The sequence below is a fragment of the Bacillus sp. SH7-1 genome (genome assembly GCF_008042405.1).
In the GTDB taxonomy this organism is placed as follows: Bacteria; Bacillota; Bacilli; order Bacillales; family Bacillaceae_G; genus Bacillus_A; species Bacillus_A thuringiensis_N.
Window position 1 is genome coordinate 1 of sequence record NZ_QNUD01000055.1, and the last position, 57,671, is coordinate 57,671.

Consider the following 57,671-nt stretch of genomic DNA (forward strand, 5'->3'; position numbering starts at 1 on the left):
CAGTTTTCAAAGAACTACTTGGTCGCTCATTTGCGACTTCCTTATGTTAACATCTTCGTTTTTCGATGTCAACTAAGTTTTTCAATTTCTTTTTTGTCGTTTTCTGCGTTTCCGCATCAGCGACGGTTATTAATATATCATGCAGAAAAATGAAATGCAACATCTTTTGAAAACTTTTTTTAAAATTAACTACATTTCTTTTTTTATATCATATACTTAAACGAAATATCTCTTTCATGTATGAGCAATTCCTACATATATTCTATATAAAGTTACTCTATCAAAAAGCGTTTCTTTCTATAATAAACGTTTTATTCATATACCATATCATACAAGGGGGAATATATATGGACTATGCCGATTTATTAATCAAACTAGGTCTCTCGGCAATTTTAGGATTCGCCATCGGCTTAGAGCGCGAATTAAAACGGAAACCACTTGGTTTAAAAACTTGTTTAGTTATTTCTATTATCAGTTGCCTCCTGACGATTGTTTCTATTAAAGCAGCTTACAATTTACCACATACTGATCATATGAATATGGATCCCCTTCGACTTGCCGCTCAAATTGTATCAGGGATTGGTTTTTTAGGTGCCGGTGTTATTTTACGTAGAGGAAACGATAGTATTGCAGGGTTAACAACTGCTGCTATGATTTGGGGTGCTTCCGGTATTGGTATTGCTGTTGGAGCCGGATTCTATATTGAAGCGATTTTCGGAATGTGTTTCCTTATGATTAGTGTCGAACTTATACCACTCGCGATGAAATATGTAGGCCCTAGATCATTTCGTCAACGTGATATCGCTGTGAAACTTGTTGTGCGAAATATGGACAATATCCCAATCGTAATTGAAGAAATAAAAGAAATGGATATAAAAGTGAAGAATATGAAGCTTAAAACATTAGAAAATGGCTCTCACTATTTACATCTTAAATTATGTATCGATCAAAAAAGACATACTGCCGATGTTTATTACGCTCTCCAGCATCTTGAAAGTGTCCAACAAACTGAAGTGGAAAGTATGTAATAGGAAACAAACTCTCTTTTAAATTAGAGAGTTTTTCTTTTTTCTATAATGGTAACAATGAATGTAGTCCTGCAAAGTAAGGAGGAATAGGCAATTGAAATCTCGTCCAAATTTAGTAGATACATTTCGTGATTCCATTATTTTCCGTTTAATTTGCTTTATTGTTGTACTTACTGCTTTTTCCGGCTTTCTTATACATAGATTAGAACCATCGCACTTCACCACATGGTTTGATGGAATTTGGTGGTCAATCGTTACCATTTTCACTGTTGGTTATGGTGACTTTGCCCCGCATACACTACTAGGCAAACTTGTCGGCATGGGTATTATTTTATTTGGAACTGGTTTTTGTTCTTATTATATGGTTCTATTCGCCACTGATATGATTAATAAACAATATATGAAAGTTAAAGGAGAAGAAGCTGCAACTTCTAACGGTCATATGATTATTGTCGGCTGGAACGAACGGGCAAAACACGTTGTAAAACAAATGCACGTACTACAACCGAACCTTGATATCGTTTTAATTGATGAAACACTTTCTCTACTTCCAAAACCATTTCATCATTTAGAATTTATAAAGGGATGCCCCCATCACGATCAAACATTATTAAAAGCTAATATTACAACTGCTCACACTATATTAATAACGGCTGATAAAGAAAAAAACGAAAGCTTAGCTGATACACAGTCCATTTTAAATATTTTAACTGCAAAAGGACTCAATCCAAACATTCACTGCATCGCTGAACTTCTTACTTCTGAACAAATACAAAATGCAACGAGAGCTGGTGTATCAGAAATTATAGAAGGAAATAAATTAACGAGCTATGTATTTACCGCTTCCCTTTTATTCCCTTCCATTTCAGGTGTTCTATTTTCACTTTACGACGAAATCACTGATAATAAATTACAACTGATGGAGCTTCACACGTCCTGCACTGGACAAACTTTTGCAAATTGTAGCTATACTCTTTTAAAGCAAAACATTCTCTTATTAGGTATAAAGCGTGATGAACAATATATGATTAATCCAGTTCATTCCTTCGTTCTCATTGAAAGCGACATACTCATTGTTATTCACCATTAATAAAATGACGCTCTAATTCTTGCATGAGCACTTTCCCAATATTGATATATTTTCTTTTCACATCTCCATCTGGATCTTTCGGCTCAGCAAATTGATCTATCCCACTCGTTCCAGCTGTTAAAGTATTCACATGATCATCTAGTTCGTCTTGATATACGTGCGAAAGAATATACGGCGTTTCAAGGCGGACTACTACACCAGGTACATCTAGTTCTCCATCAATGGCTGTAAATGGCACTCGTAAAAATTGATAGCCATCTTCTTCATCGATTTTATAATCGAAGCATCCTTTATCATAATCCCAATTGCCACCAATGCTATATCCGAGTGGCTTCATTATCTCTTCTAACTTATATAACGCATATGTACGTCCTTCTAAATTTGATTGAATTGGAATCAAGCCCATCCCTCCTAGACTTTTTCTTTAGCATACCCACTCTAGTTTGAATATATTGATGGACTTTTCGATGAAATAATAAAAAGCGGCCGGAATCCGGCCGCTTTTTATTATTTTAAACGCTCTTCTAATTCTGCTTTTAACTCTTCAAATCCTGGTTTACCAAGTAAAGCAAACATGTTTTTCTTGTATGCTTCTACTCCTGGTTGGTCAAATGGATTTACGCCTAATAAGTAGCCGCTCATCGCACATGCTTTTTCGAAGAAGTATACAAGGTAACCGAATGTATACTCATTTAATTCAGGAATATTTACGATTAAGTTTGGTACTCCGCCATCGCTATGTGCAAGTAATGTACCTTCGTATGCTTTTGTGTTTACGAAGTCTACAGTTTCACCAGCAAGGTAGTTTAATCCATCTAAATCGTTTTCTTCTGATTCGATTGTTAGTTCATGTGTAGATTTACCTACTTTTAGAACTGTTTCAAATAAATCACGACGACCTTCTTGAACATATTGACCTAATGAGTGTAAGTCAGTTGAGAAGTTTGCTGAAGATGGGAAAATACCTTTTTGATCTTTTCCTTCACTTTCACCAAATAACTGTTTCCACCACTCAGCGAAGTATTGAAGTGCTGGCTCATAGTTAACAAGCATTTCAATTGTTTTCCCTTTATTGTATAAAGCGTTACGAACTACTGCATATTGGTAAGCTGGGTTTTCTTCTAGTTCTGATGTACCGAAGTCCTCACGACCAGCAGCTGCACCTTTCATCATTTCTTCAATATTTAAGCCACTTACTGCGATTGGTAATAAACCAACTGGCGTTAATACTGAGAAACGTCCTCCAACATCATCTGGAATAACGAATGTTTCGTAACCTTCGTTATCAGCTAATGTTTTTAATGCACCACGCGCTTTATCTGTAGTTGCATAAATACGTTTGCGAGCTTCTTCTTTTCCATACTTTTCTTCTAATAACTTACGGAAAATACGGAATGCTAGTGCCGGCTCTGTTGTTGTACCTGATTTGGAAATAACGTTAATAGAGAAGTCTTTACCTTCTAATACGTCCATTAAATCTTTCATGTAAGTGGAGCTAATGTTTTGTCCAACAAATAGCACTTGTGGAGTTTTACGTTGTTCTTTAGAAAGCGTGTTGTAGAAAGAATGGTTTAACATTTCGATTGCTGCACGTGCTCCTAGGTAAGAACCACCGATACCTACAACAAGTAAAATGTCAGAGTCATTTTTAATTTTTTCTGCGCATTTTTGAATGCGAGCGAATTCTTCTTTGTCATATTGAAGCGGAAGGTCTACCCACCCAAGGAAATCGTTCCCAGCTCCAGTTTTTTCGTGGATTGCGTGATGTGTTACTTTCACTGCATCACGTAAATAAGTGATTTCATGTTCACCGATGAAGGATAACGCTTTAGAATAGTCGAACGTTACATGTGTACTCATCTTTTTCCCTCCAATTATGGATATGTATTTCTGTATTCACTTTAGCGAAACTGAAGTTGTAAATCAAGCGATTCACCCATTGTAAACGTAACCAATATATATTTTTTAGAAAAAGTTCATTTTTTGCATAAAAATTCGCATTTTTCGGTATAGATGTATATACATCCTATTTCGAACATTTTTTATGTATAAAAACAACATAACTACCCCATTCTATAAAAGAGTTAATTAACTCATCGCTTGCTCATGCTTCACAATTAAGGGGGGCTTTTTCATGAGTACTCTGCAACGTATCGCATTAGTCTTTACTGTCATTGGCGCTGTGAACTGGGGACTAATCGGGTTCTTCCAGTTTGACTTAGTGGCAGCCATTTTCGGTGGACAAAACTCAGCTCTTGCACGTATTATTTACGGCATCGTTGGTATTTCTGGGCTTATCAATCTTGGTTTACTCTTTAAACCATCAGAAAATCTTGGCACTCACCCAGAAACGAACGAAATTCGCTAGTCAGTATGTCTTTACTTCACCTCCGACATACGAATATGATTGCATGCAATCATATTTGCAAATATATATCATAAGATAAAGTAAAAGAGGAACGCTCATATGCGCTCCTCTTTTACTTTGTTAACTCGGACTCTTCAATCCATTCTGTTAGCTTTTCTCGCAGCGTATTAAATCCGTTCTCAGATGGATTCGGTATAAGAATCCGTCCTTGTTTTCTTTTCGCCGCTTTTAACGATAAACTCATTTTTCTGTGTTCTTCATCAATTGAAAGTACTTTTACTTCTACTGTATCGCCGACTTTTAAAAAATCATGAATATCCTTTACATATCCATTTGTAATTTCAGATATATGCACAAGTCCTTGTGTTTCTGCATCTAACGCTACAAATGCACCGTAATCTTGAATCCCAGTCACTTTCCCTGTTACAACCACTCCTGTTGTATATTGTTCTGACATATGAAACACTCCCATACGTTTACCATTTTCTCTACAATTGTAGATAGCAAAGCAGATGATTTATTGTTAAATATCCGATTAGTTAGTACGTACCCTAAGTAAAGCTACTCAGGATACGTATACCTTATATTAGTAAATTATACCACTATGACAGAACGCATTCAAAATTCATGAAAAAATTTCCTTAAGTAAGTATAATTCTCCAATATTGGGATAGAATACTAACACATGGCTTTCTAGTATTCCCCCCCTTTTATGGACAAAACGTATTGTGTTTTGTCCTTTTTTTATTCTCTACGAACCGTTCCATTCTCTTCATTGCTTCCATTAGTTGTTCAAGCAATGTTGCATACGAGCAACGAATAAATCCTTCACCACTTTCGCCAAATACACTTCCAGGTACAACAGCCACTTTTTCTTCTAATAATAACTGTTCTGCAAATTCCGCCGAAGATAGTCCAGTTGAAGAAATAGAAGGAAAGACATAAAATGCTCCGCCCGGCACATGACATGTTAATCCCATTTCATTGAAAGATGTCGTCATAAAATTACGGCGTTTCTTATAACTATCTCTCATCCGAATTACTTCATCATTCCCCGCGCGTAACGCTTCAAGTGCTGCGAACTGAGACATCGTCGGTGCACACATCATGGAATATTGGTGAATTTTGAGCATTAATTCTGAAAAATAAACAGGAGCTGCAATCATACCAAGGCGCCATCCTGTCATCGCAAATCCCTTTGAAAATCCTGAAATTAAAATCGTATGCTCACGCATATTTTGAATGCTCGCGAAACTTGTATATACTTCGTCGTATACAAGCTCTGCATAAATTTCATCAGATAATACGATTAAATTGTACTTCTCAACAATCACTGCTATTTCTTCAAGCTCGGATTTATTTAGCATTGCACCTGTTGGGTTATTTGGTGAACAAAGCAAAATTGCTTTTGTTTTCGCTGTAATAGCTGCTTCAATTTGTTCTGGTTGTACTTTAAACTCGTTTTCTAAAGTAGTCGTCACAGGAACCGGAACTCCTCCAGCTAATGTTACAAGCGGTGCATAAGAAACGAAACTTGGTTCAATAATGAGTACTTCATCATCAGGATTTATAATGGCACGCATCGCTACATCTAACGCCTGACTCGCTCCAACTGTAACAATGATTTCATCGTTTGGATCATAAGACACTGCAAATTGGTTTTTTAGATACTTTGCTATTTCTTGACGGAGCTCCAATAATCCTGCATTTGCTGTATATGACGTATATCCTTGTTCTAAAGAACGAATACATGCTTGCCTTACATTCCAAGGAGTAACGAAGTCTGGTTCTCCTACCCCAAGAGAAATAACCCCTTTCATATTTGCTGCTAAATCGAAAAACTTTCGAATACCAGATGGTTGTAAAGATTCTGCTGTTCTAGATAGTTCAAATTGCTTCATGGCGTTACCACAATTCGCTTATCATCATCGTTTTTGTCATAAATAATTCCCTCATGTTTATACTTCTTCAAAATGAAATGTGTTGTCGTAGAAACGACAGATTCAATTGTTGCTAATTTTTCTGAAACAAACATCGCTACTTCTCCCATTGTCTTTCCTTCTAATGTAATAGACAGATCATATGTCCCAGACATTAAATACACAGATTTCACTTCTGAATAGCGATAAATTTGTTCAGCAACCGCATCGAATCCAACGCCGTGCTTTGGCGTAACTTTCACATCAATCATTGCCGTTAAACCTGTATGTTCTTTCACCTTCGTCCAATCGATATGTGTTACATAATCCACAATAATCTTTTCCGCTTCTAATTTCTCAACCATTTTCTTTACTTCTTCTACTTCTATATTTAACAGCTTCGCTAATGTATCTACAGATAATCGACTACTTTTTTCAAGACAAGCTAATAATTCTAATTCTTTTTCTGTCACCATATAAATCATCCTTCCTTTTCGTTTGTGTCTAAATTATACAAATACACTTTCCAGTTTGAAAAGAAGATTTTTTTAGTGAATTATGTCAAAATAAAGTGAAACTTTAATCCATGGAAAGGTTCACCCCATGGATTATTAGCCCGCACCAATCGGGCTTTTACGAGCAGTTGATCTCCCACCTCACTTCTTTGTCTCAACCGTCTTTTTAGGTGGGAGTCTTACTGCTCGTTAAAGCGGGGTAAAGTGAAACTTTAATCAGTAAAAAAATGTGTGATAAAGCGAAAGGGGATGGAATTGTGAAACCAAAAGTTTATATTGCTGAACCAGTTCCAACATTTGTAGAAAACTATTTATCAGAACACTGTGATTATGAAAAATGGGAACAAAATGAGAAGGTACCTCGTGATGTTCTATTGGAGAAAATACAAGATAAAGATGGTTTATTAAATTTTGGATCTGCTATTAATGAAGAATTATTGGAGGCGGCTCCTAACTTAAAAGTAGTGAGCAACATTTCTGTCGGTTACGATAATTTTGATTTACAAGCGATGGCAAATCGAAATGTAATCGGAACAAATACACCATACGTACTAGATGATACAGTAGCTGACCTCGTTTTCGCTCTTATGCTATCTGCTGGTCGCCGTGTTTGTGAACTCGACTCTTACGTAAAAAATGGTGAATGGAATGCCGAAATTGGAAAAGAGCACTTTGGACTGGATGTACACCATAGTACAATCGGTATTATCGGTATGGGCCGAATTGGAGAAGCTGTTGCAAAACGAGCGAAATTCGGGTTTGATATGGATGTTCTTTATTATAACCGCCGCCGTAAAGAAGAAGCTGAACAAAAATTCGATGCTACATATTGTGATTTACAGACACTACTAACACAGTCTGACTTTATTGTTCTTCTTACTCCATTAACAGATGAAACGTATCATCTTATCGGAGAGAAGGAATTTTCATTAATGAAAGAAACAGCTATTTTCATTAATGCTTCTCGCGGGAAAACAGTAGATGAAGAAGCATTAATCCATGCATTAGCAGAAAAGAAAATCTTTGCAGCAGGCATCGATACTTTTACACAAGAGCCAATTCAAAAAGATAATCCGCTCTTATCATTACAAAATGTTGTGACTTTACCGCACATCGGATCTGCAACGTTAAAAACTAGGCAGCAAATGGCTATGACAGCCGCTGAAAATTTAGTTGCAGGGTTACAAGGAAAAACACCGCCTAATATTGTTCGCGGGTAATACTGAATAAACGAAAGGCAAGATGACATCGTCATCTTGCCTTTTTTTGTTAACATATTTTCTTTTCTCTTGGAGATGATATGAACAAAAATCAATGGAGTGACAAAAAATGAATCACGAATATACTTGTCCTTATTTCACTTTTTCCACTCGCGGCACTACTATTCATTACGAATTGTATGAACATGATAATAAAACGGAAAGTCCTACTTTTGTGCTCGTTCACGGCTTTTTATCTTCCTCATTCAGTTACCGCCGTCTCATTCCTTTACTATCGAAAGAAGGAACAGTCATTGCTCTTGATTTACCACCGTTCGGAAAAAGTGATAAGTCTCATCTGTTTAAGTATTCTTATCACAATTTAGCAACGATTATTATCGATTTAATTGAACACTTATCTCTCTCAAACATTGTGTTAGTTGGGCATTCTATGGGTGGGCAAATTTCTCTTTATGTAAACCGTATACGTCCTGAATTAATTTCAAAGACGATTTTACTATGCAGCTCGAGTTATTTAGCACGCGCAAACTTACCTTTAATGTATTCTTCCTATTTGCCGTTCTTTCATTTATACGTAAAGAACTGGATTATACGGCGCGGTATTGTTCATAACTTAATGAATGTTGTTCATGATCACTCATTAATTGACGATGAAATGAAGGAAGGCTATTCCGCTCCTTTTTATGACAACCGTATATTCCCCGCTTTAACTCGTATGATACGAGATCGCGAAGGTGACTTATCTTCAATTGAATTACAAAAAATCGAAACACCTACACTACTCATTTGGGGTGAAAAAGATCGCGTAGTCCCTGTACATGTAGGTCATCGTCTACACAAAGATTTACCGAATTCGAAATTTATTTCTTACGAAAATGCAGGACATTTATTACCTGAAGAGAAACCTGAACATGTTTATGAAGAAATTATCGCGTTTTCCGCGCAATAATATAAAAAGGGCTGTCGGAAATTCCGACAGCCTACAATGAACAACTTCCGCCTTCTTTTATTACAAGTAATTCCACAGCTAACTTCTCACATTTTTCAAGCGCAGGTACTTCCTCAAAAGACATAAAGTATATATGTTGAATCTTCTTTGCGATGTATTTTGAATCATCAAACACACTTACGACGTTCACAACATCGCTCGCTTCTGTTTCATAAAACTCCGGTCCCATTTGAAACGGATCCCAATTCTTCACAACCTCTATCATCTTTTCATATGCACCCATTCGCTTCCCGCCTTTTCACTTTTTAATACTTTTCTTTATCCTATCACATCAGCTATTCTATAAGAAGAGAGAGAACTTTCATAACTTAACGGTTTTACAGAAGAAGGGGGCAAACTTATGCAACTATTTCATAAAACAGTCAATCGACGTGGAACTCATAGTACAAAATGGGATACATATAAAAACGAAGAACTTATCCACGCTTGGATTGCTGATATGGATTTTGAAGTACCACAACCAATTCAAACTGCTTTAAAGAAACGTATCGAGCATCCTATTTTCGGCTATACACTTCCTCCCGAAAATATGGGCGATATTATTTGTAACTGGACAAAGAAACAGTATAACTGGGATATTCAAAAAGAATGGATTGTCTTTAGCGCGGGAATCGTTCCAGCTCTTAGTACGAGCATACAGGCCTTCACAAAAGAAAATGAATCCGTTCTCGTACAACCACCTATTTATCCCCCATTTTTCGAAATGGTTACAACAAACAATAGACAATTATGCGTGAGTCCATTACAGAAACAAAATGATACATATGCGATAGATTTTGAGCATTTAGAACAGCAATTTCAACAAGGTGTCAAACTCATGCTTCTTTGTAGTCCTCACAATCCAATTGGGCGTGTTTGGTCAAAAGAGGAACTCACACAGCTTGGCGCGTTATGTACAAAATATAATGTAATCGTTGTCGCAGATGAAATTCATTCCGATATTATTTATGCAGATCATACACATACACCGTTCGCTTCCTTATCCGAAGAATTAGCAGCGCGCACGATTACTTGTATGGCTCCGAGTAAAACATTTAATATCGCTGGATTACAAGCATCGATTATTATCATTCCAAACGAAAAGCTCCGTCAAGCCTTTACATCTATCCAATATAGACAAGGCTTCCACGGATTAAATATATTTGCCTATACAGCGATGCAAAGTGCCTATACAGAATGTAACGATTGGCTAAATGAAATTCGATTATATATAGAAGATAACGCTAAGTTCGCTTGTGAATATATGAAAGATCATATACCTATTCTTTCCGTAACGAAACCAGAAGGTAGCTTTTTATTATGGATTGATTGCTCTCGCCTAAAGCTTTCTCAAAACGAGCGTACCAAATTACTTGAGGAAAAAGGGAAAATCATCGTTGAACCTGGCGAGAAATACGGACTAGGCGGCGAAGAACATATTCGAATTAACATCGGCTGTCCAAGATCTGTTTTAGAAGAAATTTTAAATAGACTGCGCCATACGTTTTCATCATAAGAAAGGAGGCTGTCCTACATCATTTGGGACAACCTCCTTTATCGATATCTTTTCAATTACGTCTCACAAAAAAGCTACCATGCACGGTAGCTTTTACTTTTTCTTCATATCCGATGCTTTTTTTACAATGACACCACAAGCAATTCGATCACCGGATTTCCCTGTCGGTTGTGTCATGCCATCATCAGCGTTTTCTGTAATAATAATAGACGCTCCATCTTTTCTATGAATTGTCGTTTTTCCTTCTTCAAGTGTTATATGCGGCGCATCGATTTCTGCTTTAATCTTTCCAGAACCATCTGCAATTACGTTCGGTAAATCTCCATTTTCTGCACCCTTCGGATTGAGTAGTCCATGCTTTTTATCATCTGGATTAAAATGATTTCCAGCTGATTCAAAACGGGGTGCTTTACACTCGCCAATTTCGTGTACATGTAGTCCGTGCGGGCCTGGTGCGAAACCTTCCCCTTTAATCTTAATTTTCACTCCGCTAGTTTTCTGAACTACTTTCGCAGTCCCCACTTCATCACCCGAAGCATTATGTAATTTCACGTCAATTTCTTTCGGCTTTCCTTGGTCACAACCTGCCATCAGAAATAATAAACAACAACTGAAAAAAAGCCGTTTTTTCATTCAATTCCCTCCAAAATATATTCTGCCCTTAGATTGTCCGAGCATAGAGGGAAACATACAAAAATGAATTACTGTTTCTTTTCTGCTAATAATTTTTCTTCAACCTTCTGCAATCGGTCTGCTTCTCGTTTTGATACACGAATAAACATACGCCACGTGGCAACAGCACCAATGATAAATAGAACGCAAACAATCCCTGGAATAATATATTCTGTTTTATCTTCCGGAAAATATAAAGGCATCATATGAAACACTCCTTATTATAGGATTCACAAACCATCAGAATTTTCTGTTATATTATTTTAAATTATAGTTGAACCGATTCATATTCTCAAGGGGGCGTTCCGAAAGCAAATGATTTCTTTGACTCCTTCTCCTACTTTCCTTACTATAAACTTGAGGTGAAAAATATGAGAGAAACATTTGAAATTGGTGAAATCGTTACAGGTATTTATAAAACTGGAAAATACATCGGCGAAGTTACAAATAGCCGCCCTGGCAGTTACGTCGTAAAAGTATTAGCTGTTTTAAAACATCCGGTGCAAGGTGACTTACATAACGTAAAACAAGCTGACGTACCATTTTTCCATGAAAGACGCGCTTTAGCTTTCCGTGAACAGACGAACATTCCAGAGCAAATGGTGAAGAAATATGAAGGAGAAATTCCAGATTATACAGATTCACTCAAATTAGCATTAGAAACTCAAATGAATTCATTTTCTGAAGATGATTCACCTTTTGCGGTTCGTAGTCTAGAAACATTAGAGCAATTAAAAAAAGACTACAAACTTTAAAAAAACAAAACGACCAAATTACATACTGTGCAATTTGGTCGTTACTGTGTACTCACTTTCTTTAACACTTTTGAAAAATCAACGAGCTCTCCTAATGTTGGAGGTGCCGGTTTCACTAAATACTCTTTATCTTTTTCTACTAACTTAAAAATATTATACGTCGTCATCGCATCATCTAGCGCACAATGATGCTTACCCGTCCCTACTTTTCCATACGCCTCAATTGCTTTCCACAATCCTGTTTGATTTCTCTCCCCAAAAAACTTCTTATACTCAAGCGATAAATCACGGCACTGTCCTAAGAATGGAAAGTCGACTCCCGCCATTTCACAATTATGCTTCAACACTTTCATATCCATATTTCCCCACGTAACAATGGTCGGTTTACATCTCTTTTCATATTCTGCAAGTTTTTCAACGAGTTCTGGAAACAAAATCCCTTTATCTACGGCTTCTTGTTTAATCCCTAGAAATTTCTTACATCGATCTGTTAAAGAAGGAAAAGTTTTCGGCCTAACATGAGCTGAATACGTGTCTTCTACCTTACAGCCAACAACCGAAACGAGTCCTACCTCAATAATCTCCGGGAAAAATCCTTTTGGTTTTTTTCTGTGCTGGGGCATCGTAAACTCAAAATCCAAAAATAAAAATCGTTGTTCATCCATACGATCCCTTCCTTATCATCTTTGTCATTCCTTTCTATTTGACACTCCTACACGAACAAGCTCGAATGCTAATTCCATTTTAAATATTCAGATTGGATGTATCTTATATATATGTCAAATACCCACAAATATTTTTAAAAATAAGAAAAAATGACCAATGCAGAAAATATGACAAAATACCCCCTCTCATTTACATCCTCCATTTTTCTACTTTATAATGACTTTATGTGTGTTTCTTCGAGAACATTTTTGACACACTAAGAAAAGTGAATGAAAGGAGATGAGAGTTTTGCACGAAACAACGCAAGAGCTCGCAAACTGGCAGTATTATTTTGCTATCGCAGTCTTTTTAATTACATATGCCATTATTATTTCTGAAAAAATTAATCGCGCTGTCATCGCACTTCTTGGTGCAGCACTTATGGTAATTATGGGGGTCGTTGATTTACACAACGCCTTCACGAAACATATTGAATGGGGGACGATTACACTACTCATCGGTATGATGATTCTGGTGAATATTACGAGTAAATCGGGCGTCTTCCAATACGTTGCCATTAAAGCAGCAAAAGGGGCACAAGGAAATCCAATTAAAATTTTAATTTCACTTTCCTTACTTACTGCGCTTGGTTCCGCATTTTTAGATAACGTTACAACTGTACTTCTTGTTGTTCCAGTTACTTTATCTATTACGCGCATACTGCAAGTAAATCCTGTTCCTTATTTACTTTCTGAAATTATTTTTTCAAACATTGGAGGAACAGCAACATTAATTGGTGACCCACCAAATATTATGATTGGTTCTGCAAACAAACATTTAGACTTCAATGCATTCTTGTTAAACTTAGCACCAATCGTAATTATTATTATTGCAGTTACAGCAGTAATGCTTTACTTCATGTACCGTAAACAATTAATTGCTGACCCTGTACAAGTTAAAAAATTAATGAGCCTAGATGAAAAGCAATACATTAAAGATCCAGTATTAATGAAAAAATCATTAACAGTACTTGGACTTACAATCGTAGGTTTTATGACTCATTCGATTTTCCATGTTGATGCAGCTATCATTGCCTTAACTGGTGCTACTGTACTTATGTTAATTGGTGTGAAAGAGCATGAAATTGAAGAAGTATTCGCAAGTGTAGAGTGGGTAACAATCTTCTTCTTCGCAGGACTATTCGTACTCGTTGGAGGACTTATCGATATCGGTCTTATTAAAATGCTAGCTCAAAAAGTAATTGGAATAACTGGCGGAGATATTTCTTACGCATCTATCCTTATTTTATGGGTATCTGGTATCGCCTCTGCAACAATCGATAACATTCCATTCGTTGCAACAATGATTCCACTTATTAACGATATGGCAGTTGGGCTAGGTTTATCACCTTCTGACGCACAAATCGACGTATTATGGTGGGCATTAGCATTAGGTGCTTGTCTAGGCGGAAACGGAACATTAATCGGAGCTTCAGCTAACGTAATTGTCGCAGGTATCGCAAGCCGTGAAGGACATAAGTTTAGCTACATGGACTTCTTAAAAGTCGGTTTCCCAATTATGATCGTTTCATTAATCATTTCTCATATTTATATTTATGTACGCTACCTTATGTAGTACAAAAAAGCGCCCTGCTTTCAGGGCGCTTTTTCTGTCTCAAATATTACATATATCTACTCGTTATACCTCACCGGCTCATTTCGAATAATGAACAAGTGAATCGGCAAGAACACCGAAAATGTGATGGTATGAATAATCGTAAATAATATAGAGTTCGTTCCGTATCTATCTAAAATAGCGTAAATGAGATAAATAGACAATACAAGTGATACAGCTGTTGCTATTAAATATAGAATTGGTACGAAATTAAAAATGAAACATGCGACATATATACCGAACACTTTCCATCCCGCTTCTTCTTTCAAGAAATCAGGTAATTTGTCTTTCGCTAAATCACCCCATATCTTACTATTTACAAAAGGAATAAAAGCAAGAACACCATCCGTTGCACCATCATTTTTCGCCATCGTATACAGTGCAAAAGCCGTTAACAAATACGCAATAATTGCCCAAATTATGATAACAAGAATAAACGCAAAACTAAGAGCAAAGAAACCTGCTAGTAAGCCCTGATCTTCCATCTTATCCTCTCCTCTCTACTCTCAACATATTTCGTTGCATTGCAAGTTATGTTTTAAAATTTATCCAAACTCTCTGTATAATAATAAGAGCAAGATAATTAAGAGAGGAGAACAACTGATGCATCCATTTGTAAAAGCATTACAAGAGCATTTCATAGCTCATAAAAACCCAGAAAAAGCAGAACCGATGGCACGTTATATGAAAAATCACTTCCCATTTCTCGGTATTCAAACTCCCGAGAGAAGACAATTATTGAAAGATGTCATTCAAATACATACTCTCCCAGATCAAAAAGACTTCCAAATTATCGTACGTGAGCTTTGGGATTTACCAGAACGAGAATTTCAAGCAGCCGCACTCGATATTATGCAAAAATATAAAAAGCATATAAACGAAACGCATATCCCCTTCTTAGAAGAACTAATTGTAACAAAATCTTGGTGGGACACTGTCGATAGCATCGTTCCTACATTTTTAGGGAATATCTTTTTACAACATCCAGAATTAATTTCTGCCTATATTCCAAAATGGATTGCATCAAATAACATATGGTTACAACGCGCAGCTATTTTATTCCAGCTGAAATATAAACAAAAGATGGATGAAGAACTTCTTTTCTGGATTATTGGACAGCTACATTCTTCAAAAGAATTTTTCATTCAAAAAGCGATTGGATGGGTCCTTCGTGAATACGCAAAAACAAATCCAGATGTCGTTTGGGAATACGTGCAAAATAACGAGCTTGCCCCGCTCAGTAAACGTGAAGCAATTAAGCACATTAAACAAAATTATGGAATAGATAATGAAAAAATAGGCGAGACTCTATCATAGATAGACGCGTTCCTCTATTGAGATTTAAAAAAGAACGTGTTAGAATATGTTCATTATTATTAATATAAGTAGCGATGACGGACTTATAAGTACTTGCACAAAAAGCGATTCAGGGATAGTGAAAGCCTGAAGCCGCAAGGAAACGGCAGTCTCGAGCAATACGTGATAAAGTGGATGCACCCTTTTGTGTATCAACTAGGGTGGAACCGCGGGCAAACGCTCGTCCCTAGGCAATTAAGCCTTGGGATGAGCGTTTTTTTATGTTTTTCAAAGCATATACTGCGCGTTTCACAAGTTACCTGAGCACGTCATCGCCAATACGTTAACTTTCAAAAGGAGGATTTTCTTATGTATTCAATGGAACAAGTAGTAAACTTAGCGAAACATCGCGGTTTTGTTTTCCCTGGTTCTGAAATTTACGGTGGTCTTGCAAACACTTGGGATTACGGTCCACTTGGAATCGAATTAAAAAATAACGTTAAAAAAGCTTGGTGGAAAAAATTCATTCAAGAATCTCCATACAACGTTGGTTTAGACGCAGCTATTTTAATGAATCCAAAAACTTGGATCGCTTCTGGTCACGTTGGTAACTTCAACGATCCAATGATCGACTGTAAAAAATGTAAAGCTCGTCACCGTGCTGACAAATTAATTGAAGATGCTTTAGATGCAAAAGGCATCGAAATGGTTGTTGACGGTCTTACTTTCGACCAAATGGCTGACTTAATGAAAGAACATGAAGTAAAATGTCCTGATTGCGGTAGTGAAGAATTCACTGAAATCCGTCAGTTCAACTTAATGTTCAAAACATTCCAAGGTGTTACAGAGTCTAGCACAAACGAAATCTTCCTTCGTCCTGAAACAGCACAAGGTATTTTCGTAAACTTCAAAAACGTACAACGCTCTATGCGTAAAAAGCTTCCATTTGGTATTGGCCAAATCGGTAAGAGCTTCCGTAACGAAATCACGCCTGGTAACTTCACATTCCGTACACGTGAATTCGAACAAATGGAACTTGAATTCTTCTGTAAGCCTGGTGAAGATTTAGAGTGGTTCGCATTCTGGCGTGAAACTTGTAAGAACTGGTTACTTTCACTTGGTATGACTGAAGAAAGCATGCGTCTTCGTGACCACGGTGAAGAAGAGTTATCTCACTACAGTAACGCAACAACTGATATTGAATTCAGATTCCCATTCGGTTGGGGCGAACTATGGGGCGTAGCATCTCGTACAGACTTCGACTTAAAACGTCACATGGAACACTCTAACGAAGACTTTAACTATATCGATCCACAAACGAATGAGCGTTACGTACCGTACTGCATCGAGCCATCTTTAGGTGCTGACCGCGTAACATTAGCATTCTTATGTGATGCATATGAAGAAGAACAATTAGAAAACGATTCTCGTACAGTTCTTCGTTTCCACCCTGCTTTAGCACCATACAAAGCAGCTATCTTACCATTATCTAAAAAGCTATCTGAAGGTGCTACTGAAGTATTCGCAGAACTAGCTAAAGACTTTATGGTAGACTTTGACGAAACTGGTTCTATCGGTAAACGTTACCGTCGTCAAGACGAAATCGGTACACCATTCTGTATCACTTATGACTTCGACTCAGTTGAAGACAAAGCTGTTACAGTACGTGACCGTGACACAATGGAACAAGTTCGTATGCCAATTAGCGAACTAAAAGGTTTCTTAGAGAAGAAAATCCAGTTCTAATTATAAGAAAAAGAGGCTGCTCTAATGAGCAGCCTCTTTTCTATTTTTCACGTTTTTCTTTAATTGCTACTGTACATCTTGATATGCATAGTAAATCATCATTCTCATCAATGATACGCACATCCCAAACCATCGTTGAGTGTCCTCTATGTATCGGTGTTCCGATTGCTGTTACAATTCCATCTTTCTTTGAGCGAATGTGATTCGCATTAATTTCTAAACCGAAACAGATGCATTTCTCTTGATCAATTAAATTGTACGAGCCAACACTTGCTACTGTTTCTGCTAGTGCAAGAGATGCACCACCGTGTAAAAAGCCAAAAGGCTGATGCGTACGCTCATCAACAGGCATCGTAGCAACCACCTTATCTTCTGTCATCTCTAACAACTCAATTCCAAGTGAATCCATTAAAGTTTTTGCCATATCGTTTCCTCCTTCTCTGACTTTAATTGAATGTATAATTTTACCTATTTATTTTCAAACTACTTATAACACTTAGATAAGGAGGTTTCACCTAAATGAAACAGAAATTTTGTATATTACTGCTTATGTTCTCCTTGCTGACTATTGTACCAAATTGTGCACTAGCAGCCAAAGCATCCAACCTGACAATCGATGTTCAGACTGTCACGCAAAAAGGTAAGAAACCTTATATAGAATATCAAATTAACAGACCTTCTTTTCATAATTTTTCCGACTCTAAATTTCAAAATAAGCTTAATTTCTATTACAAACAATCTACTGACAAATTTAAAACCAAATTAGAAAAAGACGCAAAAAAATATTATAAAGAAACAGAAGGATCTAGTACACCATTTCATCCGTACGTGGCGAATGTTGATTATAAAGTTTCTTTAAATAAGCCACCTTTTCTTAGCCTATATGTGAATTACTATCAATATACAGGCGGAGCACATGGTCTTTATACGTGGAAGGCAAACACATTTGATTTAAAAGAAAAAAAGTTACTACACTTAGACGATTTATTTCAACAAAAAGATACATATAAAGAAGTAATCCGTGCTGAGATTGTAAGACAAATTAAACAAAATGAAAGCATTTATTTTCCCGATGCAACTGAAAAGGTCATGAGCACGAAAAAGTTTCACTTCTTTTTAGAACCGGACAATCTCGTCATTTATTTCCCATTATATGAAATTGCGCCTTACTCAAGCGGAATTCCACAATTTCGTATTCCGTATACGTTGCTAAGAGACTATTTGAAGCCTTCTTATCAAAATTTTTTAATTGACAACAAGTAAATATTTTCGCTACGATAATGTTAACCTAAAAACAACAGGAGGTTAACATTATGAGAAGATTTCATGTTTTAGATTTAGCATTAGCTGCCATGTTCGTCGCTCTTATGGCTATTGGTGCAAATATTGTATCTTGGGCACCATTCCTGCAAGTAGCAGGTATCCCCTTATCTATGCAACCATTTTTCGCAATTTTAGCAGGGCTTCTTCTTGGAAGTAGACTTGGTGCATTATCAATGACTGTTTACATGCTCGTTGGATTAGCAGGTGCACCAATCTTCGCTAACTTCAAAGCTGGATTTGGAGCACTTTTAGATCCTACTGGTGGTTTTATTATCGCATTTATTATCGTTGCTTACGTATCAGGAAAACTAGTAGAACAAAAGGAAAAACCAACATTTAGTACATTTGCAATTGCTTCGTTCACAGGAATCATTTTAACTTATATTATCGGTACTACTTACATGTACGGGGCAGTCAATCTCTTCATGGGTGGTAATATGAGCTATAAAACAGCTTGGATGATTATGATGTGGTTTGCAGTAAAAGATATTGTATTTACAATTATCGGTGCCATTATCGCACCTCGTATATATTATGCTGTGCGTCGTTCCGCTTATCAACATTCTCATTCGACAATTTCATAATAAAAAAGAGTTATCTTACTATGTTAAGATAACTCTTTTTTCATTTTCGACAATATACGACACATATTAGAAATGATTTTTGTTATGCTAATTCAGCAAATCTTATATTTACACATCTAATTAGAACAATATTTTGGAGGAAAATCAGTGAATCTATCAAAAAATACACTTATTAAAGTAAGTGTCGGAGTACTATCTTTATTTTTCATACTAGGTATGAGTATCGGTTACAAATTATACGGAAATAGTGAGTTAGGAATGTCATATACCTTTGGAAACGGCCTAGCATTTTTCTTTTTAATTCTTACTATAGTTAGTTTATGCGCGGCTTTCATCTTTATTGTTATTGGGTTAATTAAGAAAGTACGAAAATTACCAGCAAAAAAATCTTTAGTAACATCTATAATATTATTTGTTACATCAATTATATCCATTATCATTCTTCTCTTTACGATAACAAAAGTAACAAATATGGAAGAGGAGTATCAAGCTCTTCAAGCCCAAAAGAAAAAAGAAGCTAATTATTTAGTTGCAGCAGCATCTTTTTATAATAATATAAATACCTTTAATTATGCAGCATCTTACGTATTATCCGAGTATTCAACTACATGGTCAAGTGCAATAGATAAAAGACAGGACTTCAATAATGCACTAAGTTCTAAGAGAACAGAAATTGATGGAATGATTACAACCGTTGATACGTTTTATAGTAATATGGGAAATGATTTAAAGTTAGTCTCTGAAGCCGCAAAAGAACAGCCTAATAAGTATAAAGAAACCTATGAAGAATATAAAAAAATATACGGGATTATCACAGCGCTTAACGAACAAGCTCAATCTCCAAGTGGCAGCTTAATTTCATTTAATCAAAATGTTAATGCATTGATTCAGGAATACAAAAAAGCAGCTGGAAATATTAATATCGCTATTACTGATGAAATTAAATCCAAAGCTAATGAGCTAAAGCCTACTGATAAAAATTAAAGACACTCTCTCCAGAGTGTCTTTTTTTCTCAAAAAAATCCCCTTTTAAATTAAGCAGTAAATACGTTCCTTTACCGCCCATCCGACAGGGGATTATATCACTATATTAAGACTCTTGATTCGTATGTTTTTCTAAAATTTTCTTCATCATTACGACCATGTCATCACGTAATTCTGGGTGTTGCAGTGCCATTTCGATTGTCGTTTGAACGAATCCTAACTTTTCACCTACGTCGTAGCGCGTTCCTTCGAAATCGTAAGCGAATACACGTTGAATTTCGTTTAAGCTTTGAATAGCATCTGTTAACTGAATTTCACCACCAGCACCAACATGTTGCTGTTCTAAGAACATGAAGATTTCAGGTGTTAAAACGTAACGTCCCATAATTGCTAAGTTTGAAGGTGCTGTACCTGCTGCTGGTTTCTCAACGAAATTACGAACTTGGTAACGACGTCCTTCTTGCTCTAATGGGTCGATAATTCCATAACGATGTGTTTCATCTTCTGGAACCGTTTGTACACCAATAACAGAAGAAAGCGTTTTATCATATTCTTCTATTAATTGACGTAAACATGGTTTTTCAGCTTGAACGATATCATCACCTAATAAAACAGCGAATGGCTCATCACCGATGAATTTACGTGCACACCAAACCGCGTGCCCTAATCCTTTTGGTTCTTTTTGACGGATATAGTGAATATCTACCATTTTTGAAGAAGCCTGTACTTTTTCAAGTAACTCATACTTTTTCTTTTCTAATAAGTTTTGCTCTAACTCAAATGCATTATCAAAATGATCTTCAATAGAGCGCTTTGTTTTACCAGTAACGATAATAATATCTTCGATTCCTGATTGTATTGCTTCTTCTACAATGTATTGGATAGTTGGTTTATCTACTATCGGTAACATTTCTTTTGGCATTGCTTTTGTAGCTGGTAAAAAACGTGTTCCTAATCCAGCTGCTGGGATTATGGCTTTTCTTACTTTTTTCATCACAAAATACCCTCTCTTCTGTCAGAATCAATAACGATCATTTCCTTACATAGAACAAAAGGGAGATTTCGCTCCCTTTTGTTCCCTACTACTTAAAATTACTTTATATTATAAACGATTCATAATATCTTCTTTAATAGTAAGTAACTTTTGTTCACTATTTTGTAAAGAATTATCTTGTACACCAAAGTAGAACTTGATTTTCGGTTCTGTTCCAGATGGACGTAAGCAGAACCAAGAACCGTCCTCTAATTGATATTTTAACACATTTGATTTCGGTAAGTGAATCTCTTCTTTATGTCCATCTTGTAAAGATGTAACGATGCTTGCTTTATAATCTTCAACTGCTACAACTGTTAAGCCCGCTACTTCTTTCGGAGGATTTTCACGGAATGTTGCCATCATTTCTTGGATTTGTTCCGCTCCATCTTTTCCTTTTAGTGTTAACGATACAAGATCTTCACGGAAGAAACCGTACTTATCAAATACTTCTAATAGACCATCGTATAACGTTTTACCTTGTGATTTGTAGTATGCAGCTACTTCACATGCAAATAGAACAGATTGTACTGCATCTTTATCACGGCAGAATGGACGAATTAAATAACCATAGCTTTCCTCATAACCGAATTGGAATTCGTATTGTCCACTTTCTTCATACTGTTTAATTTTCTCACCAATAAATTTAAATCCAGTTAACGTATCAACTGTATCTAAACCGTATGCTTTCGCGATTGTACGGCCAATTTCAGACGTTACGATTGTTTTTAATACAACACCGTTCTCTGGAAGCGTTCCGTTTTCTTTCTTTTGAGATAATAAGTAATCAAGCATTAATGCACCTGTTTGGTTACCAGTTAATACTTGGAACTCACCATCGTGATTACGAACTGCTACGCCAAGGCGGTCTGCGTCAGGATCTGTTGCGATTAACACATCTGCGCCTACCTTCTCACCGTCACGAATTGCATACTCAAACGCTGCATGCTCTTCTGGGTTTGGTGATTTCACTGTAGAGAAGTTCGGATCTGGTAACTCTTGCTCTTTTACAACTGTTACATCTGTAAATCCAACTTCTTCTAAACCACGGCGTACAGAAATATTTGATGTTCCGTGTAGTGGTGTAAAGACGATCTTTAAGTCTTTCCCAACCTTTTGTACCATTTCTTTATTAATAATGACATTGTTCAATTCTGCTGCATATGCATCATCTACTTCTTTTCCAATAATATGTAATAAACCGTCAGCTTTTAATTGCTCCACATCGGCAACCTCAACTGTTAATTCATCTTCTACTTCGTTTACGTAGCTAATTAATTCATCAGCTTCTTTTGGAGGCAACTGCCCACCATCTTCACCGTATACTTTATAACCGTTATACTCAGGCGGATTATGGCTTGCCGTAAGAACGATTCCACTCACTGTATGTAAATGACGAACTGCGAAAGAAAGCACTGGCGTTGGACGTAAGCTTTCAAACACATATGTTGTAATACCGTGCGCACCAAGTGTAGCAGCTACTTCCATTGCGAACTCAGGTGATTTATGACGAGAATCATACGCTACAACAACACCGCGCTTCTTCGCTTCTTCACCTAGTTTTTCAATAAACTTCGCTAATCCTTGCGTTGCTTTACGAACTGTATATACGTTCAGACGGTTCGTACCAGCACCAAGTTCACCACGCATACCACCTGTACCGAATTCTAGATTTTTATAAAAACTGTCCTCGATTTTCTTCTCATCTTGCTTCATGTTTTCTAACTGTTCTTTTAGTTCTGCGTCTAACTCTGCATATGAAAGCCAGCGACTAAATTCTTGTTTCCAGTTCATCCTTCTATCTCCCCTCGCTTGTCATACCTTTATTATATGAAAAAAACAACCTGTATCTCAATATTTTTTACAATCTAACAGGATTTTACTAGGAATATTTGTATACACTATGGTTAAATACTCCACTAAAGGGAATGAGGATTATGCAGGAATGGGGCTTGTCAGAAGAACTTAAAATACAAACAAAGCAAATGATTGAAATTGCCGAAAAAGAATTATCAATTATGAGGCAAGCAATTGATAAAGAAGATGAATGTATTTTGTGTAAGATGGAAGATATTCATCATATGTTAGCAAATGTACAAACACTGGCAGCTACATACTATATTCAAGCGTATTTATCACCTTATACGGAAAGCTCACAGTTCATTACAACAGCTGTCCAGCATTTAAGCGCCAGAAAACACGGTGCTCTTATTGTTGTGGAACGAAACGAGACACTTGAATCTTGTATTCAAACTGGAACAACGTTAAACGCTCATTTAACCGCACCACTGCTCGAATCGATTTTTTATCCAGGTAACCCTCTTCATGACGGAGCCGTTCTCGTTAAAAATAATCATATTGTTTCCGCTGCTAATATTCTTCCACTAACAAAAAGTACAGAAGTTGATCCAGAGCTAGGAACACGTCACAGAGCTGCAATTGGCTTATCAGAAAAAAGCGATGCACTTATTTTAGTTGTCTCTGAAGAAACGGGTCGCACTTCATTTGCTTTAAACGGTACTTTATATACGATTTCTTTATAAAGTGAAACTATTGTTTACAGGCAGTTCATGTGGGATAAGACGACCATAGTCATACTAATAAAAAAGGCTGTTCCAAAATGTAGGAACAGCCTTCTCTTATTATCTTATTCTTCTCCGAAACGTTCAACAAGTGTTGCAAGTGTACGTACCATTGCACCTGTTGCTCCAGCTGGTCCTAAATCATGTGCTCCTGATGATTCAGATGTTCCAGCGATGTCTAGGTGTACCCAAGGTGTGTCTTCAGCGAATTCACCTAGGAATGTACCTGCCATAACCGCATGTCCTTCGCGGCCTGGTGAGTTATTTAAATCAGCAAACTTACTGTTTCTCACGCGTTCTTTATCACGATCAAAAATTGGTAATTGCCAAATTGATTCATCTGTTTCCATAGATGCCTCTAGCACTTGCTCAAATAACTCTTCATTGTTTGTCATTGCGCCTGTCGTATGATTTCCAAGTGCAACAATTACACCGCCTGTTAATGTCGCAACATCAACAAGGTAGTTTGCACCTAGTTTTTTCGCATACGTAATACCGTCAGCTAATGCTAAGCGACCTTCTGCATCTGTATTTAATACTTCAATTGTTTTTCCGCTCATAGATGTGATTACATCGTCTGGCTTAAATGCTGTACCACTTACAACGTTATCCGTTGATGGAATAACAGCGATCACATTTTGCTCAGGGCGAAGTTCACCGATAATTTCCATCGCACCTAATACAGCAGCTGCACCGCCCATATCACCTTTCATACCGACCATGCCTTCACGTGGTTTTAAAGAATAACCGCCTGTATCGTATGTGATTCCTTTTCCAACGAATCCAATAACATCTGTCCACTCTTCTTTTCCTTTATAAATAAGAGCGATCATTTTTGGTGGCTCTACACTACCTTGGTTTACTGCAAGCAATGCACCCATACCAAGCTCTTCCATCTCTTCTTTCTCAAGAACTTTATAATCCATATCATACTTCTCCGCTAACTCAACAGCATACTCAGCAAGCTTTGTCGCTGTTAATACGTTTGGTGGCATATTTACAAGTGTACGAGCTGAATTTGTTGCACGTCCATGTACGTAGCCAACTGTTAATGCAGCTTCAATTTCCTGTGCATCTTCCGCTGTAATAGCCGTGAACTTCTCTAACTCTACACGCTCCTTTTTATCTGATTTATACGTTTGTAATTCATATGTACCAAGGCCTTGTACTTCTGCTGCAATATGAGCTACATCAATCGCATCCAACTTCTCTGTTACGAAAGAATCAAGTAAGATTGCTGCATCTTGTACTTTTGCTGCTTGTAACGTTTTAAACGCCTTACCAAGAGCCGCACGTAATATTTCCGTCGTATAAGATTCTTTCTTTCCTAAACCAACGAAATAATAACGTTTCACATTTGTTTTCCCTAAACTATGTACTTTTGAAATAGCTTTCTTCTTTGTAGAAAGGTCTTTCTCTTCTAATAAAACTTGTAATTGTCCTTCAAACGCTTTGTCCAATTCTTGTACAAAACTACTCGTTTTTTCTTCTTCAAATAAGGCAACAATCACCGCTTCATGGCTTGCTAATTCTTTTTGTACTTGAAACATGTTCAGACCCCCTAAATTTCTCTACTCTACCTTTATTATAACTTTATTTTCGATAAAATGCGACAATTCTAACTTCTGTTACATCCTACACAATCCATCTTTCTGCCATTTCTTCTAATATAAAATAAAAAGTCTAGCGTAATTACCACTAGACTATCTTTGTTTTAAATATTGGCCGCGAAACACTTGCATCGTTTCATCTTGATTTAACATCGTCAACTCTTCTTCTGTAAACTTACCATTTCCTACCTTAACTACATACACATTTACTTTTTTCTTACCCCATTGGCTATAAACATCTTTCACCGTATCATAATACAGATCAAGACGGTTTCCTTTTATTGCACCGCCCTTATCAGCCACTACACCATACCCATAACCTGGTACGAATAGAATCGTTCCAATTGGGAATACGCGTAAGTCCGCAGCGATCGTGGAATATAAATCCCTTTTCACCTTAACACCTGAATATGTAATACCATACTCCGGATGTCCCGGCCTCTTACCAGTAGACTCAATTCCCGACGTATAACCTGTTGCAGTCATTTCAATTGAACGATATTTAGACCAGTCGTTTGCCTGCTCTAAAGCATTTATCACTTCTTTACTCGGAGCAACATTCCTCTTAACTTCTGCTGCATGTACTTCTTTTGCACTCGTTCCCTCATATTTCTTTACAATCTCTAATAAAGAAACTCCTGTGAAAGCATTCCATGTTACGCATAATGCGGATACAAGTAAACAAGTCATCATAATGCGAATACAATATCGTTTTAACATTTTTATATTCCACACTCCTTCATCGTTAATCATTCCCTATACGATGAAGGAATATGCAAAAAAATAATCCCCAAATGAATTGGAGATTAAAACATTTGATATCCGCTTTTCCGAAGTTTCTTAATGACAATTCCGGCTAAAGCAGCACCTACTAATCCAGTAGATAGAATAAACACATCTGCTTGTCCTAAATGCGATACACTTGTCCCAAATGAAGAAAATGTTTCTTTTGGCTTTGAAAAGTAATCCCACACACTCGCCTTATTAATAATAAGTATACAAACAATCGGATACACAATAACCATTACCCATGTCGCTCGCAATATCATGTTGAGTAAAAATCCAATTCCAAAAAACAAAATAAAAAATAACATCATTGAAATAAGTAGTACCGGTATACTCACTCTTTCTCCCTCTCCTTCGCATGCGCAGTAAATACGTGATAGGCTGTATAACCAAATTGCTCTCCTGGATTTAATGTTTTGTCCATTTCAAGATGTAATTCTGATTTTCTTTCTAATAAATATTTAATAAGTACAGACGTATTTGGATCGTCCGCAATCGTATCTGGATGTAGAAATGCTACGTCAGACAATTCTTTCTCCTGCACAATAATATTTTCTCCTTCAGGCTCCAATAGAAAAATAATCATATTATCACTAATCTCATTGCGAATCACGCCCGATCGAACACCAATGATTCCCTTTACATGAGCGACAATACCTGTCTCTTCTAACACTTCACGCTTCACAGCTTCATCAACCGTCTCACCTTCATTTACAAAACCAGCCGGCAAAGACCATTTCCCCTTTAATCCACTGTATTTTTTCTTAACGAACAGCCACCTGCCATCTTTTGTAGCTACTAAGCCACCAACAGCTAGCCATACTTTCCCTCGTTTCTCCATGATGTAATACCCTCCTCTACTAGAACGGACAGAATATTCTTTCTTTTTTATATATTATACTATATTTTTTAAATGAAAAAAGCAGAAACAGCTCTTAGCCGTTTCTGCTTTTTCTACTATATATTAAAAGAACTTTAATTTACCTTTTTTAAGAACTAATAAAGGTCCACCTAATAAGAATAGGTAACGGTTATCGATAACTTTCTTCATGAAAGAAGCTTTCCAACCTGTTAACTTTTTGCCCATAACAACGCCCATTGCATCGTCATGACCTAAAGAACATACAGATCCTTTATTATCGAATGCGAATTTCTTCATTTCGCCTTTACCACGAACTAACACAGTTAAGTTGTGTGCAATGTTGTAACCTTGTTGAATTGCAATTTGTGCTGTTGGTGGGTATGGACGGTTAATTTCTTCGTTAATGATTAACGCTGCGTCACCAACCATGAATACATCTTCGTATCCTGGAGCGTGCATGTACTCATCAACTTTTACACGTCCGCGCATTGCTTCAAAGCCAGACTCTTCCACAATACCGTTACCACGAACACCTGCAGCCCAAACTACTGTTTCAGACTTAATTAATTCAGTATCATCGCCATTTGCAACGATAATACCTTCTTCAGTTGCTTCTTTAATTGCTGTACCGATGCGGAATTCTACGCCTTTTTTCTCAAGTTGTTTCACAGCGTATTCTACTAATGCTGGATCGAAACCTGGAAGTGCTGTTGGAGCAGCTTCTACACAGATAATACGTGCTTTTTCACGTGGTACATTGTACTGTTTACAAAGTTCTGGAACACGGTTTGCAAGCTCACCTACGTATTCGATACCAGTAAATCCAGCACCACCAACAACGATTGTTACTAACTCATCGCGTTGTTCAGTTGCATATTTAGCGAAACTAGCTTCCATATGCTCACGAATTTCACGAGTTGCATTAATGTTAGCGATTGAGAATGCGTGCTCTTTTAATCCTGTAATTCCGAATGTTTCTGATTCGAAACCAAGACCGATTACTAAGTAGTCATACTCTAACTCGCCGTCTTTTAAGATAATGCGTTTTTCAGCAGCTTTAATTTCTACTACTGTATCTTGTACAAAGTTCACTTTATTTGTATCGATAACGTCTTGAATATCTAGACAGATTTTTTCATCTTGTAATGTACCAGCTGCGCTCTCATGTAACCAAGTCGCTTGGTAGTGATAGCTGTTGTTGTTTACTAACGTAATTTCAGCTTCATTTACAGATAATGCTTTTTGCAGACGAACAGTCGTAATCATCCCGCCATAACCTGCACCTAAAACTACGATTTTTGGAGTCTTCACCAAATCACAACCCTTTTCTTTATATAATAGTAATGAAAAATAATACCAAGTACTAAAAACTCTATTTGTCAAGAATGTGGAATTTATCACATTCTATATCATAACAAAACGCAGTCAAAAAATCGTACGAATTTTGTCATAGAAATTTAACATAATACTTCCCTATATTAGTCGGTTTTATTCCAGAATTCAAGCGTCTGGAGAATTATCAATATTTTAAAATAACATAGCGTTTTCAAGGGTTTTTCAACCTTTTTTTCATGTATTTTCCTTTCTCCATATTTTATACAATCTAAAAAGCATCTATGCGAAAACTTACACACAATTCAGTCGTTTTCAGAAGTATTATGAACTCAAATATGCTATCATTTATTTGAAAGTGTCATCATTTGCAGGATTTTCGTGTACATATGAACAATATATGAAATCAATATCAAAATTCCATCTATAGGGGGAATGAAAGTGGCAGAAAATCAAAAAGTTTACGACATAACAATTATTGGTGGTGGTCCAACAGGACTGTTCACAGCATTTTATGGCGGTATGAGACAAGCTAGTGTAAAAATCATCGAAAGCTTACCTCAGCTTGGCGGACAATTATCCGCACTCTACCCTGAAAAATACATTTATGATGTAGCTGGATTTCCAAAAGTGCGCGCACAAGAATTAGTTGATAACTTAAAAGAGCAAATGAAGAAATTTGACCCAACCGTTTGTTTAGAAGAAGCTGTTGATACGCTTGAGAAACAAGCTGACGGTATATTTAAACTTGTTACGAATAAGCAAACCCACTATTCTAAATCAGTTATTATTACTGCTGGCAATGGTGCTTTCCAACCACGCCGATTAGAATTAGAAGGGACAGCAAAGTACGAAAAGAAAAACTTACATTATTTCGTTGATGATATGAATAAATTTGCTGGTAAGCGCGTCGTAGTATTTGGCGGCGGCGATTCAGCTGTTGATTGGACAATGATGTTAGAGCCGATCGCTGACAAAGTTACAATCGTTCATCGCCGTGATAAATTCCGTGCGCATGAACATAGCGTAGAAAGCTTAATGAACTCTCGTGCAGAAGTAAGCACACCGTACGTTCCAGTAGAACTCATTGGTGATGACAAAATTGAACAAGTCATTCTTCAGCATGTAAAAACGGAAGAAAAAATTATCATCGATGTTGATGATGTAATCGTAAACTACGGCTTCGTTTCTTCCCTTGGCCCAATTAAAAACTGGGGCTTAGATATACAAAAAAATAGCATTCTCGTGAACTCGAAAATGGAAACAAATATTCCTGGCATTTACGCTGCTGGTGACATTTGTACATATGAAGGAAAAGTAAAACTCATTGCTTGCGGCTTCGGTGAAGCACCAACAGCAGTAAACAATGCAAAAGCTTACTTCGATCCAAATGCAAAACTTCAACCGATGCATAGCTCTAGTATGTTTTAATATAGAAATGAAAAGAACTCCTTTTACGTAAAAGGAGTTCTTTTTTATTGTGCTACCGTCCCCTTCCAAAATATGTTACAATAAACTAGAACAAATGTTCTACATAATAAGGGGGATATTTTAAAATGAAAGAACCTATTATCGTAAAAAAAGAAGCTTTCCAAGCAATCGGCGTTTCGATTACGACGACAAATGAAATAGAGGCATCTACTGAAGGAAAAATTCCCGGGCTTTGGAACCAATACTTTCAAGAACAAATCATGCAGCACATCCCAAATCAACAAACGAAAGAAACATTCGCTTTCTACTCAAATTACGAATCAGATGAAACTGGTACATATCAATTTACAATCGGTATGCCCGTTTCTTCATTAGAAGACGTGCCTGAAAATATGACAACTTTAACAATACCTGCCGCTACATATGCGGTATTTACAACGAGAAAAGGACCAGTTGCTGAAGTCGTTTGCGAAGCTTGGGAATATATTTGGAAATGGTCAAAAGAAAACAAGCGTGCTTTTACAACAGACTTTGAGCTTTATGATGAAAGAGCGTTAGATCCAAACAACGTTCAATTGGATATTTATATTGCATTAGCCTGAACGACAAAAAAGAAGATACCATTTGGTATCTTCTTTTTTGTCGTATCTGCTTCAATGTCATTAAATAGCTACTGTGCACAATGATGATTATTGCACAATGAGAAAGTGCAGTATAGAAATATTAGAAACTGTATAAAGTGATTGTTAACAAGTTTTTTAGTTTAAATTTGTCACATAGAAAGGAAGCAATATGGAGGAACTACAACAAAATAAATCTGCTTTAGAGGGACGCGGAAAACCGTTATTAAAAAATACGAATTTCCTTTTTCTTTGGGCAGCTACTCTTTTTTCAAGTTTTGCTTTAGCCTTTTTTACTTTCTCACAAACGTGGTACATAGCAAAAACATTAAACCTTGAAGCTTCACTCGGTGTTGTTTTCGTAGCTCTTAGTGTTCCAAGGCTTATTTTTATGATTGTCGGCGGCGCTGTAGCTGATAAATTCCCGAAAAAAAATATTATGTTTTACTCTAATATTATTCGTGCTATTCTTGTCGCAACCATTCTCACATGGTTCATCGTAGGTGATGTAACACTATATACATTTGCTTTATTCGCTTTATTCTTTGGACTTGCTGATGCTTTTTTCTGGTCAGCTGACGGATCTATCTTACCTGAACTTGTAGAAAAAAGCCGTTTAACACAAGCAAACTCACTTACACAAATGACAAACCAAGCATCGGTCATCTTAGGCCCTGTACTTGGCGGCATTCTTATCAAATTTACGAACTATGAAACGATCTTTTCGATCACAATTTTATTACTGATCGTCGCAGCCATACTCGTTCAAAAAATACAATTTACATTGCCAGAACAGCAAAATACAGACAAAGGCATGTTCACTTCTATTAAAGAAGGAATTTTATACGTAAAGGAATCACCATTCCTTTCAACTTTCCTTCTTTGTAGCGCCTTTTTAAATTTATTTTTAATTGGTCCGATGCAAGTCGGTTTCCCGCTTTTCGTTAAAAATGTTCTGCACGGTGACTCGCTCCAGTTCAGTTACTTAGAAGCATCTGTAGGAGGCGGAATGGCAATAGGCGCTGTCATTGTCGGTTTGAAAAATATTAATCGTAGACGCGGTCTATTTTGCATTATCATGATGCTACTATCTGGTGTATTCTTCTTATCCATCAACTTTAGCACTGTACTATGGCAAGCATTATTAGCCGGCATGTTTTACGGTATTACAATCGCAATGGCTATCGTTCCGCTTATGGCGATGATTCAATCGACAGTAAAAGAAGAAATGATGGGGCGCGTAATGAGTTTGCTTATGCTATCATCAATGGGCTTTATCCCACTCTCTTATGCATTCACATCAATCGCACTTGCAATGGGAATTCCAATCGTAACCGTTATGAAAAGCGGTGCAATCGCGGTTATTGTCTTCGTACTATTTGTAGCGATTCGTGTTCCAGTTGTAAGAAAGTTCGATTAGCTAATTAGAGTCATGTGTTATACACATGGCTCTTTTTCAAATGGATCAAACAGCGATATCCCCTTACTTCTCCTTAATGCAGCTCCCCACTCTAATCCAACCTCTAAAAATAAATCCCGCACCGTACTATATAAAAGTGCTCCAATGTCTTTACGAATTTCCCCATATTTATCTGCCCTCACAACACTTTTCACGCGCCAAATGAAATTTCCGTTCACTTCTTCATCAGCTAATATTTGCTCTAGTAAAACACCTTGCTCTAGTAGTCCACTCTTTTTATACGCAAGCTCCACCTTACTCCACAATATGTTAATCTTCTTCGGATTACTCGTCATTGGCACCAGTGCATATATAAAAGGCTTTGGTATATCGTGACGACAATACGTTTCATCAAGCTCGTACGTTCCTTTTCTTTTCTCTTTTATTTGTGGAATGTTTTTAGAAAGAATTGTTTCCCCCTCGCATTTTTGCTCCTTTCCGCTACAGCCCGCTGCACGATTCTCATTTTCACATGCGGACATTTTCATACGGTCATCCATGCGGTCAATTGCAGAAGTAAGAAATACATATAAGTTCGCACTATACCCACCGCGCTTATGTCTTTCTTTTGTTGCAACACGCTTTATAATTCCTAGTTCCTCTAACTTTGCAATGGAGCGGCGTACTGTACGAATACTCTTTCCAACATTTGTAGCAATTGTCTCCATTAACGGACAAGCAACTCCCACTGTTTTTTGTTTCTCATTCACCGCATACTTCCCTAAAAAATGAATGATGGTAGTATCCGTTTTATTTAATTGGAATCGATAGCACTTCAAAACTTGTTTTTGATATGTATTAAACTCTTCTTTACTTCGAAATTCACTATATGGTTTCATTAAATTATATAAGCTTCCCATTTTTATCACCTCATTTATAAATAAGAGGCAGGAAGGGAATTTGGCGTGATAATTAATATTTTTTTACTGGAGATGAAAATATGATCGTAATTAGCGCTTGTTTAGGTGGTATCGCTTGTCGGTATGACGGCAATGACAATCTCGTTTCAAAAATAGGAGAGTTACTGCAACAAGAAGATACAGTCCTCATTTGTCCGGAAGTATTAGGAGGATTGCCAACACCTCGTCCCTCAGCTGAGATTATTGGCGGGAATGGCGATGACGTTTTGGATGGAAAAGCAAAAGTGATGACAAAAGACGGTGAAGATGTTACAGAAGCTTTCGTGAGTGGTGCTTATAAAGCGCTAGACCAAATTAAAAATTTACACCCAGAATATATTATTTTGAAAGAACGTAGTCCATCTTGTGGTAGTTCTACAATTTACACTGGAGAATTTAACGGGAATAAACAAACTGGTTACGGGGTAACAACTGCTTTATTCAAAAGACACGGATTTACAGTCATTTCAGAAGAGGATTTTGAAAATATAAAAAGGAATTGACCCTGTTCGTCAATTCCTTTTTTCTTTCTTATTTTGCACCTAATTTTTCTTTCACTTTCGCAGGAAGCTCGTCTTTCTTTACTTCTTCCCAAGCTGTTACACCTTTTTTATCTGAGTGGTATACGCGTAGGAATGCATCTTTACGAAGATTTTTTTGTGCATTAAATTCTAATTCTTTTTCTTTTCCGTCTTTATCAAACCCTTTTAATTTATACTCAAAATTTTTGTATGGCTCTCCGTTATCAGACTTACCATTATACTCTTTTCCGTCTACTGTAATTTGAACGTAATACTCATCTTTACCCATACGATTTAAATCACAACCAACTAACAGACTTGCAAATACAACTAAAATACTAAACAGTGCAATGTATCTTTTCATTTCCTTCACCTCATGTTTTTTTCTTATATTGTTATCTTAAAGCCCAGAGCTTAAAGAAGAAATTCAAAAACATGACATGAACATTACACTTTTGTAAGATAATAATTATTTCTTCACTTTAGAAACCGTCATCCCATCACCAATTGGAATGAGTACAGATTCTAAATTCGGATGAGCTGCTACTTCATTATAAAAGCCTTAGAGGAAATGAATTAATCATCTCCCTTAAGGCTTTTTATCCTCTATCTCTTTACTGCCAATTTTTTATGTATCTATTACCGCCAATAACTTCTTTCACGCCAGTTTCGCCACTTATCACGGATTTTATCACGTAATTTCCTTATACCGTTTATTACACCTTCTATTATGCATTCTATTATAATATCTATCACGAGGTATCTTATAAATCTAAAAATAGGACCTATAACGTACTTCACTACAAATTCAAAAATATCCTCTAGCATATATCCCCTCTTTCTACCTTTCAATTATAACTGGAAAAAAGAGAACTTAAAGCTGCTTCGGCACCTATTTTTTGTACCAACTGGTAGTTTCATTTCCAATATGTGAAAAGGGATTTCTAAATGATGAAGTGAATATATATATTGTTTTCTAACTTTTGAGCGAAAGTTTTTTACATACGTTTCATTCTTTCCTAATTTAAAGGTTTCGAGAGGAGAAATAATATGAATCCCATTTTATTAGATGTTCCGTTACAAATAGAAACAGATAGACTCATTCTTCGAGCACCACTTCAAGCAGGTGAAGGGAATGTAGTACATGAAGCTATTAACGATTCAATTCGTGAATTAAAGCAATGGTTGTCTTTATTCCAGTCAATTCCTACTGTTGAAGAAACGGAAATTCTCCTGAGAAATGCGCATATAGATTTTTTGAAAAGAGAAAGCTTTCGCTATCTTATCTACCATAAGGAGACAAATAATTTTATTGGAACCGCTAGCCTTCACGGAATTGATTGGAAGGTTTCTAAATGTGAAATTGGATACTGGATTAACACGCAATTTAGTGGCAATGGATATATGACAGAAGTAGTAAATACGTTAATAAACCTTGGGTTTCAGTTATTCAAATTTAGAAGGATTGAAATACGATGTGAACGTAATAACACGAAAAGTCGTGCGATTCCTAAAAAATTAGGTTTTGAGCTTGAAGGGATATTACGTAATGAAGATCTTTCAGCTGACGGCAAACAACTAACTGATACTTGCATCTATGCAAAGATAAAGTAAAACTTTAATCAGCCCTTACCAATTGGACTTTTATGGCAAAAGAAAAGACCTCCCTAACGATTTTATTCCATCGCTAAAAAGGTCTTTTTCTATTTCGGCTAAAACCTTAGCACTCTTCTGGCTTACCAGCATTTGATGCTGTACGGAAAGATGATCCACATCCGCATGATGCGATTGCGTTTGGATTGTCGATTGTGAATCCGCCGCCAAGCATAGATTGTTTATAATCAATTTTTACTCCTTTAACAATTGGAGCACTTTCTGTATCGATAACAAATTCAACACCGAAAAATTCAAGAACTGTGTCGTCTTCTTTTGGTTCTACTTCAAATCCTAAGCCGTAAGAAAGGCCACTACATCCGCCGCCGTGTACAGCAAGGCGCACGTACTTCTCTCCATCTTCAGCATCTTTTAACATATCTTTAATTTGAAAAGCTGCTTGTTCTGTAACTTCAATCATGAAATACACCATCCTTTCTGTTCTCATTCTATTATACATCTTTACGCTTCTATCTTGTACTCATACACTCCGCGGCAAATTACTTCTGCTGGTCCTTTCATTAACACGTTGCCTTCTTCTGTCCATGCAATCATTAAATCGCCGCCAGCTAAATGAACTGTAATTTCCTTACCACGTTCCATCTTTCCATTTAAAATAGAGGCTACAACCGCAGCACACGCCCCTGTTCCGCAAGCCTGTGTTACGCCAGATCCACGTTCCCAAACGCGGAAGTTCATCTCTTCTTCATTCAAAATCTCGATGAATTCAACATTTACTCGTTCTGGGAACATTTCATGTGTCTCAAGAACTGGTCCAAGTGTTGTAAGAGGTGCTTGTTCTACATCATCAACAAAAATAACTGCATGTGGATTCCCCATTGAAACAGCTGTAAATGCATAACGATGATTATTGTATAAGAAGTTTTCACGAATAAATGGCGTTTCACCTTCACCAAGCATCGGTATTTCTGCACGTGTTAAACGCGGCGCTCCCATATCGATTTTCGCTAACGTAACTTTCCCTTCTTCTACCGTTACTTCCGCCGTTACAATGCCAGCTAACGTTTCAATTGTGAAAACTGTATCTTCTACTAGTTTATGCTCATACGCATATTTCGCTACGCAGCGTAAACCGTTACCACAGCTCTTTCCTTCTGAACCATCATTATTAAACATGCGCATTTTCACCGGTGCTACGTCAGATGGGCAAATTAAAATCATTCCATCTGCTCCAATACCAGTATTAATATTTGAAACCTTTTCCGCCACAAGAGCTAAATCTTCTTCAGGAATTTGTTCTTCAAACATATTTACATATATATAACTATTGCCAAGACCATGCATTTTTGTAAAAGAAAATTGGCTCATTTGTATTCACTCCAAAAATAATTTGTTATTTTAAGTATAAAATGCATGCTTTTAGAACACAATATGAATGTCCCCCGTTTCTCATATTTGACAACATTTGGCGATGAGCCATTCTTGCACAAATTGTGTAAGAAAAAAGCCCTTCTAAAAGGGCCTTTTTTTATTTATATACAATTTTATCTAATGGAAAAAGAAAAAGGTGCTGCTGATTGCAACACCTTAAAACATTGGATTTTCATCCAAATACTCATATACATTATTGACAAGTTCTTCTACTGTAGCACCTTGTACGACTTCACCATTTACAAGAGCAAATGGTCCTTCAAAACAAATACCACAATATCCTAAACAGCCATACTCCATTACATCTAAATTCGGATCTTTTTCTAATTTCTCTAAAGCTGCTTGTGAGCCACTCGCAAGGTTACCTACACAAAATTCAATTAATGGTTTAATCAAAATTCTCCCCCCTGTACTACAAAACAAATTACTTTCTGGCTTTATCTATTAAGAAGAAAACGAAGTTTTCTCTTGTTGTTTTCGTTATACATTCTAAACTATTTAGTTACTTCACTATTTCACTTCAAAGTAGATGGCTCTATTCTATATAACATGCTATTCATAATGAAATAGTAACTAAAAAATGAAAACAGTTTACTTTACTTTTCTTCTTATTGTACAACAGAGTATTCATTCATGCATTGTTATTTGTTCACAAATTCGATATAATTTGATTGAGTAAAGTCGAAATATTTTATTAATATAAAATTGTGTGATTAGGGGATATTTCAACAGAAAAGGGGTAATCCATCATGAAACACCTCGTAATACTAGGTGGCGGCTACGGTGGAATGAGAATTCTGCAACGGCTACTTCCAAGCAACCAACTTCCGGATGATGTACAAGTGACATTAATCGACAAAGTACCATACCATTGTTTCAAAACTGAATATTATGCATTAGTAGCGGGTACAATTTCAGAAACGCATATTCGCATACCGTTTCCTGAGCACCCACGCCTTAATATTCAATACGGCACAATAACAAATATTGATCTCGAAGAAAAAGCTGTTCATCTTGATGGCGGCGAAGCAATCCAATATGATGATTTAATTATCGGACTTGGCTGTGAAGATAAATATCATAACGTTCCTGGAGCAAAGGAATATACACACAGTCTACAATCGATTGAACAAACACGTAAGACATATGAACAATTAAATAGCCTAGAACCGAATGCAACAGTTGCTGTTGTTGGTGCTGGCTTAAGTGGCGTTGAAGTAGCAAGTGAACTTCGCGAAAGCCGTTCTGATTTAAAAATCTATTTATTTGATCGAAAAGATAGAATTTTATTCCCATATCCAGAGAAATTAAGTAGATATGTAGAAGAATGGTTTGTAAAGCATAAAGTTAACATTATACGAAACTCTAACATTACAAAAGTAGAACCAAATATTGTGTACAACCACGATGAACCACTTGAATGTGATGCAATCGTCTGGACGGCTGGTATTCAAGCAAATGAAGTTGTTCGAAACCTTCCAGTTGAACAAGATGGTAGCGGACGGGTTGTTTTAACAAAATATCACAATATTCCAAATAACGAGCACGTTTACGTTGTAGGAGATTGTGCAGCACTTCCACATGCACCATCTGCTCAGCTTGCTGAAGGTCAAGGAGAACAAATTGTCCAAATATTATTAAAACGTTGGAATAATGAATCACTTCCTGATGAACTACCTGTAATTAAATTAAAAGGTGTTCTCGGCTCTCTTGGTAAGAAGCACGGCTTTGGTTTACTAGCAAATCAGCCATTAATGGGGCGTGTACCGAGATTATTGAAATCTGGTCTTCTTTGGATGTACAAATATCATAAAGGTTAATATTTTAAAGGCTGTCTACATAGTAGACAGCCTCTTTGTATTCATAAAAAATAATTATCAGACATATTTTTCTCAACATGAATCATGTTTTATTTTTCATTTTCATATTAAAAACTACGGATGAAAAGTGTATGCTATTTATAAGTTGTTTTATTATTTCCTTTAAGACCGAATTCATTCGGTCTTATTTTTTATGTAATACATACTTTTTTAGGAGGCATTACAATTCACTTATGAATGTAACGAAACTAAACGATCGAATAGAAATGAAGAAGAAAGAATTGATCTATCTTGTTGAAAAGTACGGATTCACTCATGATAAAGTAATTTCTTTCAGCCAAGAATTGGATCGCTTACTTAACTTGTTACTAGAGATTAAAACAAAAAAGAAACGGTGCTCTTTATAACCTTATTTTTCTATTTCTCTCTCTTTTTTGATACGATATAACTAGAATCAGAAAGGAGCAATTTATGTTTATATTAAAAGACATTACATATAAAGATATACTAAGTATTCCTTATTTACAGATTCAAAAAGAAAAAATCACATGTATTATCGGTGAAAGCGGGAGCGGAAAAAGTACATTGCTCCGCATGCTAAATGATTTACAATCTCCAACATCCGGTACAATTGAATATAATGGAAAACTAATTTCTGATTATCCCCCTATTCAATTACGACGTGACGTAGTCATGCTTGGGCAAACTCCACCTATTTTTGATGGCACGATTAAAGACAATCTATTAATGGGACTTCGTCTTTCTGAAAAACCATTTCCAAATGATGATGCCCTGCGAAGCGCATTAACGACTGTTAGCTTAGAAAAAAATTTAGAAGACAACGCTAATTCATTATCGGGCGGGGAAAAACAACGACTTTCTTTTGCACGTATTGTACTTATGGATCCACCTGTCTATTTATTAGATGAACCAACTTCAGCGTTAGATAGCGATACAGAAAGACGCGTTATGAAGCAATTTACTACGCTGGCAAGAGAAAAGAAAAAAACAGTTATCTTCATCACACACTCACAACAACTTCCAGAAGAAATTGCGGACGATATTATTGAGATTAATAAAGCAAACGGTGCAACTAGAAAGGAAGTGCTCTCAGTTGAAGGGCGTTATTGAACTCCAAATTTGGCAACTTGCCGCTGCATATATTTTCATTCTTATTTTAATCGGGCTCGTGAAATTAAAAGGGATACCTCGCGAAAAACAAATTGCGCTCGCAACGTTCCGTATGACAATTCAGCTCGTACTCGTTGCTTACGTCCTAACATACGTATTTGAAAATAGTAACCCATTTTATACAATTGCTCTCATTACTTCTATTACTACCTTTGCAATTTTTAATATTTATAAACGAGTTAACATCCCAATGTCTAAAGAATTAAAACGAGTAGCCGCCCTTTCTATGGTTGCCGGATCAATTGGGCCACTTCTACTATTTATTTTTGTTATTATTGGGCACGACCCATGGTATGCGCCGCAATATATCGTTCCGATTACAGGCATGTTAGTTGGTAATGCCATGACAGGTGTTTCTCTTGGTGCCAATACGTTCTTAAACAATATGAAATCGCAAAGAGGTCAAATTGAAGGGGCACTTATGCTAGGCGCAACACCGAAAGAAGCAACTGCTCCACTCATACGCGACGCTTTTGACTCTGCCATTTTACCAACGATCAATTCTATGGTCGGAATGGGGATTATAAGCTTACCGGGCATGATGACCGGGCAAATCTTAGCTGGTGTATCACCATTTACAGCCATTCAATATCAAATTGCTATCATACTTGGTATTTCAGGAAGTACCGCTTTTGCTGTCATTATCTTTTTACAGCTTGGTTATAAAACATTCTTTAATAAACGGTGTCAGTTGAAAGAGGTTGACTATACTGCGCAGTAAATCATACTTCTTGCTCGGTAAATGATGCGCCGTTCGCAGTAAATGAAATTATATCAACGATTTTTCCAATATATCGACTTACCGACAAAAAAATGACAATAAAAAAGAGGAGGCTACTCGCCCCCTCTTTTTACTTACGCCTTCTTAACGAATTGTGATTTTAACTTCATAGCTCCGAAACCGTCGATTTTGCAATCAATATCGTGATCGCCTTCAACTAGACGGATACTCTTTACTTTCGTACCGATTTTCACAACTGAAGACGTTCCTTTTACCTTTAAATCTTTAATAACAGTAACAGCATCGCCATCTTGAAGAACGTTTCCGTTCGCATCTTTTACAACTTTTGCACCATCATTATTTTCAGCTTCTGCTTCTTGGCCCCACTCATGAGCACATTCTGGACATACGAAAAGAACGCCATCCTCATACGTATATTCTGAATTACATTTTGGACAATTTGGTAAAGTAGCCATAAATTCATTTCCTCCGTTCATTATTTATACGTAAAAATCAAATTTGATGTTTACATCTCGATAAATAAAATTTGTATAGCATTTCTTTATAGTGCCATAGTCTCACGTTATTGACAAGCCTACCTCAAATTCTCATTTTTTATTGTATTTTACAAAATTTCAATTTGTATGGTGTTTCCAAGTAAAAAAGAAGAACCTTCACAAGATTCTCCTTTTCAAAATGAACAAGTTCTAACTAGAATACCCAACCATTTTCCTCAACGTAAAATTGAAACTCTTCTAGCTCATCTTCACTTAACTTCTTATTATTCTCATATACTTCTTGCCATTCAAAATAGTCTTCACTAAAATAAACAGCAAATTTAATTTTCACGTTTTTCTTCTCCATATAATCATAACCAGTAAACTCTACTACGTCATAATCTTTTTCTTTCTTCACAAGCTTCCATGTTGGATTATCCGTCATAATCTCTAAAGTAATACCTTCACCACTTGAACGAACAACATTTTTGATATTCGGCTCAGTTGGCAACAGGGAAAGTCCAAACATAGCTCCACCAAATACAATTCCAACTATAACCTGGAAACCAACCATACCAGCAAAACTAGCGCTGCCCTTTGATTGTAAATAATATGCCTTCTCATGATCTGGCATATCTTCTCCCTTATGTAATACACGAACAGCGTGCTTATAATATAAACGATTTCCTTGCATCCAGTAAATATCATCGTTCCTAACTGAAGAACTAAACTACATGTTAAATAAATTCCATCTGGAATATCTATAAAAGGAGTTACAACGATACTAGGTACCGCCAATAACGTAAGTATAATAAACAACTTATACATTTTACGATAAGCTAACCAAAACGTTGGGAAGAAAAGGCCACCCAATTCCACGTATTCCCTTGCGCTGGATTTTCTACTTTGCCCCACTTAAAGTCATAATAAGCTGTATTCTTTTGAACAACTTTATGCAACTCTTGCGGAGAAATTGTTTCTTGTAAAACAGTGCCCTTCACGCACATCATCCTTTTCTTCTTTCTACATACATGTATTTTATAGAAAGAAAAAGAAGGAATCTAATAAAAAGTACATATATTTCATAAAAATGAACGGAAATCGAATATATTCTGACAATTATCCGTTTCTTATTCTATTTTACTTTTTAATATATTAAAATACTTATGAATGATAGGTTTAATACACTAAGTTAAGCATTTTGCATATTTGATAATAAAAATGTTTCACATGAAACTATTTATATTTTGTATTACCTTGCCTCTACACAATGCGTGTAAAGCCCTTTCTACTTACTACAAAATAGGAAAGACGCCCTTTTCAAAAAGGTGTCTTTTTACAGTTGAAAATTCAATAATAAATAGAATGAATTGTTTAATACATGAATCCCAATTGGAACGAGTAAATTATTTGTTTTCTTATATGTATAGGCTAAACATACACCTATACCAAAAATATATAAAATACTACCTACTGTAAGGGGGTGACCTAAAGTAAATATAAAAGCACTTATCACAATACTAGTAAGTGTAGAAAAGCGCTGAGATAATTTTGTGAAAAATATTCCCCGAAATAAAAGCTCCTCCCAAATCGGTACGAAAATAGTGAGTACAGCTACATATAAAATGATTTCACTGTAGTAGGCTCTATTACTAGATTAGGTTCATCCACACCAAGTCCATGTGGTAAAACTACATTTAATACCGCAAGATATATAAGCAGTACGACCATCGCCATTACTATCGTTACATAATGTTTAACATTATTGAACTGTATTGATTTTACTAACTGTAAACAGTAATTTCTTGCTGGTGAATATATTAAAATAATAGTTAGAAATGTTAAAGGCGGAATAAGGCGGTCTACATACCATGGATATAATGAGGAGTCATATAAAAAGTTCAAAAAACCAATTCCATACATGACCCCAAAAATAATTACTATCATACTGATTACTTCGACCATACTCATTTGTACATTCTTTTCTTTATATGTAACTAATTCCGTGTCCATCATATCCCTCCAGTATAATTAAGCCTTCTTAACCATTATATCCCAAATTAAATATAAAAAAGGACAATACAAACAATTGTATTGTCCTTTTTCTTCCCTACCATTTCTCTCTACATGCCTCAATTAAGTGCATCAAATACCTCTTCGTCATATCTGCCCTTCTCCACCTTGAGAGCATTCGCTTTTCTTTTGGATTCTGCCGTATTCTCGCTACTTCTTTTAATAAAAGCTCCCACTCTTCCGCTGAATGTTCTAACAAGTATTGCAATCCTCTATCTTTTGAAACGATTGTTTTATGATCTAGTGTATATAAAATACGCCCCATCGTAACGACCGCTGATTCTACCCATTCTTCTATAAAGAATAAATATGGCCGCTTCGCCTTCCCACTCCAGTACTGTTCTACGTTGTATTTCATCGTATTTACTACATCATCCCACCTTATTTGGAACGAAAGGTCTTCTGCTGCTTTCCCGATCACTGTAATACCTTGATTTTTCAATGTCCACCATGTGACTGCATTAATATCCCAATGTCCTATATTCGCCTTACCATCTGCACAATACACGTACTCATTCATTTCATTATTGTATTTTCCTAAATCAGCAAGCGGAATATACATACCATCCATTCTTTTACCTAACGTACTACCACTAAGTTTCTTATGAAGTTCTACCAGTTGCTGTTTTTCAGCTTCATTCACGGGATCACTTATTACCGTGACAAAATCAACATCACTCGTTTCTGCATGAAATGCACCAAGTGCGATGGATCCGTAAATATATACGCCAACTATTTTTTCATCTAAAAAAATTTCTTTTAACCCTACTATGTACTGCTCCATCAACTGCTCTACTTCTTTCGGTAACGCATACTTTACTACATTCTCCACATCTATCCCTCCAATAAAAAAAGTCTTTGCAAATTCGCAAAGACTTCCTGCTTTATAAATATTTCTCGATTTCTTCGTAAACATCCTTCAAACGAGGATTTCCTTCTCCAACAATTTCTCCATTTACAAGAACGACTGGATAAAATAAATCTTCTTCCACTACTCGCTCTGCGAATGCTTTCTTATCTTCATCTTCTTGTTCTTCTTGAAAATCAATATACTCGAAATTAAATTTATTTTCTTGCCCTTCATATTTACGACCAATCGCCGCTTGTAACCACTCAAACGTTTCTGTTGAAGATGGCATTCCAACGCAGCTCGCACAAATTACTTTCGTCCCATATACTTGCACATTAACCATTTCTTCTCCCCCACTTCTTGTTTCAACAGTATATTCAGATGTCTTATTACATAAGCACATCATTTTACAAACTTATTCCATACCCCTATACTGAAAAAACACGTTGTAAACATGATAAAAAATTTCGACAATAAAACAAGAACAGAAAAAATAGATTTTCCCCTCTATCTTGATTATAATAAAACTGATGAAAGGAGTCGATAAAAATGGAAAACCCACATATGCAAGAACAAGTACTAGAAGTATTAGATAAATTACGTCCATTCTTACTTCGCGATGGCGGAGACGTTGAATTAGTAGACATTGAAGAAGGTATCGTAAAATTACGCCTTATGGGTGCATGCGGAAGCTGCCCAAGTTCTACAATCACACTAAAAGCTGGTATCGAGCGCGCATTACTTGAAGAAGTACCAGGCGTTATCGAAGTAGAACAAGTATTTTAATCTAAAAGCAGAAGCGGCTCGTTCAAAATGTGAGGGGGATGGAGCTTCTGACATAGAGGCGCTTTTTGCCTCGGCGGAAGAAGCGAAGCCACCGAACATTTTAGCCGCTGGAGCTAGATACTAATCTAAAAGCGGAAGCGGCTCGTTCAGAATCGCCTTCTAGAAAGAGACCCCCATGGGTCTCTTTTTTTATTCAAATATCACTCATGCGTTAACATCATAAAACAAAATTGGAAATCCTTCTCAAAAAATGCGATAATTGATACTATATAGTGAATCGTTCACACATATAAAGTAAAAAACATAGGGGGACGACACATGCCAAAAATGGGGAACACTTTTTTAACAATTCAAGAACTAGAAAAGAAAAAAGAGTATTTATTAGACCTTTCATCCGTTATACCAACATGGAATGCGAGCTATCAATTTTTATTTAAAGAAATCCAGCAAGAATTATTGAGTAAAGTAAATGAAAAACTCGAAAAGCATCAATTCGTTTTAAATATATGTGCAGATCAACAGGTAGGGGCATAATGTATTACATACTATTGTGGTATATAAAAAAGAGACCTCACCCGGTCTCTTTTTTATACCTTTAAGATAACCAATCTAATTTTCTAATCCCGAGCTTATCAACGGGTAAACGAAGTGAGCCATAAAAATGCTTCATAAATTGCTCAGAGCGGTTCACATCGTGTAAAATGGCTTCTAAGCGATCTCTATATATGCTTTTTTGTTCTTCGTTTCCAGTTTGGTAATAGCGTTCTACTGTTTCAAAATAGTGAAGCGGGAACAAGAGTCTTGCAAATAATAGGCGCCAACCAAATGAGGATAGTGAATAATTTCGTTCGTAATCTGTAACAAATTGAACGATTGTTTTCTCCCAGTCTTTCTTTTTTTCTATCATCATATAGCGAATCAATTCTGCCATATCTCGAGTTGGGTGATCATACACCCAGTCAAAAGGAAGTTTGAGACGCTTCGTTTGATGCCATAATAAAGGTGTGAATCGTTCTTGGCAAATTGTTGCTGCATCAGATAATTGCGGCGTATCATCCATTTCTGTATCAACAACATATTGAATTGCATTTTCTGCAACTCCTAAGTAATACGGGAAGGATTCAATAAACAATTGATCGAATACGTCTGTAGGGTGGTTCATCACTTGTGATTGCCAAAACTTTTCTAATTGATCGAGCCTTTTTTCCCATAACGCTTTCCATTCACCAATGCGGCTTAATTGCTCAATTTCTTCTGGAAAGAATGCACCTCGTTTATGGAATATAGAAAGCTCACTTCCTAATGACGTAGCATGTCGTTCTAACGCACGCATACCTTTTAATAAACAGTAATTTTGTTCTTCTATCTCACTTACATAGTAGCCGTGTATAGTCGGAACGAAAGTCGCTACAGTTAAATCCCCTTGCTGGTTCATATAGTCACTGAGCTTTTTCATCTCTACAAGTACTTCTTCCTCCATTTCTCCAATTGGAACAAGTACATAAATTTTGTTGCGAATCCAAAAGCTTTTATAGGGGCCAAGGGGGATTAATTCTTTAACATGCATGTGATAATGCTCATAAATATGATGAATCATCGCAGTCGCCACCTATGGTTTTTCTTTATATATATGAGCTTGTGCTCGCCTTTCATTCCTATGCACATGATAAAGCAACGAAACGTATACAAATACTAAAAAGAAAAAAAGGTGATAAACATGAAAGAATCAAATCAACTACAAGAAAGAGCATTACAACTATTACAAGAACGTGGTGTAACAATTGACGATATTGCTGAGCTTGTTCATTTTCTTCAAAAAAAATATCATCCAAATTTAGAGATGTCAGAATGCCGTTATAACGTTGAGCGTGTATTATCAAAACGTGAAGTACAAAATGCACTAATTACAGGTATCGAACTCGATGTTCTTGCTGAAAAAGGAATGTTAAGTGAGCCGTTACAAGATATCGTAAAACGTGATGAAGGCTTATACGGAATTGATGAAGTTATCGCACTTTCTATCGTTAATGTGTACGGCTCTATCGGTTTCACGAACTTTGGATATATCGATAAATTAAAACCTGGTATTTTAGAATACTTAAATGATAAATCATCCGGAAAGGTACACACATTCCTTGATGATATCGTTGGCGGAATTGCTGCCGCTGCTTCAAGCCGTTTAGCACACAGAGCTGAGCATTCGGAATAATAAAATATGAAAGACCGTCAGTTTCATACTGACGGTCTTTCATATTCCATGAGCATAAATTCTCTTCCGCGGCTCAAAAAAATAGGTCCTTGTTGAAATCCTATTTTTTTATATAGCGTAATCGCTCTTGTATTAAATGTCGCTACACTAAGTCGAAACGTTTTCGGCTTATATTCTTTAACAGCAAAGGCTATCCCAGCTTGAAAAAACATTTTCCCCAGCCCTTTCCCTGTTAACACTGGCTTCATGCCAAGTCCGATATCAATTACTTCTTCTCCACCATATAAATTTGCATCTCTTCCCCCTGGCACTTGTGCATTTTCCCCAAAACAAAAATAGCCGATAAACTCCCCATTATCGTCACAACAGCCGTAATACGTCCCATCTAATAATTCTTCTATTACTTCTTTCTCACCTGAAAAATCATACAAATTATAAGGTTCTTCGTACGTCCACGTATTTATCTCATTTGCTTCTTCTACCGTTAACTTATGTATATCCATCCTTCTCTCCCCTTATCAAATATTCTATATATACTCATTCATTTTTCGTGCCTCATTTCCCTCTAATTGCAATATGCAGAATTACATACGCACAGCCATTAAACAAGTGGTACAATTTATTTGAATCGCTGTTGCTACACTTCTTGATTAGAGAAAAGGCGTTAACACGGAAATTAGCGTCTTATCAACCTCAAGCAATTGGCACATTTTGTCATATTAAAAGACACTCGAAAGAGTGTCTTTTTTTCTATATCCAACAAGGACTTACTCATTTCAAAGTATAAATACATAAAATAATGTAAATCATTACACACATGAATCACTTGCTAAAAGTTATAAAGTAGATTCAAAATAAAAAAGCACCCTTAACTAGAGTGCTTTTTACTTTCAAACAAGGAGGCTACATATATGGATAGTACTCTCGTATTTAACTTCGGCATTGGTATTGTCATCATTTTATTTGTTTTCTTTGTTCTTTGTATAAGCGGGGTGTGAATAAAAAAAAACATCACTTTACATGTAATTAAAGGTTGAAAAACTTTTTTTTTGCTAATAAACACTTTATATATTTGTATTTCTTGATTATTATATTAACTATATCCATTTTTTAGGATAAATCTATATTTATGAAATTAAAATAGTATAAAGCATGAAACAGAGGTGGCATTTTGAAACTAGGTGAAAGAATACGACAAATTCGAATACATCGTGAAATGACACAAGGAGAACTAGTGAAGGGCATATGTTCTATTACATATTTAAGCAGAATTGAAAATGGTCAAATAAAGCCCTCTCAATCTTTCCTGCAAAAAGTCGCAAAAAAACTTGATATAGATGTAAATCACCTTATCAAGGTAAATATGCATAGTGCAGAAGAGACAATATCTAATATTGCGGATCGCTACAAAGAGACAAAAGAATTAGCTGAAAATGAAGTTTCTATTTTAGAACTACACGCACGCGAAATGCATCCAACTTCTATACTTTTAAAAATTTTTGGTGTCTTAGTTCATTATTATGTCCGCTCTGAATCAATTAAAAAAGCTCAAACGATTTACAATCATTCTACAAATTTAATACCAAGTCGTCCAAATAATCAATTCGCTTCCGATTTTTTATATTATTACATAGCATGTGGAAATTATTTTTACTATATACAAGATTTCCTTAAGGCAAATGAACATTATGTACAGGCTGATAAATTATTGACTTCTGAAGAAACCCTACAACGCGCCGACTTATACTACAATATGAGCCTAGTAAAACAACGTATTATTAATAGTCAATCTGTCAGCTTAGCCTATTCAAAAAAAGCTTATAATATTTATCAAAAATTGAATATCCCTTCAAGAATAACAGAAACTCTTATAACAATATGCGTTCAATATCATTTAGACGGAAACTACGAAGAATCATTAAAATATTTAAAAAGAGCTGAAGAATACATAAAACCTCTTAATGATCCCAATCTATTAGCGATGGTTGAATATAATTATGGAAGAGTATTCCAAGGACTAAAAGAGTACGAAAAAGCTATTCACCATTTTAATAATACACTTGAGATTAATGAAAGCTTACATCAACATATGGATAAAATATATGCTTTGCGAAGTCTCATTGAAATTTATTTAGAATTAAAAGAATGGGAGCAAGTAGATAAATATATGTCAACCGCTCTACAAATTGTTGAAACTTATGATATTTCCTCAATACAAGTTGAAATTTATATGTACAAAGCACAAATACTTAAGACTCGTGGCGATTACTATAGTTACGAAAAAGAAATGCAAAATACAATTCAGTTAGGTATAGATAAAAATCAATATGTTCGTACAAAACAACTGGCTACCGAATTGGGAGATTATTATTACGACATTAGGGCATATAAACAATCTGCTAAATATTATAAAACGGCTTTAAATTGTTGCATTGATATAAAATAACTCTATTAACTTACGTTGTAAAATAAGAGCTATTTTTTATGTAAATAATGCATTTAAATTTAACTAATTTTTACTTATTCTTTTTAACTACCCCTTTGATTTATATTTTAATTAACAAAACAACTCAAAGGGGTAGAGAAAATGTTAAAAATTAAAGCTTGTATCATGTTTTTATTGATTGGATTACTTTGTATTAGCTCATACAATTTTTCAAATCACTCAACGACAACACATACAAAAACACTTCATTTAGCAGAACTACAACCAAAGCCTCATTCTCCCGCTGTCCCAACTGAAATTTCAAAACCTCATACAATTTAACATCTATACTTCAACGAGCCTCCTTATAATAAAGGAGGCCTTATTTTGTTCTAAAATATGAATTTAAAATAAAAAAACTTACTTGATTTTTATAAATCAAGTAAGTTTTTTTATTAATCCACCAGTATGTTTAAATAACGGGATGCGATTTATTGCTTTTGCATATATATTAGAATCATCATGTACTTCATTAACTGTATTTATCGTAATCCACCCGTGGTAATATGCCCAAATCCCAATCTCCACACGATGATTAATATTCCACTTTTCTTTAATAGATGCTATAATTTCGCCAACTCGTCTTCGGCTAATATACAATGTTTTAGCAATATCTTTATCCTTCATACCTTTAGATACCAGAATAGCTACTTCTTTTTCTTTTTCACTCAATATTGGATTCATCATTCATTCTCCTCTTATTATATTATTTATTTATAATCCATTGGTATAAAAAAATTGCTGATAAATTATAATGGTATAACCCAGACTCTTTTACAGTATTCTCTTCAAAATCACATGTTAATTCACCGTGAATGTTTAACAATTCATTCATTCTATGAATCATATACATAAGCTCTTCTTCTATTCTCATATCTATATCTGCCGGACTAACATGTACTAGATTATTTAACTGTATAGCGTAACCAATCGCTAATGAGGCGTTATGATTTTTTTCTTTCTCTAAATTTTTAACGTCATCAATACGAACCAGTTTCTCTCCCTCAAAGTCAACGATATATACTCCAGGCTCATTTACATTCGTAACAGTTAAAGAATCTAAAATTACAATCGTAGGAACTATTAACGTTTTTTGAAAATCTATCTTTTTGAAAACCCCATATAGTAATTGAACCAATACATTAATATGAATATTAAGTTGTCTTTCAAAATTCACTACACTTAGATCTTCATTCGTTTTTAAAATGTTATATGATATTTCGCATTTTCTTTTTTGAGAGAATTGTTCTATTCCAATAATTTTCGGGAAAATTTCTTTTATACGTACCTTTATTTCGTTCTTTTCCATTATTTTTTCACCCCCGCTATTCATTTTCTAACTTTAATTTATAGCTTTTTGTTGGTTAATTAATAGAAGTTAAATACAATAAAAAAAATACAAATAAATTAAAGATTTACATATCAAATTTAACTAAGGATATGCTTTATTGAGTAATATTTCCTCCTCACTTTTCATCACGCGAACCTATGATTTACATATTTGTGAAAAATAAAAAAGACCGTATTTGAAATACGGTCTAAACAAAATATTATTAGCCTATTTTATGCAGAGAGTTCTTTTAACGTATCGCTTAATTTAAATTGACGAAGTTGGAATGCTGCAATACTCGCTGCACCTGCTCCAAGTAAAATACTTGCAATAGCAAGGAAAATAATTTGATCATACGGAATAATAAAGGTAGTTAATTCTAGTCCTGATAAAACAATATAACTAAAAATTAACCCCCCTCCAATTCCAATAACTCCTGCTATAGCTCCAAGTAGCGTCCCTTCCAACCATACAATTCTCCTCATTTGCTTCGGTATCGCACCTACTGCACGAATCATACTAATTTCAGCACGTCTTTCATGTAGACTTGCTACAATTGCATTCATTAAACCTATTCCTGAGATAACAAAAATAATACCCACTAGTAAGCGAATTAAAGTAACCATTTGTGACAACAATTGTTGTTGTTCTTGTAAAAGATCATTACTATTAATTACTTCTACATTATCTCTTCCACCTGTAATGCTCTTTACCCCTTCTTTTATTTTCTCAAAAGGAACCTTTGAATCAGTCATTATTTGAATAGATTCATATCCTTTTAGATTAAATTCACCCTGAGCCCATTGTTCATTTACAAATACATATGATCCCTTTAGACGTAAATCCTTTTCAATAATCGAAACAATTTTTATCTGTTGTACTTGTTTTCCCTTTGCTTGTATAGAAATGGTCTCATTCAGCTTAATTCCTAAATTTTTAGCAGTTTCTTTTGTGATAACTCCTTCTCCATTTTTTAATGGAGTACTCAATTCTCTTCCAGATACAACATTCATTCTCGTAATTTTTTGGAATGCAACAATATCTACTCCTGCAACTTCCATTAATTCATAATCAAGTTTACGAGTTTTCATAAACTCATACCACTCTTGGTTTGCCTTTTTAAAGTTATAATCAATTAACTTAGATGTAGAATCTGGAGCTATTCCTACGCTTTCTTTTATACCGTTAACTTTTTGAACTTTAGATAACCAGCTGAAAGGTAATGATTCTGTTTCCTGTACCTCAACAGGAACACGGATTACTAAATCTGCCGGCAAATTCTTCTCTAGTCCTTGCTTCATGCCTTCATACATAGAATTCACGTACATTGTACCTACAAGAGACAGCATGAATCCAAATGCCAATATTGCAACTGAAACAGCAGCTTTTTGACGATAACGTACTACATTTCGGCTACTAATAGCCGTTTCAACACGAAATATAGCTTGAAACGGTTTAGAAACAATTGGAGTAAGTACGCGAATAAATAAAGGTATTGTAAACAATAAGCCAATTGCAAAAAAGATTGCCCCAATTGCACTAGGATTAAATCCTATATATTTTTCAATAAATGATCCACCCAGACCAATTAACGTACCGATCAATAAAATACAAACACTAATTATACTCCATTTTCTTTCCTTCTTTTGATCACTTGGAAGTCCAGGTCTTAATGCTTGAACTGGTGGAATCTTTCTTACCATAAACGCCGGAATGATTGCTCCTACTACTGACATAATCATTCCTAGGACAAAGGTAATAAGTAAAAGCGTTCCTGAGATAGCAAATACTTCGTTCCCTGTACTTTCAGCATTCACCCATTGATTTATAAAGGATGCGGTAACTTGATGTGTAGAAGCACCTAAAATTACCCCTGCCAAAGAACCAATACCTCCGATAAACAATGCTTCTAATAGTACAACCATAATAACTTGGTTCGGATTACTGCCAAGCGCTCTTAGAAGTGCCCATTGCTTAAATCTGCTACGAACGGATAAGAAAAAGCTTCCCATAATTAAAAGTGCTACAACGAATAATGCAATTCCACCAAGGCTAAATATTAATGGTTTCATGACATTTAATCGCTCAAATGCTTTATCTACATATGTACGTTGATCAATTTTCACATCTTCCAGCTTCTTATTTAAATTAGAAGCTATTATTCCTTTTACACTCGGATCAAACACTTTTATTTGAACAAGATTGAACTTTCCATTTAACTGTAATTCATCTTGTAGCCAACGAATAGGGAAATAAGCACTATGTCCCATCGCTGCCATTGCTGGAGGATTTAATACCCCAACAACTTTAACTGACTTTTCACCGTGTGGAGGAAATGGTAACTTTATTTCCTCTCCTACCTTTATATGCTCCCGCTCAGCATATCCTTTTGTAATAGCAACTTCTGCTCCTTGTTCTGGATATCTTCCTTCTGCCAATTTATAAGAAAGCATGTCCGGAGAATCTTTTTCAACTCCCCAATACGATGGTTTTCCAGTAAGCTCTGGCTGGTTTGGCATTGGATATGGAATTAATATTTTCGATATTTTTTCAGCGTTTTCTAAACTATCGATTTTTTTTAGTTCTCCATCATTTAAGTATGCATCATTTTTCACATACCCAAATTGCATATCATAATCACCATAACGGCTTACTACTTGTTGATGAACTGTTTGCTCTACAGATTGATTTCCAAGCAATAGCATAGTTGCCAACATAACACCTAGAGCCGCTCCAAGCGCAATTAACATATTTCTTAACCAATTTTGTTTAATTGATTTCGCTGCATACTTAATTGCCCAATGCATCGTCCCTACCTCCTACCTTAAAGTGCGTATTCATAATTTCTTGAATACGAGCAACTTGTTGAGAGATATTACGGAATTTCCACCCCTTACTTTCCGCATGCTCATAAATAATCTGACCATCTAATAAGAAAATCACCTTATCTGCATGAGCAGCAACAAATGGATCATGTGTAACAACAACAGCGGTTTGTCCTAACTCATCACAAGCATTTCGCAAAGCAGCAATAATATTTTTGCTATTTTCAGAATCTAAAGCCCCTGTTGGTTCATCGGCTAATATAATAGCCGGCTCATTCGCAAAAGCTCTTGCAATTGCAATACGTTGCTGCTGACCACCTGATAGCTGAGACGGAAGATATTTTTCTTTTCCCTTTAAACCGACAATCTCAAGTAAACGCTTTGCTGTAACTGTTGCTTTTTTTTGAGATACATTATCTAATAATAATGGTAAACCAACATTTTCTTCCGCATTAAAAACTGGGATTAAATTGAACTGTTGAAAAATAAAGCCAATTTTATGTCTCCGAAATAACGCAAGCTCTTTTTCTTTTAATGATGATATTTCTGTATTTTCTATCCGAATGTTACCCTTTGTTGGTAAATCTAATCCTCCGAGTAACTGCAACAATGTCGTTTTACCAGATCCACTCGCCCCCATAATACAGACAAAGTCCCCTTTTTGAATCTGAAAATCTATTCCTTTTAAAACTTTTGTTTCACTATCACCAAGGTCAAATGATTTTTCTAGTCCTTCAATCTCAATAATGTTCATATCATATACCCCTTCGCCTTAGATTTTTTCTCTCTCTACTAACAATATACATTTTTAAATAATAAGAATATATGAATTAAATACTTTCTCAACTTTATACAGAAAATTTTTAACCATGTAACTTTTTAGGTTTCTTATTTTCTAATCTATAAAACCATAACTCTAATGTTGCAATTGTCCACAAATAGTCAACGTTATTCGTTTCTCCTTGTCTCCATAAATGAAGATCTTTTTTGAATCCCTCATGATCAACCAATCCGAGATCAGCTAAATATCCTTTACTATATGCTTTAGCCATTTCTGGCCATTCACGTTGTAAACCAGAATAAATTACAGAGTAGTGAGCTGTTTTATCAATTCGCTTTCGAATTGGTTCTGGTAGTATTTCTTTCATAGCATTTTTTAATATTAATTTTTTAATAGATCCTTGTAATTTTTGCTCCATTGGTATAGCAATTAAGAATTCTACTAATTCTCTATCAAGAAACGGATGTCTTGCCTCCATTCCTAGTGGAGCTGCGATATATTGATCGATAAAAGGAGTAATATTCGTTGTGATTTGATTTTCTTGTTTCCCTCTTGCTAGTCTTCCTCGTGCAATCCCCTTAACCGTCATAGCATCTTGAATATCTTTCGCTAGCCAAGGGCTAGCGTTCATCTGTACTTTTTTGAATAATGGATGGATTCCATATTGAAGAAGATTTTTAAAGAATGGCTCTTCCCTTAAATACGCTAATTGTTTTACATCTCTAATTGCCTTCCCCCATTTGAAATTCCAAATATAATCGGAAATTACTAAGTTACTTCCAGAAAGTACTTCATCTCCCCCAGCTCCAGTTAACATTATATTTGAATTTGCTTCCTTCGCTTTCGCATATAAACTTTCTTGTACTCCAAAAGTAGAAGCATTTACAAATGGCTCTGCTGTAGATGGTGCATCATATGGGAAGTTTTTAAAACTCCATAAATCATCTGCTACAATTTCACGTGAGCGAACATTGTATTTTTTATTTATTAATTCAATGTACTTCCTTTCATCATCTGAAGCGTATTTATCGAAAACAAGGGATACAGGGAAAAATTCTGTTTTGTTATTTTTTTCGTTTAGTAACTGTCCAGCTGAGAAAATACTCGTTGAATCTAGTCCACCACTCATAGCAACTGATACTGGTGAATTCGATCGCATACAATCTTTCACGGCTTGGAAAAAGATTTCACGAAAACGTTCTTCATAACTTTTCGAGTCTGAATATTCAATGTTTTTAATTTGCTCAATATCCCAATATTTCTTTACTTCTAAACGTCCCTCCTGCAGGATTAAAATATGCGCTGCTGGCAGTCTCTTAACTCCCTCATACGGAGTCTTATCTGTTCTAACAAATCCTTGTTCTGTAATGTATTCAATAAAATATTCTCTGTCCCATTTCAATGAATGATTTGTACCATATATAAGTCCTTCTAACATGCTAGAAAACTCTAGGTTTTTACCATTCCATTTATAAAACAATGGTCTAAATCCTAAATAATCTCGGCCACAAAGTAATCTTTTTACATTGGCATCCCATATAGCAAAGGAAAATTCTCCATAAATATATTTTGGAAAATCGATTCCCCATTTTCTATACGCCTTCCATAACAGCTCCACATCTGTTTCTTGAATGGAAGAATGCATACCACTTTGATTAAATTCATTAACTAATCGTTCTCTACGATCTAGCCTTGCATCGGCCATAATCGTTATTCCTTCTTTAGAAAAAGGTTGTCGTTCTCTCATTGATTCGGTTGTTAAATTAAGCGCATTAAAGCCAAAACCAATTTGTTCTTCTACATATACTTGTACGTAGTCATTCCCTCTCGTTAAGTTTTCATTTATCATACGCAATACAGTAGCCCGATCCGGGATGAGGTTTTCTTTATAATACACACCAGTAATTCCGCTCATTTTTGGCCTCCTATTCTTAATACCTCAATATAAGATTCTTTTACAGTTTGTATATCATTTACAACTGATCCATCATGTTCTAACCAAGCGTGTGAGCCAAAAGGAAATTTTTTAACCCCTATTACTAATTCAGCAGGAAGTCCCCATTTACGTACTAACTTAAAACCAATTAAGGAACGATGTAAACACTGGGCATTTCCGAAAAACCAAAAGCATACTTTATCAATTTTGTTTAATAATCGTGTTAACTTCTCTTTCTCCATGTCCCCTTCTTGATTTAATTGCCCATATTTCGAACTGTATAATTCGGTTATATAACCAAACTCATATTTTTTTAGATAATAATTTACTAATAACGTTTCATAAATAATCTGGATATATTTCATCATTTTTGATCACCTTGATAGACTAATGATTTCTCTTCTAATTTACTCAAAAAGCTCCCAATATCATTTTTTACAATGTCTAGCTGCGAGCTATCTATTTCATAATTATTTTTTACTAATTCAATAATCTCATCCGCACTTAACTTATTCTCAATTTGTTTCCAAACAAAAGACCCCATTTCATCGAGTCCAAAATATGTGCCTGCTTTCGTATCTAATAATACTGCCTCTCCATCTACTTCAGTAAAAATCACACTGTCTTTCTTCACATATGTTATCATTCTTTTTCCTCCTCATTATCCTACTTTTATAGTATGTCTCTCATTTTGACTATTATAAAGTGCTTTGAATTTCCCATCTATTTGCATCAATGTATCAAAATTTCCTTGCTCATATATTGTTCCTTGATCTAGTAAAAAGATATTATCACATTCCGTAATCGTTGAAAGACGATGTGCAATAATAATAGCCGTTCTATCTTTTAAAATATTAAAAATTGCCTTCTTTACTGCATTCTCCGAAAAGGCATCTAATGAAGCTGTAACCTCATCCAAGATGACAACTCTACTATCTTTTAAAAAGATTCTCGCTATCGCTATTCTTTGCTTTTGCCCCGTTGATAGTCTAAACCCCTTCTCTCCAACGATTGTGTCATACTGATCTTCCATTTCCATAATAGCGTCATGGATATATGCCTTTTTAGCAGCATCCATAATTGCCTCTTCTGTTACATCTCCACATCCATAAGCAATATTATCTCGAATAGACATATGGAATAAGAATGGTTCTTGTGGTACATAGCTTATTAAGCGAGTAAAAGTTTCCCTATCAAAATGTTTAATATTAACTCCATCAATGAAAATTTCACCCGTGGTAGGCTCACACAGCCTACTCATCAAATTAGCTATAGTTGTTTTGCCTCCACCACTTTCTCCAACAAGTGCAATTTTTTGACCAGCCTGTATTTGAAATGACATATTATTTAAAACTTTAGATTGCTCATCATAACGAAAATCTACATTATCAAATTGAACTTCACCTTTTATCTCTTTTCCTTCATATCCTTTTTTTGGAAACTTTATTTCATCTTCACTGTCTCTAAATTCTAACAACCGCTTTAATGCTTTCATAAAAACAGGTATTCTTGTCCATACACCTGCCAATGTTTGTGTTAGATCTGATAATTGCACTAAGTAAGTAGAAAATGCCACTACCGTTCCAATACTAATTTCTCCTTTTGCTACCTCTGTACTAGCTACCCAAAATACTGCTATAGGTGCAAATACAGCCAGAAAGCTA

The 57,671-nt window shown here is 35.7% G+C and carries 65 protein-coding genes and 3 pseudogenes (1 of these 68 running past the window's edge); 28 read left to right on the forward strand and 40 right to left on the reverse strand.

All coding sequences use genetic code 11. The annotated features are described in order from the left end of the window. Positions 1-347 precede the first annotated feature (347 nt). Entirely contained in the window at positions 348-1,028 is a 681-nt protein-coding gene (locus DN390_RS28945; protein ID WP_098289109.1) for an MgtC/SapB family protein, read from the forward strand. Between the two features lie 94 nt (positions 1,029-1,122). Further along, positions 1,123-2,118 carry a potassium channel family protein gene (locus tag DN390_RS28950; protein WP_098289110.1) on the forward strand — a complete coding sequence of 332 codons (996 nt, stop codon included), beginning with the start codon at positions 1,123-1,125 and terminating at the stop codon, positions 2,116-2,118. Here the strand turns inward: DN390_RS28950 and DN390_RS28955 are convergent. Together DN390_RS28955 and DN390_RS28960 are read right to left on the reverse strand one after the other, a co-directional pair. Beyond that, complete coding sequence (locus DN390_RS28955) at positions 2,105-2,518, reverse strand: YugN-like family protein (RefSeq protein ID WP_142322076.1); 414 nt, start codon at positions 2,516-2,518, stop codon at positions 2,105-2,107. The genes DN390_RS28950 and DN390_RS28955 overlap by 14 nt on opposite strands. A 107-nt stretch (positions 2,519-2,625) precedes the next feature. Beyond that, positions 2,626-3,978: a glucose-6-phosphate isomerase gene (locus tag DN390_RS28960; RefSeq protein ID WP_000103661.1), complete on the reverse strand. Its 1,353-nt coding sequence runs from the start codon at positions 3,976-3,978 to the stop codon at positions 2,626-2,628. A 274-nt stretch (positions 3,979-4,252) separates the two neighbouring features. Here DN390_RS28960 and DN390_RS28970 point away from each other — a divergent pair, with 274 nt between their 5' ends. Then, positions 4,253-4,486, forward strand: a complete 234-nt coding sequence (locus tag DN390_RS28970; RefSeq protein ID WP_000105788.1) for a DUF378 domain-containing protein — start codon at positions 4,253-4,255, stop codon at positions 4,484-4,486. Between the two features lie 112 nt (positions 4,487-4,598). Here the strand turns inward: DN390_RS28970 and yugI are convergent, their stop codons facing one another. The 3 genes from yugI to DN390_RS28985 all read right to left on the reverse strand — a co-directional run bounded on the left by yugI (position 4,599) and on the right by DN390_RS28985 (position 6,881). Then, positions 4,599-4,943, reverse strand: coding sequence for a S1 domain-containing post-transcriptional regulator GSP13 (gene yugI, locus DN390_RS28975; protein ID WP_000003765.1), 345 nt, complete (start codon positions 4,941-4,943; stop codon positions 4,599-4,601). A 253-nt stretch (positions 4,944-5,196) separates the two neighbouring features. Beyond that, positions 5,197-6,387 (reverse strand): aminotransferase, encoded by a 1,191-nt coding sequence (locus DN390_RS28980; protein WP_147809193.1) that lies wholly within the window; start codon positions 6,385-6,387, stop codon positions 5,197-5,199. Beyond that, positions 6,384-6,881: an Lrp/AsnC family transcriptional regulator gene (locus DN390_RS28985; protein ID WP_060632717.1), complete on the reverse strand. Its 498-nt coding sequence runs from the start codon at positions 6,879-6,881 to the stop codon at positions 6,384-6,386. Before DN390_RS28985 ends, DN390_RS28980 begins: the two co-directional genes overlap by 4 nt. Before the next feature lie 266 nt (positions 6,882-7,147). Here DN390_RS28985 and DN390_RS28990 point away from each other — a divergent pair, with 266 nt between their 5' ends. Further along, on the forward strand, positions 7,148-8,140 hold the full coding sequence (locus DN390_RS28990; RefSeq protein ID WP_060632718.1) for a 2-hydroxyacid dehydrogenase: 993 nt from the start codon (positions 7,148-7,150) through the stop codon (positions 8,138-8,140). Between the two features lie 109 nt (positions 8,141-8,249). Next, on the forward strand, positions 8,250-9,089 hold the full coding sequence (locus tag DN390_RS28995; RefSeq protein ID WP_147809194.1) for an alpha/beta fold hydrolase: 840 nt from the start codon (positions 8,250-8,252) through the stop codon (positions 9,087-9,089). 31 nt (positions 9,090-9,120) lie between these two features. Here DN390_RS28995 and DN390_RS29000 read toward each other — a convergent pair whose 3' ends face one another. Next, positions 9,121-9,372 (reverse strand): YugE family protein, encoded by a 252-nt coding sequence (locus DN390_RS29000; protein WP_097950994.1) that lies wholly within the window; start codon positions 9,370-9,372, stop codon positions 9,121-9,123. Positions 9,373-9,489: 117 nt separating this feature from the next. Here DN390_RS29000 and DN390_RS29005 point away from each other — a divergent pair, with 117 nt between their 5' ends. Next, positions 9,490-10,644, forward strand: a complete 1,155-nt coding sequence (locus tag DN390_RS29005) for a MalY/PatB family protein (protein ID WP_147809195.1) — start codon at positions 9,490-9,492, stop codon at positions 10,642-10,644. Positions 10,645-10,737: 93 nt separating this feature from the next. Here the strand turns inward: DN390_RS29005 and sodC are convergent, their stop codons facing one another. Then, the gene (sodC, locus tag DN390_RS29010; RefSeq protein WP_147809196.1) at positions 10,738-11,277 is read right to left on the reverse strand and encodes a superoxide dismutase [Cu-Zn]; all 540 of its coding nucleotides are present in this window, start codon (positions 11,275-11,277) and stop codon (positions 10,738-10,740) included. A 68-nt stretch (positions 11,278-11,345) separates the two neighbouring features. Next, the gene (locus DN390_RS30930) at positions 11,346-11,522 is read right to left on the reverse strand and encodes a hypothetical protein (protein WP_000982762.1); all 177 of its coding nucleotides are present in this window, start codon (positions 11,520-11,522) and stop codon (positions 11,346-11,348) included. A gap of 165 nt (positions 11,523-11,687) precedes the next feature. Between DN390_RS30930 and kapB the strand changes: the two genes are divergently transcribed. Beyond that, a complete protein-coding gene (gene kapB / locus DN390_RS29015) occupies positions 11,688-12,071 on the forward strand; it encodes a kinase-associated lipoprotein KapB (RefSeq protein ID WP_001209341.1) in 384 nt (127 codons plus the stop codon). A 41-nt stretch (positions 12,072-12,112) separates the two neighbouring features. On the opposite strand, the gene kapD is transcribed toward kapB, so the two are convergent. Continuing rightward, positions 12,113-12,736, reverse strand: coding sequence for a 3'-5' exonuclease KapD (gene kapD / locus DN390_RS29020; protein WP_097950992.1), 624 nt, complete (start codon positions 12,734-12,736; stop codon positions 12,113-12,115). Between the two features lie 289 nt (positions 12,737-13,025). On the opposite strand from kapD, the gene DN390_RS29025 reads away from it, so the two are divergent. Continuing rightward, positions 13,026-14,351 carry an ArsB/NhaD family transporter gene (locus DN390_RS29025; protein ID WP_060632722.1) on the forward strand — a complete coding sequence of 442 codons (1,326 nt, stop codon included), beginning with the start codon at positions 13,026-13,028 and terminating at the stop codon, positions 14,349-14,351. A 56-nt stretch (positions 14,352-14,407) separates the two neighbouring features. Here the strand turns inward: DN390_RS29025 and DN390_RS29030 are convergent, their stop codons facing one another. Next, on the reverse strand, positions 14,408-14,875 hold the full coding sequence (locus tag DN390_RS29030) for a hypothetical protein (RefSeq protein WP_060632723.1): 468 nt from the start codon (positions 14,873-14,875) through the stop codon (positions 14,408-14,410). 118 nt (positions 14,876-14,993) lie between these two features. Between DN390_RS29030 and DN390_RS29035 the strand changes: the two genes are divergently transcribed. Both DN390_RS29035 and DN390_RS29040 read left to right on the forward strand, forming a co-directional pair. Further along, positions 14,994-15,707, forward strand: coding sequence for a DNA alkylation repair protein (locus tag DN390_RS29035; RefSeq protein ID WP_060632724.1), 714 nt, complete (start codon positions 14,994-14,996; stop codon positions 15,705-15,707). A gap of 348 nt (positions 15,708-16,055) precedes the next feature. Beyond that, on the forward strand, positions 16,056-17,432 hold the full coding sequence (locus tag DN390_RS29040; RefSeq protein ID WP_000287155.1) for a glycine--tRNA ligase: 1,377 nt from the start codon (positions 16,056-16,058) through the stop codon (positions 17,430-17,432). A gap of 40 nt (positions 17,433-17,472) precedes the next feature. On the opposite strand, the gene DN390_RS29045 is transcribed toward DN390_RS29040, so the two are convergent. Next, complete coding sequence (locus DN390_RS29045; RefSeq protein WP_001140606.1) at positions 17,473-17,856, reverse strand: hotdog fold thioesterase; 384 nt, start codon at positions 17,854-17,856, stop codon at positions 17,473-17,475. A gap of 95 nt (positions 17,857-17,951) precedes the next feature. Between DN390_RS29045 and DN390_RS29050 the strand changes: the two genes are divergently transcribed. The 3 genes from DN390_RS29050 to DN390_RS29060 all read left to right on the forward strand — a co-directional run bounded on the left by DN390_RS29050 (position 17,952) and on the right by DN390_RS29060 (position 20,323). Continuing rightward, positions 17,952-18,695 (forward strand): DUF3298 and DUF4163 domain-containing protein, encoded by a 744-nt coding sequence (locus tag DN390_RS29050; protein ID WP_097950990.1) that lies wholly within the window; start codon positions 17,952-17,954, stop codon positions 18,693-18,695. 50 nt (positions 18,696-18,745) lie between these two features. Continuing rightward, positions 18,746-19,339 carry a biotin transporter BioY gene (locus DN390_RS29055; protein ID WP_147809197.1) on the forward strand — a complete coding sequence of 198 codons (594 nt, stop codon included), beginning with the start codon at positions 18,746-18,748 and terminating at the stop codon, positions 19,337-19,339. 147 nt (positions 19,340-19,486) lie between these two features. Further along, positions 19,487-20,323: a hypothetical protein gene (locus DN390_RS29060; protein ID WP_097950988.1), complete on the forward strand. Its 837-nt coding sequence runs from the start codon at positions 19,487-19,489 to the stop codon at positions 20,321-20,323. A gap of 106 nt (positions 20,324-20,429) precedes the next feature. Here the strand turns inward: DN390_RS29060 and galU are convergent, their stop codons facing one another. Both galU and DN390_RS29070 read right to left on the reverse strand, forming a co-directional pair. Then, positions 20,430-21,317, reverse strand: coding sequence for a UTP--glucose-1-phosphate uridylyltransferase GalU (gene galU, locus DN390_RS29065; protein WP_060632728.1), 888 nt, complete (start codon positions 21,315-21,317; stop codon positions 20,430-20,432). Between the two features lie 108 nt (positions 21,318-21,425). Next, positions 21,426-23,150, reverse strand: coding sequence for a phospho-sugar mutase (locus tag DN390_RS29070; RefSeq protein WP_147809198.1), 1,725 nt, complete (start codon positions 23,148-23,150; stop codon positions 21,426-21,428). Between the two features lie 143 nt (positions 23,151-23,293). On the opposite strand from DN390_RS29070, the gene cdaS reads away from it, so the two are divergent. After that, positions 23,294-23,899, forward strand: coding sequence for a sporulation-specific diadenylate cyclase CdaS (gene cdaS, locus DN390_RS29075; protein WP_001158741.1), 606 nt, complete (start codon positions 23,294-23,296; stop codon positions 23,897-23,899). Positions 23,900-24,003: 104 nt separating this feature from the next. Here the strand turns inward: cdaS and pepA are convergent, their stop codons facing one another. The 5 genes from pepA to DN390_RS29100 all read right to left on the reverse strand — a co-directional run bounded on the left by pepA (position 24,004) and on the right by DN390_RS29100 (position 28,507). Then, positions 24,004-25,488, reverse strand: a complete 1,485-nt coding sequence (pepA, locus tag DN390_RS29080; protein ID WP_147809199.1) for a cytosol aminopeptidase — start codon at positions 25,486-25,488, stop codon at positions 24,004-24,006. A 153-nt stretch (positions 25,489-25,641) separates the two neighbouring features. Next, entirely contained in the window at positions 25,642-26,268 is a 627-nt protein-coding gene (locus DN390_RS29085) for a 3D domain-containing protein (protein ID WP_141439228.1), read from the reverse strand. A gap of 86 nt (positions 26,269-26,354) precedes the next feature. After that, positions 26,355-26,672, reverse strand: a complete 318-nt coding sequence (locus DN390_RS29090) for a YuiB family protein (RefSeq protein WP_000027007.1) — start codon at positions 26,670-26,672, stop codon at positions 26,355-26,357. After that, entirely contained in the window at positions 26,669-27,175 is a 507-nt protein-coding gene (locus DN390_RS29095; RefSeq protein ID WP_097950984.1) for an NUDIX hydrolase, read from the reverse strand. The genes DN390_RS29090 and DN390_RS29095 overlap by 4 nt, the downstream gene beginning before the upstream one ends. A 123-nt stretch (positions 27,176-27,298) precedes the next feature. Beyond that, entirely contained in the window at positions 27,299-28,507 is a 1,209-nt protein-coding gene (locus DN390_RS29100; protein WP_141439227.1) for an NAD(P)/FAD-dependent oxidoreductase, read from the reverse strand. A gap of 462 nt (positions 28,508-28,969) precedes the next feature. Between DN390_RS29100 and DN390_RS29105 the strand changes: the two genes are divergently transcribed. The 3 genes from DN390_RS29105 (at position 28,970) to DN390_RS29115 (ending at position 31,999) form a co-directional block, all read left to right on the forward strand. Next, positions 28,970-29,959, forward strand: a complete 990-nt coding sequence (locus DN390_RS29105; RefSeq protein WP_071724993.1) for an NAD(P)/FAD-dependent oxidoreductase — start codon at positions 28,970-28,972, stop codon at positions 29,957-29,959. A gap of 125 nt (positions 29,960-30,084) precedes the next feature. Continuing rightward, a complete protein-coding gene (locus DN390_RS29110) occupies positions 30,085-30,561 on the forward strand; it encodes a GyrI-like domain-containing protein (protein WP_147809200.1) in 477 nt (158 codons plus the stop codon). Positions 30,562-30,751: 190 nt separating this feature from the next. Continuing rightward, entirely contained in the window at positions 30,752-31,999 is a 1,248-nt protein-coding gene (locus DN390_RS29115; RefSeq protein WP_147809201.1) for an MFS transporter, read from the forward strand. 17 nt (positions 32,000-32,016) lie between these two features. Here the strand turns inward: DN390_RS29115 and DN390_RS29120 are convergent, their stop codons facing one another. Then, a complete protein-coding gene (locus tag DN390_RS29120; RefSeq protein ID WP_147809202.1) occupies positions 32,017-32,898 on the reverse strand; it encodes a helix-turn-helix domain-containing protein in 882 nt (293 codons plus the stop codon). A gap of 80 nt (positions 32,899-32,978) precedes the next feature. On the opposite strand from DN390_RS29120, the gene DN390_RS29125 reads away from it, so the two are divergent. Beyond that, a complete protein-coding gene (locus DN390_RS29125) occupies positions 32,979-33,440 on the forward strand; it encodes a 2-thiouracil desulfurase family protein (RefSeq protein WP_147809203.1) in 462 nt (153 codons plus the stop codon). A gap of 28 nt (positions 33,441-33,468) precedes the next feature. Here the strand turns inward: DN390_RS29125 and DN390_RS29130 are convergent, their stop codons facing one another. The 3 genes and pseudogenes from DN390_RS29130 to DN390_RS31475 all read right to left on the reverse strand — a co-directional run bounded on the left by DN390_RS29130 (position 33,469) and on the right by DN390_RS31475 (position 34,286). Then, entirely contained in the window at positions 33,469-33,822 is a 354-nt protein-coding gene (locus tag DN390_RS29130) for a YxeA family protein (protein WP_147809204.1), read from the reverse strand. Between the two features lie 105 nt (positions 33,823-33,927). Further along, positions 33,928-34,014 (reverse strand): annotated as a pseudogene (locus tag DN390_RS29135) (O-methyltransferase); the annotation flags it as partial. Positions 34,015-34,097: 83 nt separating this feature from the next. Next, positions 34,098-34,286, reverse strand: a complete 189-nt coding sequence (locus DN390_RS31475) for a hypothetical protein (protein WP_147809205.1) — start codon at positions 34,284-34,286, stop codon at positions 34,098-34,100. A 222-nt stretch (positions 34,287-34,508) separates the two neighbouring features. Here DN390_RS31475 and DN390_RS29145 point away from each other — a divergent pair, with 222 nt between their 5' ends. Beyond that, positions 34,509-35,072, forward strand: coding sequence for a GNAT family N-acetyltransferase (locus DN390_RS29145; RefSeq protein ID WP_147809206.1), 564 nt, complete (start codon positions 34,509-34,511; stop codon positions 35,070-35,072). 106 nt (positions 35,073-35,178) lie between these two features. Here DN390_RS29145 and DN390_RS29150 read toward each other — a convergent pair whose 3' ends face one another. The 3 genes from DN390_RS29150 to DN390_RS29160 all read right to left on the reverse strand — a co-directional run bounded on the left by DN390_RS29150 (position 35,179) and on the right by DN390_RS29160 (position 36,899). Next, positions 35,179-35,532, reverse strand: a complete 354-nt coding sequence (locus tag DN390_RS29150; RefSeq protein WP_000573825.1) for a HesB/IscA family protein — start codon at positions 35,530-35,532, stop codon at positions 35,179-35,181. A gap of 41 nt (positions 35,533-35,573) precedes the next feature. Further along, a complete protein-coding gene (gene dapF, locus DN390_RS29155) occupies positions 35,574-36,440 on the reverse strand; it encodes a diaminopimelate epimerase (RefSeq protein WP_000077386.1) in 867 nt (288 codons plus the stop codon). Positions 36,441-36,659: 219 nt separating this feature from the next. Further along, the gene (locus DN390_RS29160; protein ID WP_000595026.1) at positions 36,660-36,899 is read right to left on the reverse strand and encodes a YuzB family protein; all 240 of its coding nucleotides are present in this window, start codon (positions 36,897-36,899) and stop codon (positions 36,660-36,662) included. A gap of 353 nt (positions 36,900-37,252) precedes the next feature. On the opposite strand from DN390_RS29160, the gene DN390_RS29165 reads away from it, so the two are divergent. The 4 genes from DN390_RS29165 (at position 37,253) to DN390_RS29180 (ending at position 40,235) form a co-directional block, all read left to right on the forward strand. Further along, a complete protein-coding gene (locus DN390_RS29165; protein ID WP_060632743.1) occupies positions 37,253-38,323 on the forward strand; it encodes an NAD(P)/FAD-dependent oxidoreductase in 1,071 nt (356 codons plus the stop codon). A gap of 233 nt (positions 38,324-38,556) precedes the next feature. After that, positions 38,557-38,730 (forward strand): aspartyl-phosphate phosphatase Spo0E family protein, encoded by a 174-nt coding sequence (locus tag DN390_RS29170; protein ID WP_060632744.1) that lies wholly within the window; start codon positions 38,557-38,559, stop codon positions 38,728-38,730. Positions 38,731-38,794: 64 nt separating this feature from the next. After that, on the forward strand, positions 38,795-39,454 hold the full coding sequence (locus DN390_RS29175) for an ABC transporter ATP-binding protein (RefSeq protein ID WP_147809207.1): 660 nt from the start codon (positions 38,795-38,797) through the stop codon (positions 39,452-39,454). Further along, positions 39,438-40,235, forward strand: coding sequence for an ABC transporter permease (locus DN390_RS29180; protein ID WP_147809208.1), 798 nt, complete (start codon positions 39,438-39,440; stop codon positions 40,233-40,235). Before DN390_RS29175 ends, DN390_RS29180 begins: the two co-directional genes overlap by 17 nt. A gap of 134 nt (positions 40,236-40,369) precedes the next feature. Here the strand turns inward: DN390_RS29180 and phnA are convergent, their stop codons facing one another. The 5 genes and pseudogenes from phnA to DN390_RS29205 form a co-directional block, all read right to left on the reverse strand. Next, complete coding sequence (gene phnA / locus DN390_RS29185) at positions 40,370-40,711, reverse strand: alkylphosphonate utilization operon protein PhnA (RefSeq protein ID WP_002174031.1); 342 nt, start codon at positions 40,709-40,711, stop codon at positions 40,370-40,372. Positions 40,712-40,946: 235 nt separating this feature from the next. Continuing rightward, positions 40,947-41,739: pseudogene (locus DN390_RS29190) on the reverse strand (DUF2628 domain-containing protein). 329 nt (positions 41,740-42,068) lie between these two features. Then, positions 42,069-42,745 (reverse strand): annotated as a pseudogene (locus DN390_RS29195) (lysostaphin resistance A-like protein). A gap of 97 nt (positions 42,746-42,842) precedes the next feature. Continuing rightward, the gene (locus DN390_RS29200; protein ID WP_147809209.1) at positions 42,843-43,637 is read right to left on the reverse strand and encodes a nucleotidyltransferase domain-containing protein; all 795 of its coding nucleotides are present in this window, start codon (positions 43,635-43,637) and stop codon (positions 42,843-42,845) included. A gap of 52 nt (positions 43,638-43,689) precedes the next feature. Beyond that, entirely contained in the window at positions 43,690-43,998 is a 309-nt protein-coding gene (locus tag DN390_RS29205) for a YuzD family protein (RefSeq protein ID WP_000248590.1), read from the reverse strand. A 206-nt stretch (positions 43,999-44,204) separates the two neighbouring features. On the opposite strand from DN390_RS29205, the gene DN390_RS29210 reads away from it, so the two are divergent. Beyond that, positions 44,205-44,441 carry a NifU family protein gene (locus DN390_RS29210; RefSeq protein ID WP_000431159.1) on the forward strand — a complete coding sequence of 79 codons (237 nt, stop codon included), beginning with the start codon at positions 44,205-44,207 and terminating at the stop codon, positions 44,439-44,441. 318 nt (positions 44,442-44,759) lie between these two features. Continuing rightward, on the forward strand, positions 44,760-44,975 hold the full coding sequence (locus DN390_RS29215; protein WP_016136920.1) for a hypothetical protein: 216 nt from the start codon (positions 44,760-44,762) through the stop codon (positions 44,973-44,975). A 61-nt stretch (positions 44,976-45,036) separates the two neighbouring features. Here the strand turns inward: DN390_RS29215 and yutH are convergent, their stop codons facing one another. Then, the gene (yutH, locus tag DN390_RS29220; RefSeq protein WP_147809210.1) at positions 45,037-46,038 is read right to left on the reverse strand and encodes a spore coat putative kinase YutH; all 1,002 of its coding nucleotides are present in this window, start codon (positions 46,036-46,038) and stop codon (positions 45,037-45,039) included. Between the two features lie 120 nt (positions 46,039-46,158). Between yutH and DN390_RS29225 the strand changes: the two genes are divergently transcribed. Continuing rightward, on the forward strand, positions 46,159-46,650 hold the full coding sequence (locus tag DN390_RS29225; protein ID WP_087959426.1) for a phosphatidylglycerophosphatase A family protein: 492 nt from the start codon (positions 46,159-46,161) through the stop codon (positions 46,648-46,650). A 23-nt stretch (positions 46,651-46,673) separates the two neighbouring features. Here DN390_RS29225 and DN390_RS29230 read toward each other — a convergent pair whose 3' ends face one another. Further along, on the reverse strand, positions 46,674-47,153 hold the full coding sequence (locus DN390_RS29230; RefSeq protein ID WP_147809211.1) for a GNAT family N-acetyltransferase: 480 nt from the start codon (positions 47,151-47,153) through the stop codon (positions 46,674-46,676). A gap of 668 nt (positions 47,154-47,821) precedes the next feature. On the opposite strand from DN390_RS29230, the gene DN390_RS29240 reads away from it, so the two are divergent. Both DN390_RS29240 and DN390_RS29245 read left to right on the forward strand, forming a co-directional pair. Then, on the forward strand, positions 47,822-49,096 hold the full coding sequence (locus DN390_RS29240) for a helix-turn-helix domain-containing protein (protein WP_071737382.1): 1,275 nt from the start codon (positions 47,822-47,824) through the stop codon (positions 49,094-49,096). Between the two features lie 141 nt (positions 49,097-49,237). After that, positions 49,238-49,417: a hypothetical protein gene (locus DN390_RS29245; protein WP_071737381.1), complete on the forward strand. Its 180-nt coding sequence runs from the start codon at positions 49,238-49,240 to the stop codon at positions 49,415-49,417. A gap of 96 nt (positions 49,418-49,513) precedes the next feature. On the opposite strand, the gene DN390_RS29250 is transcribed toward DN390_RS29245, so the two are convergent. From DN390_RS29250 to DN390_RS29285, 8 genes are all read right to left on the reverse strand, one after another. After that, positions 49,514-49,819, reverse strand: a complete 306-nt coding sequence (locus DN390_RS29250) for a response regulator transcription factor (protein ID WP_147809212.1) — start codon at positions 49,817-49,819, stop codon at positions 49,514-49,516. A gap of 22 nt (positions 49,820-49,841) precedes the next feature. Then, entirely contained in the window at positions 49,842-50,444 is a 603-nt protein-coding gene (locus tag DN390_RS29255; protein WP_147809213.1) for a hypothetical protein, read from the reverse strand. Between the two features lie 254 nt (positions 50,445-50,698). Continuing rightward, the gene (locus DN390_RS29260) at positions 50,699-53,272 is read right to left on the reverse strand and encodes an FtsX-like permease family protein (protein WP_147809214.1); all 2,574 of its coding nucleotides are present in this window, start codon (positions 53,270-53,272) and stop codon (positions 50,699-50,701) included. Next, positions 53,256-54,044, reverse strand: a complete 789-nt coding sequence (locus DN390_RS29265) for an ABC transporter ATP-binding protein (RefSeq protein ID WP_071737378.1) — start codon at positions 54,042-54,044, stop codon at positions 53,256-53,258. Before DN390_RS29265 ends, DN390_RS29260 begins: the two co-directional genes overlap by 17 nt. A 109-nt stretch (positions 54,045-54,153) precedes the next feature. After that, complete coding sequence (locus DN390_RS29270; RefSeq protein ID WP_098265694.1) at positions 54,154-55,986, reverse strand: asparagine synthetase B family protein; 1,833 nt, start codon at positions 55,984-55,986, stop codon at positions 54,154-54,156. Further along, a complete protein-coding gene (locus tag DN390_RS29275) occupies positions 55,983-56,375 on the reverse strand; it encodes a lasso peptide biosynthesis B2 protein (protein WP_147809215.1) in 393 nt (130 codons plus the stop codon). The genes DN390_RS29270 and DN390_RS29275 overlap by 4 nt, the downstream gene beginning before the upstream one ends. Further along, a complete protein-coding gene (locus DN390_RS29280; RefSeq protein WP_097950965.1) occupies positions 56,372-56,653 on the reverse strand; it encodes a PqqD family protein in 282 nt (93 codons plus the stop codon). The genes DN390_RS29275 and DN390_RS29280 overlap by 4 nt, the downstream gene beginning before the upstream one ends. A 15-nt stretch (positions 56,654-56,668) precedes the next feature. After that, positions 56,669-57,671 carry the 3' portion of an ABC transporter ATP-binding protein gene (locus tag DN390_RS29285; RefSeq protein ID WP_147809216.1) on the reverse strand. It continues 776 nt past the right edge of the window, so 1,003 of the gene's 1,779 nt are visible here — the last part of the coding sequence; the start codon falls outside the window, past its right edge — the gene reads right to left on this strand; the stop codon is at positions 56,669-56,671.

Bases quoted from the DNA above. Each gene is read 5' to 3' on its own strand.
- DN390_RS29045 (WP_001140606.1), bottom strand. From the start codon at position 17,856: ATGGCAAAAACTTTAATGGATTCACTTGGAATTGAGTTGTTAGAGATG.
- DN390_RS29150 (WP_000573825.1), bottom strand. From the start codon at position 35,532: ATGATTGAAGTTACAGAACAAGCAGCTTTTCAAATTAAAGATATGTTA.
- DN390_RS28945 (WP_098289109.1), top strand. From the start codon at position 348: ATGGACTATGCCGATTTATTAATCAAACTAGGTCTCTCGGCAATTTTA.
- DN390_RS29270 (WP_098265694.1), bottom strand. From the start codon at position 55,986: ATGAGCGGAATTACTGGTGTGTATTATAAAGAAAACCTCATCCCGGAT.
- DN390_RS29170 (WP_060632744.1), top strand. From the start codon at position 38,557: ATGAATGTAACGAAACTAAACGATCGAATAGAAATGAAGAAGAAAGAA.
- DN390_RS29210 (WP_000431159.1), top strand. From the start codon at position 44,205: ATGGAAAACCCACATATGCAAGAACAAGTACTAGAAGTATTAGATAAA.
- yugI (WP_000003765.1), bottom strand. From the start codon at position 4,943: ATGTCAGAACAATATACAACAGGAGTGGTTGTAACAGGGAAAGTGACT.
- DN390_RS29215 (WP_016136920.1), top strand. From the start codon at position 44,760: ATGCCAAAAATGGGGAACACTTTTTTAACAATTCAAGAACTAGAAAAG.
- DN390_RS31475 (WP_147809205.1), bottom strand. From the start codon at position 34,286: ATGCTAGAGGATATTTTTGAATTTGTAGTGAAGTACGTTATAGGTCCT.
- DN390_RS29265 (WP_071737378.1), bottom strand. From the start codon at position 54,044: ATGAACATTATTGAGATTGAAGGACTAGAAAAATCATTTGACCTTGGT.
- DN390_RS29130 (WP_147809204.1), bottom strand. From the start codon at position 33,822: ATGAAAAGATACATTGCACTGTTTAGTATTTTAGTTGTATTTGCAAGT.
- DN390_RS29245 (WP_071737381.1), top strand. From the start codon at position 49,238: ATGTTAAAAATTAAAGCTTGTATCATGTTTTTATTGATTGGATTACTT.
- DN390_RS28995 (WP_147809194.1), top strand. From the start codon at position 8,250: ATGAATCACGAATATACTTGTCCTTATTTCACTTTTTCCACTCGCGGC.
- kapD (WP_097950992.1), bottom strand. From the start codon at position 12,736: ATGGATGAACAACGATTTTTATTTTTGGATTTTGAGTTTACGATGCCC.
- DN390_RS28960 (WP_000103661.1), bottom strand. From the start codon at position 3,978: ATGAGTACACATGTAACGTTCGACTATTCTAAAGCGTTATCCTTCATC.
- DN390_RS28985 (WP_060632717.1), bottom strand. From the start codon at position 6,881: ATGGTGACAGAAAAAGAATTAGAATTATTAGCTTGTCTTGAAAAAAGT.
- DN390_RS29095 (WP_097950984.1), bottom strand. From the start codon at position 27,175: ATGGAGAAACGAGGGAAAGTATGGCTAGCTGTTGGTGGCTTAGTAGCT.
- DN390_RS28970 (WP_000105788.1), top strand. From the start codon at position 4,253: ATGAGTACTCTGCAACGTATCGCATTAGTCTTTACTGTCATTGGCGCT.
- galU (WP_060632728.1), bottom strand. From the start codon at position 21,317: ATGAAAAAAGTAAGAAAAGCCATAATCCCAGCAGCTGGATTAGGAACA.
- DN390_RS29225 (WP_087959426.1), top strand. From the start codon at position 46,159: ATGAAAGAATCAAATCAACTACAAGAAAGAGCATTACAACTATTACAA.
- DN390_RS29050 (WP_097950990.1), top strand. From the start codon at position 17,952: ATGAAACAGAAATTTTGTATATTACTGCTTATGTTCTCCTTGCTGACT.
- phnA (WP_002174031.1), bottom strand. From the start codon at position 40,711: ATGGCTACTTTACCAAATTGTCCAAAATGTAATTCAGAATATACGTAT.
- sodC (WP_147809196.1), bottom strand. From the start codon at position 11,277: ATGAAAAAACGGCTTTTTTTCAGTTGTTGTTTATTATTTCTGATGGCA.
- DN390_RS29280 (WP_097950965.1), bottom strand. From the start codon at position 56,653: ATGATAACATATGTGAAGAAAGACAGTGTGATTTTTACTGAAGTAGAT.
- DN390_RS29035 (WP_060632724.1), top strand. From the start codon at position 14,994: ATGCATCCATTTGTAAAAGCATTACAAGAGCATTTCATAGCTCATAAA.
- DN390_RS28980 (WP_147809193.1), bottom strand. From the start codon at position 6,387: ATGAAGCAATTTGAACTATCTAGAACAGCAGAATCTTTACAACCATCT.
- pepA (WP_147809199.1), bottom strand. From the start codon at position 25,488: ATGTTTCAAGTACAAAAAGAATTAGCAAGCCATGAAGCGGTGATTGTT.
- DN390_RS29115 (WP_147809201.1), top strand. From the start codon at position 30,752: ATGGAGGAACTACAACAAAATAAATCTGCTTTAGAGGGACGCGGAAAA.
- DN390_RS29040 (WP_000287155.1), top strand. From the start codon at position 16,056: ATGTATTCAATGGAACAAGTAGTAAACTTAGCGAAACATCGCGGTTTT.
- DN390_RS30930 (WP_000982762.1), bottom strand. From the start codon at position 11,522: ATGATGCCTTTATATTTTCCGGAAGATAAAACAGAATATATTATTCCA.
- DN390_RS29260 (WP_147809214.1), bottom strand. From the start codon at position 53,272: ATGCATTGGGCAATTAAGTATGCAGCGAAATCAATTAAACAAAATTGG.
- DN390_RS29110 (WP_147809200.1), top strand. From the start codon at position 30,085: ATGAAAGAACCTATTATCGTAAAAAAAGAAGCTTTCCAAGCAATCGGC.
- DN390_RS29175 (WP_147809207.1), top strand. From the start codon at position 38,795: ATGTTTATATTAAAAGACATTACATATAAAGATATACTAAGTATTCCT.
- DN390_RS29125 (WP_147809203.1), top strand. From the start codon at position 32,979: ATGATCGTAATTAGCGCTTGTTTAGGTGGTATCGCTTGTCGGTATGAC.
- DN390_RS29070 (WP_147809198.1), bottom strand. From the start codon at position 23,150: ATGAACTGGAAACAAGAATTTAGTCGCTGGCTTTCATATGCAGAGTTA.
- DN390_RS29230 (WP_147809211.1), bottom strand. From the start codon at position 47,153: ATGGATATACATAAGTTAACGGTAGAAGAAGCAAATGAGATAAATACG.
- DN390_RS29085 (WP_141439228.1), bottom strand. From the start codon at position 26,268: ATGTTAAAACGATATTGTATTCGCATTATGATGACTTGTTTACTTGTA.
- DN390_RS29165 (WP_060632743.1), top strand. From the start codon at position 37,253: ATGAAACACCTCGTAATACTAGGTGGCGGCTACGGTGGAATGAGAATT.
- DN390_RS29055 (WP_147809197.1), top strand. From the start codon at position 18,746: ATGAGAAGATTTCATGTTTTAGATTTAGCATTAGCTGCCATGTTCGTC.
- DN390_RS29255 (WP_147809213.1), bottom strand. From the start codon at position 50,444: ATGGAAAAGAACGAAATAAAGGTACGTATAAAAGAAATTTTCCCGAAA.
- DN390_RS29145 (WP_147809206.1), top strand. From the start codon at position 34,509: ATGAATCCCATTTTATTAGATGTTCCGTTACAAATAGAAACAGATAGA.
- kapB (WP_001209341.1), top strand. From the start codon at position 11,688: ATGAGAGAAACATTTGAAATTGGTGAAATCGTTACAGGTATTTATAAA.
- yutH (WP_147809210.1), bottom strand. From the start codon at position 46,038: ATGATTCATCATATTTATGAGCATTATCACATGCATGTTAAAGAATTA.
- DN390_RS29205 (WP_000248590.1), bottom strand. From the start codon at position 43,998: ATGGTTAATGTGCAAGTATATGGGACGAAAGTAATTTGTGCGAGCTGC.
- DN390_RS28990 (WP_060632718.1), top strand. From the start codon at position 7,148: ATGTGTGATAAAGCGAAAGGGGATGGAATTGTGAAACCAAAAGTTTAT.
- DN390_RS29000 (WP_097950994.1), bottom strand. From the start codon at position 9,372: ATGGGTGCATATGAAAAGATGATAGAGGTTGTGAAGAATTGGGATCCG.
- DN390_RS29275 (WP_147809215.1), bottom strand. From the start codon at position 56,375: ATGATGAAATATATCCAGATTATTTATGAAACGTTATTAGTAAATTAT.
- DN390_RS29250 (WP_147809212.1), bottom strand. From the start codon at position 49,819: ATGAATCCAATATTGAGTGAAAAAGAAAAAGAAGTAGCTATTCTGGTA.
- DN390_RS29120 (WP_147809202.1), bottom strand. From the start codon at position 32,898: ATGGGAAGCTTATATAATTTAATGAAACCATATAGTGAATTTCGAAGT.
- DN390_RS29030 (WP_060632723.1), bottom strand. From the start codon at position 14,875: ATGGAAGATCAGGGCTTACTAGCAGGTTTCTTTGCTCTTAGTTTTGCG.
- dapF (WP_000077386.1), bottom strand. From the start codon at position 36,440: ATGAGCCAATTTTCTTTTACAAAAATGCATGGTCTTGGCAATAGTTAT.
- DN390_RS29005 (WP_147809195.1), top strand. From the start codon at position 9,490: ATGCAACTATTTCATAAAACAGTCAATCGACGTGGAACTCATAGTACA.
- cdaS (WP_001158741.1), top strand. From the start codon at position 23,294: ATGCAGGAATGGGGCTTGTCAGAAGAACTTAAAATACAAACAAAGCAA.